This window comes from Candidatus Woesearchaeota archaeon, assembly GCA_003694805.1.
GTDB lineage: Archaea > Nanobdellota > Nanobdellia > Woesearchaeales > J110 > J110.
The window spans coordinates 1-45,110 of record RFJU01000027.1; the positions used below are offsets into that span (position 1 = coordinate 1).

44 protein-coding genes and 3 tRNA genes are annotated in these 45,110 nt (G+C 49.7%); 17 read left to right on the forward strand and 30 right to left on the reverse strand.

The features are described from left to right. Positions 1-84 precede the first annotated feature (84 nt). From D6783_01060 to D6783_01085, 6 genes are all read right to left on the reverse strand, one after another. A complete protein-coding gene (locus D6783_01060) occupies positions 85-717 on the reverse strand; it encodes a hypothetical protein (protein ID RME53686.1) in 633 nt (210 codons plus the stop codon). An 81-nt stretch (positions 718-798) separates the two neighbouring features. Next, positions 799-1,356: a hypothetical protein gene (locus tag D6783_01065; protein ID RME53687.1), complete on the reverse strand. Its 558-nt coding sequence runs from the start codon at positions 1,354-1,356 to the stop codon at positions 799-801. A 241-nt stretch (positions 1,357-1,597) separates the two neighbouring features. Further along, positions 1,598-1,822, reverse strand: a complete 225-nt coding sequence (locus D6783_01070; GenBank protein RME53688.1) for a ferredoxin — start codon at positions 1,820-1,822, stop codon at positions 1,598-1,600. A gap of 173 nt (positions 1,823-1,995) precedes the next feature. Continuing rightward, a tRNA-Glu gene (locus D6783_01075) sits at positions 1,996-2,070 on the reverse strand. Positions 2,071-2,173: 103 nt separating this feature from the next. After that, positions 2,174-2,300: transfer RNA gene (locus tag D6783_01080), tRNA-Ile, on the reverse strand. A gap of 188 nt (positions 2,301-2,488) precedes the next feature. Then, complete coding sequence (locus D6783_01085; protein RME53689.1) at positions 2,489-3,949, reverse strand: adenylosuccinate synthetase; 1,461 nt, start codon at positions 3,947-3,949, stop codon at positions 2,489-2,491. 211 nt (positions 3,950-4,160) lie between these two features. Between D6783_01085 and D6783_01090 the strand changes: the two genes are divergently transcribed. Continuing rightward, a tRNA-Gly gene (locus D6783_01090) sits at positions 4,161-4,231 on the forward strand. An 83-nt stretch (positions 4,232-4,314) separates the two neighbouring features. On the opposite strand, the gene D6783_01095 is transcribed toward D6783_01090, so the two are convergent. Next, the gene (locus D6783_01095; GenBank protein ID RME53690.1) at positions 4,315-4,869 is read right to left on the reverse strand and encodes a hypothetical protein; all 555 of its coding nucleotides are present in this window, start codon (positions 4,867-4,869) and stop codon (positions 4,315-4,317) included. 103 nt (positions 4,870-4,972) lie between these two features. Between D6783_01095 and D6783_01100 the strand changes: the two genes are divergently transcribed. After that, positions 4,973-5,212: a hypothetical protein gene (locus D6783_01100; GenBank protein ID RME53691.1), complete on the forward strand. Its 240-nt coding sequence runs from the start codon at positions 4,973-4,975 to the stop codon at positions 5,210-5,212. A 98-nt stretch (positions 5,213-5,310) separates the two neighbouring features. On the opposite strand, the gene D6783_01105 is transcribed toward D6783_01100, so the two are convergent. The 9 genes from D6783_01105 to D6783_01145 form a co-directional block, all read right to left on the reverse strand. Continuing rightward, the gene (locus D6783_01105) at positions 5,311-6,195 is read right to left on the reverse strand and encodes a hypothetical protein (protein ID RME53692.1); all 885 of its coding nucleotides are present in this window, start codon (positions 6,193-6,195) and stop codon (positions 5,311-5,313) included. Further along, positions 6,192-7,238 (reverse strand): deoxyhypusine synthase, encoded by a 1,047-nt coding sequence (locus tag D6783_01110; GenBank protein ID RME53693.1) that lies wholly within the window; start codon positions 7,236-7,238, stop codon positions 6,192-6,194. The genes D6783_01105 and D6783_01110 overlap by 4 nt, the downstream gene beginning before the upstream one ends. A 181-nt stretch (positions 7,239-7,419) precedes the next feature. Continuing rightward, positions 7,420-10,182: a hypothetical protein gene (locus D6783_01115; protein ID RME53694.1), complete on the reverse strand. Its 2,763-nt coding sequence runs from the start codon at positions 10,180-10,182 to the stop codon at positions 7,420-7,422. 155 nt (positions 10,183-10,337) lie between these two features. After that, positions 10,338-10,997, reverse strand: coding sequence for a hypothetical protein (locus D6783_01120; protein ID RME53695.1), 660 nt, complete (start codon positions 10,995-10,997; stop codon positions 10,338-10,340). A gap of 13 nt (positions 10,998-11,010) precedes the next feature. Further along, positions 11,011-12,552, reverse strand: a complete 1,542-nt coding sequence (locus D6783_01125) for an AAA family ATPase (protein RME53696.1) — start codon at positions 12,550-12,552, stop codon at positions 11,011-11,013. A 62-nt stretch (positions 12,553-12,614) separates the two neighbouring features. Continuing rightward, a complete protein-coding gene (locus D6783_01130) occupies positions 12,615-13,787 on the reverse strand; it encodes a hypothetical protein (protein ID RME53697.1) in 1,173 nt (390 codons plus the stop codon). Between the two features lie 67 nt (positions 13,788-13,854). Further along, positions 13,855-14,415 (reverse strand): hypothetical protein, encoded by a 561-nt coding sequence (locus D6783_01135; GenBank protein RME53698.1) that lies wholly within the window; start codon positions 14,413-14,415, stop codon positions 13,855-13,857. Between the two features lie 221 nt (positions 14,416-14,636). Then, positions 14,637-15,020, reverse strand: a complete 384-nt coding sequence (locus tag D6783_01140) for a hypothetical protein (protein ID RME53699.1) — start codon at positions 15,018-15,020, stop codon at positions 14,637-14,639. Positions 15,021-15,183: 163 nt separating this feature from the next. Then, positions 15,184-16,902: a sodium:proton exchanger gene (locus D6783_01145; protein RME53700.1), complete on the reverse strand. Its 1,719-nt coding sequence runs from the start codon at positions 16,900-16,902 to the stop codon at positions 15,184-15,186. Between the two features lie 198 nt (positions 16,903-17,100). Here D6783_01145 and D6783_01150 point away from each other — a divergent pair, with 198 nt between their 5' ends. Continuing rightward, positions 17,101-17,655: a 50S ribosomal protein L15e gene (locus tag D6783_01150; GenBank protein RME53701.1), complete on the forward strand. Its 555-nt coding sequence runs from the start codon at positions 17,101-17,103 to the stop codon at positions 17,653-17,655. A 73-nt stretch (positions 17,656-17,728) separates the two neighbouring features. Here the strand turns inward: D6783_01150 and D6783_01155 are convergent, their stop codons facing one another. The 4 genes from D6783_01155 to D6783_01170 all read right to left on the reverse strand — a co-directional run bounded on the left by D6783_01155 (position 17,729) and on the right by D6783_01170 (position 19,877). Further along, positions 17,729-18,289: a DUF655 domain-containing protein gene (locus D6783_01155; GenBank protein ID RME53702.1), complete on the reverse strand. Its 561-nt coding sequence runs from the start codon at positions 18,287-18,289 to the stop codon at positions 17,729-17,731. A gap of 128 nt (positions 18,290-18,417) precedes the next feature. Next, a complete protein-coding gene (locus D6783_01160; GenBank protein RME53703.1) occupies positions 18,418-18,825 on the reverse strand; it encodes a hypothetical protein in 408 nt (135 codons plus the stop codon). A 21-nt stretch (positions 18,826-18,846) separates the two neighbouring features. Next, positions 18,847-19,140 carry a 50S ribosomal protein L21e gene (locus D6783_01165; protein ID RME53704.1) on the reverse strand — a complete coding sequence of 98 codons (294 nt, stop codon included), beginning with the start codon at positions 19,138-19,140 and terminating at the stop codon, positions 18,847-18,849. A gap of 32 nt (positions 19,141-19,172) precedes the next feature. Next, positions 19,173-19,877, reverse strand: a complete 705-nt coding sequence (locus D6783_01170; GenBank protein RME53705.1) for a 50S ribosomal protein L11 — start codon at positions 19,875-19,877, stop codon at positions 19,173-19,175. A gap of 247 nt (positions 19,878-20,124) precedes the next feature. On the opposite strand from D6783_01170, the gene D6783_01175 reads away from it, so the two are divergent. Beyond that, positions 20,125-21,078 carry a hypothetical protein gene (locus tag D6783_01175; protein ID RME53706.1) on the forward strand — a complete coding sequence of 318 codons (954 nt, stop codon included), beginning with the start codon at positions 20,125-20,127 and terminating at the stop codon, positions 21,076-21,078. Positions 21,079-21,193: 115 nt separating this feature from the next. On the opposite strand, the gene D6783_01180 is transcribed toward D6783_01175, so the two are convergent. Genes D6783_01180 through D6783_01195 form a run of 4 tightly spaced genes read right to left on the reverse strand, consistent with a single transcriptional unit; the run spans position 21,194 to position 23,974 of the window. After that, positions 21,194-21,820, reverse strand: coding sequence for a transcription elongation factor Spt5 (locus D6783_01180; protein ID RME53707.1), 627 nt, complete (start codon positions 21,818-21,820; stop codon positions 21,194-21,196). 34 nt (positions 21,821-21,854) lie between these two features. Then, a complete protein-coding gene (locus D6783_01185; protein RME53728.1) occupies positions 21,855-22,034 on the reverse strand; it encodes a protein translocase SEC61 complex subunit gamma in 180 nt (59 codons plus the stop codon). Positions 22,035-22,091: 57 nt separating this feature from the next. Further along, positions 22,092-23,195 (reverse strand): cell division protein FtsZ, encoded by a 1,104-nt coding sequence (gene ftsZ / locus D6783_01190; GenBank protein RME53708.1) that lies wholly within the window; start codon positions 23,193-23,195, stop codon positions 22,092-22,094. 50 nt (positions 23,196-23,245) lie between these two features. Next, positions 23,246-23,974 carry a peptidylprolyl isomerase gene (locus tag D6783_01195; GenBank protein RME53709.1) on the reverse strand — a complete coding sequence of 243 codons (729 nt, stop codon included), beginning with the start codon at positions 23,972-23,974 and terminating at the stop codon, positions 23,246-23,248. Between the two features lie 277 nt (positions 23,975-24,251). Here D6783_01195 and D6783_01200 point away from each other — a divergent pair, with 277 nt between their 5' ends. Then, entirely contained in the window at positions 24,252-26,171 is a 1,920-nt protein-coding gene (locus D6783_01200) for a DEAD/DEAH box helicase (protein ID RME53710.1), read from the forward strand. Positions 26,172-26,246: 75 nt separating this feature from the next. Here D6783_01200 and D6783_01205 read toward each other — a convergent pair whose 3' ends face one another. After that, positions 26,247-26,792 (reverse strand): hypothetical protein, encoded by a 546-nt coding sequence (locus tag D6783_01205; GenBank protein RME53711.1) that lies wholly within the window; start codon positions 26,790-26,792, stop codon positions 26,247-26,249. Positions 26,793-26,924: 132 nt separating this feature from the next. Here D6783_01205 and D6783_01210 point away from each other — a divergent pair, with 132 nt between their 5' ends. The 3 genes from D6783_01210 to D6783_01220 all read left to right on the forward strand — a co-directional run bounded on the left by D6783_01210 (position 26,925) and on the right by D6783_01220 (position 30,037). Beyond that, positions 26,925-28,562, forward strand: coding sequence for a thermosome subunit (locus D6783_01210; GenBank protein RME53712.1), 1,638 nt, complete (start codon positions 26,925-26,927; stop codon positions 28,560-28,562). Between the two features lie 195 nt (positions 28,563-28,757). Continuing rightward, positions 28,758-29,207, forward strand: a complete 450-nt coding sequence (locus D6783_01215; GenBank protein ID RME53713.1) for a hypothetical protein — start codon at positions 28,758-28,760, stop codon at positions 29,205-29,207. Between the two features lie 53 nt (positions 29,208-29,260). Continuing rightward, entirely contained in the window at positions 29,261-30,037 is a 777-nt protein-coding gene (locus D6783_01220) for a hypothetical protein (GenBank protein RME53714.1), read from the forward strand. A gap of 13 nt (positions 30,038-30,050) precedes the next feature. On the opposite strand, the gene D6783_01225 is transcribed toward D6783_01220, so the two are convergent. Both D6783_01225 and D6783_01230 read right to left on the reverse strand, forming a co-directional pair. Next, positions 30,051-30,212, reverse strand: a complete 162-nt coding sequence (locus D6783_01225) for a DUF1931 domain-containing protein (protein RME53715.1) — start codon at positions 30,210-30,212, stop codon at positions 30,051-30,053. Positions 30,213-30,380: 168 nt separating this feature from the next. Further along, positions 30,381-30,725 carry a hypothetical protein gene (locus tag D6783_01230; protein RME53716.1) on the reverse strand — a complete coding sequence of 115 codons (345 nt, stop codon included), beginning with the start codon at positions 30,723-30,725 and terminating at the stop codon, positions 30,381-30,383. Between the two features lie 424 nt (positions 30,726-31,149). On the opposite strand from D6783_01230, the gene D6783_01235 reads away from it, so the two are divergent. The 5 genes from D6783_01235 (at position 31,150) to D6783_01255 (ending at position 35,503) form a co-directional block, all read left to right on the forward strand. Further along, a complete protein-coding gene (locus D6783_01235; protein RME53717.1) occupies positions 31,150-31,986 on the forward strand; it encodes a segregation/condensation protein A in 837 nt (278 codons plus the stop codon). 81 nt (positions 31,987-32,067) lie between these two features. Next, positions 32,068-32,775, forward strand: coding sequence for a translation initiation factor IF-6 (locus D6783_01240; GenBank protein ID RME53718.1), 708 nt, complete (start codon positions 32,068-32,070; stop codon positions 32,773-32,775). Beyond that, a complete protein-coding gene (gene pfdA, locus D6783_01245; protein RME53719.1) occupies positions 32,772-33,206 on the forward strand; it encodes a prefoldin subunit alpha in 435 nt (144 codons plus the stop codon). Before D6783_01240 ends, pfdA begins: the two co-directional genes overlap by 4 nt. Before the next feature lie 10 nt (positions 33,207-33,216). After that, positions 33,217-34,569 carry a signal recognition particle-docking protein FtsY gene (gene ftsY / locus D6783_01250; protein ID RME53720.1) on the forward strand — a complete coding sequence of 451 codons (1,353 nt, stop codon included), beginning with the start codon at positions 33,217-33,219 and terminating at the stop codon, positions 34,567-34,569. A gap of 85 nt (positions 34,570-34,654) precedes the next feature. Further along, a complete protein-coding gene (locus D6783_01255; protein RME53721.1) occupies positions 34,655-35,503 on the forward strand; it encodes a prepilin peptidase in 849 nt (282 codons plus the stop codon). 20 nt (positions 35,504-35,523) lie between these two features. Here D6783_01255 and D6783_01260 read toward each other — a convergent pair whose 3' ends face one another. Together D6783_01260 and D6783_01265 are read right to left on the reverse strand one after the other, a co-directional pair. After that, positions 35,524-36,045 carry an HIT domain-containing protein gene (locus D6783_01260; GenBank protein RME53722.1) on the reverse strand — a complete coding sequence of 174 codons (522 nt, stop codon included), beginning with the start codon at positions 36,043-36,045 and terminating at the stop codon, positions 35,524-35,526. 7 nt (positions 36,046-36,052) lie between these two features. Next, positions 36,053-37,159, reverse strand: a complete 1,107-nt coding sequence (locus D6783_01265; protein RME53729.1) for an HIT domain-containing protein — start codon at positions 37,157-37,159, stop codon at positions 36,053-36,055. 140 nt (positions 37,160-37,299) lie between these two features. On the opposite strand from D6783_01265, the gene D6783_01270 reads away from it, so the two are divergent. The 3 genes from D6783_01270 (at position 37,300) to D6783_01280 (ending at position 43,090) form a co-directional block, all read left to right on the forward strand. Beyond that, complete coding sequence (locus D6783_01270; protein RME53723.1) at positions 37,300-40,206, forward strand: calcium-translocating P-type ATPase, SERCA-type; 2,907 nt, start codon at positions 37,300-37,302, stop codon at positions 40,204-40,206. A gap of 89 nt (positions 40,207-40,295) precedes the next feature. Continuing rightward, positions 40,296-42,071: a tRNA uridine(34) 5-carboxymethylaminomethyl modification radical SAM/GNAT enzyme Elp3 gene (locus D6783_01275; GenBank protein ID RME53724.1), complete on the forward strand. Its 1,776-nt coding sequence runs from the start codon at positions 40,296-40,298 to the stop codon at positions 42,069-42,071. Positions 42,072-42,097: 26 nt separating this feature from the next. Continuing rightward, complete coding sequence (locus D6783_01280; GenBank protein ID RME53725.1) at positions 42,098-43,090, forward strand: RsmB/NOP family class I SAM-dependent RNA methyltransferase; 993 nt, start codon at positions 42,098-42,100, stop codon at positions 43,088-43,090. Positions 43,091-43,095: 5 nt separating this feature from the next. On the opposite strand, the gene D6783_01285 is transcribed toward D6783_01280, so the two are convergent. Continuing rightward, complete coding sequence (locus D6783_01285) at positions 43,096-43,812, reverse strand: diguanylate cyclase (protein RME53726.1); 717 nt, start codon at positions 43,810-43,812, stop codon at positions 43,096-43,098. Positions 43,813-44,002: 190 nt separating this feature from the next. Between D6783_01285 and D6783_01290 the strand changes: the two genes are divergently transcribed. Then, on the forward strand, positions 44,003-45,110 hold a 1,108-nt coding region (locus tag D6783_01290), incomplete at its 3' end, for a hypothetical protein (protein ID RME53727.1).

Genomic DNA, 45,110 nt, shown 5'->3' on the forward strand with positions numbered 1-45,110 from the left:
GTCACGGATATATTAATCCCTCTGAAGCAAACAGGGTTAATGAATTAGCAGAAGCATTTTTTACCGCCAATCTTTAATATCTACTTACGGGCAGGCGCCAGGAGAAATCTTCTCAAGTAGCTGTTTAATCTCTGCAGGAGATTTGACGTAATAAAGTTCTCCTTTTACCTTGCGAATATACGCTTCAATTTCATAATTCAACGTTCCTTTCAAGAACGGTGCATAAGCAATAACCGAAAACGGAATTGCTTGACCTGCCCTGACCTCTGGATGGATGGCGTTTTTCTTTGCCTGGACCTCAGGCTTCTCCCCTACAAAAAGTTTATACAGGTAAAATCCATACACTAACTCGCCAAGAGCACCCAAACTATTTCCTAACATCAAAACAACATCTCCAAAAATGCAGTGCGTTAGGTCTTGCTTATACCAGTTTTGAGTATCAATTACTTTATCAAAAACGTGCTTACCATTCACTTGTGCATCCAGGTATGGTTGCAAATGTTTTATGCCAAAATCAGTATCGGAAAGAGGAACCGTTCCATAAACGTGTTTCCCACCGAATTCCTTATACTTTTTAGCAACTTCAAATGAAACGCCCCTATCGGGAAGAAGAACAATCTCAACGTTTGATTGCTGCAACGCTTTTGCAATTTCTTCTATTTGTCGACGAAACGAGCTTTCTGGAATCTTCAGTAAAGAAAAGTAATGAAATTTCAAGTCCCCTGCTCCGATGAGGCATACCCGCAAAGGAGAGGGGCATGCAGAATCCGGCGTTGCCAACGTTCCAACCCTGTCGTTTCAGCCTTCTCGCTTGAGCTCTTCAATGCGCTGCTCAATAAATTCAAGCGTGCGCGTATTGTCCTGCTCGTGCATGAGGCTGCTGCACTCTGGACACGTGAAATTGAACTCGACCGCCTTATCAAAATTCATGCGCAAACAGGCATTCTTGCACATGAAATACGTGTTAGCCTCTTCGTTCCTTTTTCGCTCTTCAAGCTTTTGGATCTTGGCGAGTCGAATTTTCTCGGCCAGGTATGGGATCATGTGTTCATTGAAGTCCCAGTAGCAAATGTACCAGCCCTTAATCTTATCCTTCTTTCTTAAGAACTGGACAATGTTGTGTTCTAAGAGCTTGTAGAGCAGATGCCTCGTCTTGTTGATTTCCAAGTCGAGCTCTTCTGCAATGATGAACTCGGAAATACGCTTCTTTCCTCGCAAGTAGAAGACAATGTCAAGCGCTTCTTCCCCGACGAGTTCAGTAACTACCTTGGTGATCTGCTCCTTATTTGTTTCTTTCTTTACCTTCGCAGCGTCTTGCTGGACGGTGACATCGTATAGGCTGTATTGGTTTGGCATAGGTATCCCCCCACGGCATAAAGCTCACTACTACTTGCATAGCTGAGCCTTTCTCTCAACAAATTTGCTTCCGAACGCGAAATGATGCGTCCGGGCAAAACCCCCGTTGACTAACTCCTTTTCTGCAACTGCCCCTTTATAAAGTTTTCGGTTGTTTGCAAGAAAAAAATATACTAAGCATGAGGAAAAAACGCTACCAATAGTGGAAAAAAACCATTCGCTAAAGATTTTTTGGCAACGCTCAAATAAGACGTTCACCAGTTTCTTTGTTCACAATATGAATAACGTTCACCGGGCACGCCTTTGCCGCCTCCATATTTGCCTCCAGCGCGTCATCATCAAACTCAGGAATCTTCACAATAGGCTTCCCATCATCCTGAATTTCCCACACTTCTGGCAGAACTGCAGCACACGCAGCAGCACCAATACACGCCTCCCTATCAAACTCAATTTTGTACTTTCCCATAACGGTACCACCTCAAATAAACAAAAGAGACGCCATCACCCAGTATATAAACTTTTTGATGAATGGAGAGAACCATGCGCACCAAGCAAGACAAAAAAGAAGAAAGAAGATACTAACAAAGCACAGTTGTTCTAAAAATGCCAAGAACATAAACAACCAAGAAAAAAAACAACTGCCCCGTCCGGGATTTGAACCCGGGTCGCCGCCTCGAAAGGGCGGAATGATTGGCCGGACTACACCAACGGGGCCTGCAAGAACAACCTGCAACGAATAACGCCTCGCTTCAGAGCTTCTGTAGTTTTTAAATAGGTTTCTATTCCATTACCTCTCTTAAGAGCTCAGGAAAAATAATGGGCCTGCGGGGATTTGAACCCCGGACCACTGGCTCTCCTGCGAACACCAACCAACGACGCGTGAAGCGAAACGAATGGTTGGAGGGTCATATAAGACCAGCGCTCAAACCAGGCTAAGCTACAGGCCCTGAGCAAGAATCCTCTTGGGTGGACGCGTGTTTTTAAGCGTTTCGACAAAAAGAGTGATTGCCGCCCCGCACCCTAAGCACCAGTCAACCTTGCTTGTGCAAAGGCGTGAAAAATTCTTCTGCCTCCGCGGCAAGATCATGACGTACATCGCGAAGTACGCGCCCTCGCGCTCAACAAGCACGCTTCAGCAGTACCCCCGCCACACAAACTCTTCGGGCCGAGGACCCGTGGACACGCCAACAACCCGGCCGTTCGTTATCTTTTCAAAATCAGCAATGGCCTTCTGTAATGAATAAGGAAGCTCGTTTTCTTCCTGAACTCCTGCAATACGCTCAAAGCCACGATACGTCCTTACTTCTGGGACCAACGAATTCAAATAATCAGGGTCGGGGTCAAATACTTCCCGTAAGTGACCGTCCGGTGTTCGGTACGCTGTCGCAATAGAAAACGAGTCCAAGCCCCCTGCACAATCAACTTTGGTGAGAATCATTGCACGACCATTCACCATGACCGCGAACTTAGCAGCAGGAGCGTCTGTCCGACCAATCCTCCTCGCCCGACCGGTCGTGGCGCCATACTCCTTCATGTGAAGGCGAAGCCCGATGTTTTGCTCAAGAGGGTCTTTGCTCGAAACGAGCGCAAGAATGTTCGGATGGTAAGAATCGAACCGGACGCGTTCCCTGCCCGTCACGCGGTCACGTTCACGCTCATAAGGAACACCTGCACGCTCGAGCTCGTCAACAACTCGAGGAACAGGATCGCTCGTGCAATACTCTTTGGAAATGACACCGCCAATCTCTGTTGGAAAAGGGCCATTCCCCACCCGCGTCATGAACGGAAATTTTACAAGACCCAAACAAACATCAATTGCTTTCGCAGAAATGCCCAAACCAGAAGCGGTGCCGTTGATAGACGGATCTGAACTGGTCACGTACGGATGCGTGCCAAACAAAACACTCAAGAGAAACCCCTGCGCTCCTTCAATCACAACTCGCTTCCCCTCACTCAACGCAGAATGCAAAAATTCATCAGTGTTGCAGACGATTCCCTCCAGCCGCTCTCTCATATCAACAAGTCGCTCGTACAAGGCTGACGCGTCCCTGGTCAACCCGCTTTCCTGCGCGCGCGAAAGCTTTCTCCAAAGTGTATTCGGCACGACCAAATCTCCTATGCGAAAGGTGTGGTGCCGCGAGGTCAGCGACGTGTAGCAAGGACCAACACCCTTCCCTGTTGAGCCAATCCCGTTATCTTGCTGCGAAACGTTACCCTTGTCTTGCTCTTTATGCCAAGGCATAATCATGAGCGCATCCTTCGAAACGCGAATCCCGCTTATAGGAATGTCATTATTCACAACATCTTCAAGTTCTCTAACAAGCTTTTCAGGATCAATCGCCATCCCCCTTCCTAAAATGAACTGCTTCCCCTCTCTCAAGGACGGAACAGGACTGGGAAGAAGATTTTGCACGACCTCACGGCCGCCCCACCAGGTCGTGTGCCCAGCATTTGGCCCGCCTGTTCCCCGTGCGATAATGTCAGCCCAGCCGGACAACATGTGAACGACCTTGCCTTTCCCCGTATCTCCCCACTGGTTGCAAAGAACAGCCACAACTTGTTTGTCCTTCAAAAAAGCGTCTATTGATTTCATCCTTGTCCATCTCTTCTCTGTCAACACCTCTCTTTCCCGGCTCAACCCACGCAAAAGCTCGGATGAAGAGAGCTTCCATATTATAAAAACATATCGCTACGTGGGACGAGAGGAAGACGGGAGCTAGGCGAGGGGGGAACAACGCTCACCAATAACTTTAAAAAAAAGCGCTTGTTTTTTTTGCTGCGATAGAACCCAACAACTCAGCAATGCACCCATGGTTTAGTGGTAGAACGCGAGCTTGCCAAGCTCGAGACGCGGGTTCGATTCCCGCTGGGTGCATCCACTGTTCCAAAGAGAAAAGCAGGCAGAAAAAGGCAGAATACTTAATTGCCGTACCACATTGCCGTACCACCACTCAACGCTTAACGTTGTGAACGATGCTGTAAAACTTCTTGCTGCACGTCTTCCAACAAACACTGCAACCCTCCTTCGAGTTGAGGCGTGTACACATCAACATCACCGTGCGAGAGACTGTCTTTCAGCACTCGCCCGACGGTGAGGCGCTCACGATACCTTGCTCCGCTGAGCATCCTCATCTCCAATCCCTCCGTTGTCATGCGATTGAGCAAGGGAGTTAAGCGCTGCAAGGCGGAAAGAAAAGGATCTGGATTATGCGTCTTCCGGTACTCCAGAAAAGAAGCATTCACCTGCTCATATCCTTGTTCGTGAGCAGTACCTTTCATTACATGAAGCAAGAACGATCGAAGTGCGTCCGTAGCAGGCCAATCAGACTCCTCCCGCGTTCCTCGAACACCACCCCCCTCAAGATTTTTTAAAAATTCTTCAAACGCGTCATCAACCCGCACTATGAGGTTTGAAATTGCTTCCCCCTCGTTTTTACCATAAAAAAGGTAACTGTATGCGTCTTCACTTCCTGCCGGCTTACAATACGCCTCGTAGTCAAAGAGAAAAGTCATGCAAAGCAGGTAGTGGCGTGGAATTCTTAAATCATTTGCAAAGTTTTTAAAAAGAAAGAAGCTTCTCGTCAGGTAGGATAACTACCGCAAAGGGGGGTGTATTATGAAAAAAGACGTTATTGAAAAGTTAGCTGCATTGGTCACTGCCGCGTTCGGCCTCGTCGCGGCACTCGCGTGGAACGACGCAATAAAAGCGCTCTTTAAAGGGCCGTGCAATACAGAAGGTGCAGGAGCGCTCTGCATGCTTTCCAGCGGGGGCCCATGGCTGTATGCCATTCTTGTCACCATCCTCGCCGTCATTGCGACGATCTGGATTGGCAAAATTGCAGAAAAAGCGAAGTAAGCCCCTCTTAGCGCAGTTAGCGCACGTTTCCTTTTTGGGCTTGCTTTTTTAGAACCCCTGAATTTTTTGTTTTTTTTCTTTTTTTCTTTTCTTTTTTTTTATTTCTTCTGCGATGCCAAAACACAAAGAGCATACACCAGCTTCGCAACGAAGTACGCATCGCCATGTACTTGCAAAGAAGGAGAAAACTCAACAACATCCGCGCCAAGAACGTTCTTTTCCTCAAAGACGACGCGCAGCGCGTTCAAAGCCTCAAACCAAGACAAGCCGCCAGGCTCAGGCGTTCCCGTGCCCCGCACCACAGCAGGATCAAGCACGTCAACATCAAAAGAAAGATATACCTCGCGCTTCAACTTCTTGAGCTCGGCACGAAACTGCTCAAGATACGCGCTGTTCAAACCCTTGCTGGCACGGAAAGGAAGTGCACGTGCGTTCTTGCTTTTCTGCAATAACGAAAGCTCGTCACTATCGGCGCTGCGAACGCCAAAAACCAAGACGTTATGATGGGCAGAGCAACGCCTTGCAACACACGCATGATTAACAAACGATCCTTGCCATGAATACCTAAAATCTGCATGCGCATCAAAAATCACAACATCAAAGCACTTGCCAGCGTCCCGGAAACCATCTGTTATCCCGATGGTGATTGCGTGATCGCCACCAAGAAAAAGAGGAAAGACACCGGGCGATACTTCAGCAGCACGTCTGGCAACCGACGCGATTTTTAGCATAGCCGCCTTTGGCGCTAACGAAGAAACAGCAAGAACGTCTTGGGTTGCAATCCCTTCGTTCGCTGGCAGCGCGCCAAGCTCCACATCAAAGTCCTCAAGGTGAACAGACGCTTCAAGCACCGCCTTCCACCCGTCTTTTCCCCCCTTCCCAAAAGAAGGAGCAGACTCCCACGCGATAGGGATGATGTTGAAACGAGCATCCGCATCTGACCGCCCCATGAACTGAAGGCGGCGACCTTCTTTGTTCGTCACGACGATCCCCCCTCTTCTGCGAACGCTCCGCTAGCAACCAGGAGAGGAAAAAGAATTGTTGCATCTCCCACGACTTTAGCAAACGCGCCGTTCGTCTTCAATTTCCCCCACGTCATTGCTTCTTGATGATTCGCCCCCGCATTTGACCCGTCCTCCTCTTGAGCAGTAGTGATGTACACAGAAAATTCCCCTCCATCTCGAAAGATGAACGCATTCGCAATATGGTGCTTGGGTACGCTACCTCCCAGGCAGACCATGCCTGCTTGCTCGGCGCCCAAAGCAAGGTCCGTTATTGCAACCACGTCATCAGAAATGTCAATGGCAAACGACGGCTCTTGCTTTTTAAAAAAATAAATGAGGTCGCCCAAGGAACCATCGGTTAATGCAGGACAAAAAATAGGAATCTTGTTTTTAGCGCACCAATACACAAAAGAAGACTCACAACCATCGACGCCTTCGAGAGCAAGACCTGCCTCTTTACAGAACTGCGAAGGCGTTATAGGTTTGTTCTGTTCTCTTTGTTTGCGAAAGAGCTGAACCAATAACGGCCGAGTAAATCGCTCAAGTGCCAGGTATCGATCAGCAGGAATGAAAATATTCCCAGCACGCATGACGCCAGAGTCAAAAAGTTGCTTTCCAGGAACATCAAAATGGCCAAGAACAAACGGCTTGAAGACTTTAATAAGATCCTCCTCGACCCCACCGGCAGTCGCGACTACCACGTCAACCAATTTTTTTTTGCACAAATACGTCACCGCTTCACGAACACCGGACGTGATCATGTTGCTCGTAAACCCAAAAAACACTCTTGCTCTTGCTCGTTTCATCTTCCGTACAACCTCGGCTGCACGGAACAACTCAGTCGCTTGAAACCCCGAACTCCCCAACGATGCAAAAAAAGAAGCAAGATCGCCGCCCCGTTCATAGTCAAATCCTCTAACTTTAGGCCACCCATCAAGCGTGACTGTCTGCTCAACCTCGCCAACGCTTTTCTTTCCTTTCTTAAACAAGTCCAAATCCGAATATCGTTTGTGCACACTCATACAACAACACCTTCCTCACATCACCTTGGACACGTGCCAAAGCGACAAGACCAAGGCTCACGTTAAAAACCTTAAATGATGCAAAGCTGCAATGACATACTTAACAATGAAGAAACAAACGGAGTTCAACTCCCACTCGCCCTGACCGAATCAAGAACATTCACTGTTCAACACACCTCGCTCACACAGCATTATGAGCATACAGGTGAGAAGCGCCGGATTTATTAGTGTTGTGGTCTGCTGTTTGACCATCAGGGTTATCGTGTTTTCCATCTTCCCGCAAAGCAGCCCTCGCCTCCCGACGAGACCGGACACCCAATTCTTGCCTGCAATACTTACTGATGGTGGAAGTAGACATGCTCACGCCAAACAAGGCTTCCGCCTCTTTTTTAATATCCTTCAACGATTGGGGAGACGAACAGTACATGCTTGTAAGGAATTCTTTTAACGTTCCACCCCAAAGCTCGTTTCGAAACCGGTTGATACCGACTCGACCGAGCCGCTCTTTTGACAAGGAGGGCAGCGATGAATACACTTCCGTGTAGCCTCTTAGCACGTTCTGCTCATCCTTGCTCAACGTTGCACGAGGATTAGCGTTTACGCGAAGGACAACAGGAAGGGCTTGCTGCAAGTACGTTTCAGCAGAATCCTGCACTGCTCCTGTGTATAACGAGTTGCTAACGCTGCTCAGGACCGTTTCTAAATCAGAAGCCTCAGCCGTCTTACCGTGCTCTGAGCGGTTGTTTTTGGCTGCGTAGCTTCCCTCTACGCCTCTTGCGCCTCCCCGATTCTTCCTGTGCAACGGCTCATCTGAACTACCGATGAGTACCGGCGTCTCATCTTGTTGTTCAAGATACGATGCAACACGCTCAGCGCTTACGCGCAACACTTGGTTTTGATACACCACATCAGGATTGTCTGGGTAGGGAAGGTGATCCCTCACCTCCGGGAGAACAACCTCTTTTAAGAACCGAGCAATGTCGCCGGCTGACGGATTGTCAATCCCCGACCAAAGAAGCATGTCTTCTGCCATGTACCACAAACACCCCTCCCGTGTCTTGGGATTCCACTTCGGCATCGTATACTCCAGCACGCCATTTCTCAGTGCAATCTTGCTTGACGCTCCCTTCAAGACATCGTCAATGCGCAACCCGGGAATGGTCATTCCGCGAACTTCTTCCCTGAAACGATCTGTAGCGTCCGTGTCCTTGGTAGCATAGTGCGTCGAGGGTGCTCGTGCGCCTTTCGAGGCGTCTTCAACGCGCGCGTTGCTCTGACAATACCACAACCCTCCGAGGGAGAGGGCAGCAATAGCAGCAATGCCGGCCAACCCACCCAGAAGCCTGCTCGCGCCACAGTCCCTTAACGAAGGAAGCGCGCGCTTTTCCATCGGATTGCTTGTGCTCGTGCCCAGCGCCGCCGCTTCTTGTTGCCGGTCTAGGCGTTCATACGCTTGCGCACGTGGCTCTTGGGAAGGGCGTTCTGTTGTGCTTGCAGCGTCACAGGTGACAGGCTGTTCACCATCCAAAGGCTCCTCTCTTGCCATTGGCAGGGTTCTTTGTACGACGCGTTCTTCCCTCGTCGCTGCGTGACCAACGACGGCCTCGGGCTCTCCCGCTTGCTCTTCACTTACAGAAGCAGGCTCTGCTTCCCCCATCTCATTCATCTCATGCCACGCTTGTTTGGCCTCGGAGAACCAGCGCTGAAAGGCAACACCGCCTTTCTTCAAGCGTTCTTTTAACGATGAAACAAGGTACGAACCAGAAGACGCAGCAGATGATCTAGCAGAAGCAAGGATCTCGCTTACGACGGGGGCTGCTTTCGCGTACGTTCGCGCAACTCGCTCTCTCCAAGAACTGGGCAACCCTCGACCACCTATCAGGAGGGAACGGAGTTTTTCATTATCGCAAAGCGTCATGAACGAAGGCGTGTACGAGAACACATCTGCCAATGACAAGCTCACCGGCACAGATCTGAACCGTGAAAAGTACTCTTGGCTAAGGAAGGCACGCAAGCGCAGGTAAGACCGGGTGTCCTCGACACGTATCTCGCCTCGCTTGGCCAGCGTCTCATGGAGTTCATCAAGGGTGAGCAAGTAATCTCGAAGTGTTGAAGACAAGTGCCCAACTAACTCTTGTGTCCTGAAATTATGCGGGAATCGGTCGGCAGGATGCGTAAGCCCGCTCGTAATATCCTCATGATAGCCCAGCTCTTCTTGCTCTTCTCTGGAGAGTGATTCATACCATCCTTGAGCGCGCTTTAATTGATCTACAAAGAGGAGGTCTAAACGATTCAGCTTGCTGGCAAGTTTTCGCTCTTTGTGCACTAAACGCTTTTTTTTCACCCACAATGCGGCCTTACCCCAACTGCTCTGTGCATCGTATTCTGCAAGCATTCGCTCATGGAAGCGTTCTGCCCGAGCTGTGTCTTCTCTGAGCAAGAGCTCCAAGTTGCCCTCTGCGCGCGGTGACGGCGGTCTTGCCAATGCGTGGCCAGACCTCGCTCCGGTGCCATGATTCACTCCAGAAACGAATCTCCCTTCACTCATTGTGTGTTCTTGCTCCTTTTCTAAAAAAACATCTTGCTCATACGCGCCCTGGCTGTTATTGCTACTGGGGAGGCGTAAATGTTTATTTAAATGTTTCTTCCTTCGACGGGTTTTTTCCAAGAACGAATCGCCACCCAACGATCCTTCCTCGCTTGCACCCCTTCTCTGGCCTGCAAGGACGCGGTGCACATCCTTCATCAAACCTGCCTTTGCCCTTTGCTCAAGGAACGCTGAAACAAGGCGATGGTCAAGTTGTTTGCCGTCAGCATTGCGAAGCTTCTTTTCAAGGAAGGAGGCCTCTTCCCCAAACCACCACGCACGTTCTTCCACGAACCCCTTCTTCAAAGATGAAGTGATGCCTTCCCGAAGAGGATCAAGCAAAGCAAACGCTGGCAAAGAACGCTGCAAGCTCCACGAATTTCCTTGCAGGAAACGACGAAGCCCCCTATGACGATGCCTGTTATACATTCTCCTGTTTCCTAACATCCTTCCCCCCCTTGTTCCTTTCAAAAACATGCAAATCCTTCCTTTTCAAGGAGTCATAGTCTCTCTTAAGTATTTGTCGCTCGTTCCGCATCTTCTTCTTGCACCTTCAGAGCGTACTTTTGGTGCAACGTCCTTAACTCGTCCTTTGCCCAACGAATCGTGTTCTCAAGCTGAAAGACGCGCCTCTCCAACGCCGCCGAGCGCTTGAGCAGCTGCGCATACTGCTCCCTCACAGACGAGAGCCCCTGCCTCGTTGCGTAAGCAGCAAGATCCGCCAACTGCTTTGCCTTATTGACCAATAAAGCATCATGCGAGTACACTTTGCTCAAAAAGCTGCTTGCTGTTGAGAGTATTGTCAAATTCTGCACAAAAAGAACATCTTTTTCTCTTAAAAACCCGAAGTCATCGTACTGAAACACACCAACCCGCTCCCTCATTTTTTCAAACGCGTCATCATTGAGAGAACGAACCAACCCCTCGATGTTCTGGAAAAATTGGAGGCTTGCTAAATGATAGTTTTCCGAATCAGATCGCTCACTCGGCGCTGTGTCCCTGCTCGCATGCTGAACCTCTTGTGCGTCTAAAGACTGTTCTAACAAAGTAATTATTCCTATCCGTTCCTCGAAAGGACTAGCTCCCGAGCGGGTTCCCTCTTCAGCGTTACGCGCTGACGGCGCCGCTTCAAACTCGTCACGCCCCCCAGCATCTACTCTTGCCTCAACCACGCTAACGCCCTCCTTATACGCCTCCCTCCACGACCTTTTCTGGCACGACTCTCTTCTCCGCCCCGAGCCGCATTAGCTCAGCAAACAACACCTCATCTGTAATACTCCCCGCGAGCTCCCGGAGCCGTTTTTGACGCTCCTCCTTCGGAAGCGTTGGAACACCAATAGGAATGCACGATGGTAGCGCCTTTTGCCGGAGCAACTTCACAATATTTTGCACTTGCCTCCCCGAGAGGCCAAGCGACTTGCTCACCATCCCCAGCCGTTTCCACGCGTGAACCCGAGCAAAACCAGACGCAATACACGGGGCAAGATGCACCTTCCATAACTCTTCATACTCCACAGCAGTTCTGGGACCGTGCGCCTCAACAATGGAAACACGATCCAGCACTGCGTAGTCAAGCATTTCTTTAAAATTCCCATTAAACACAAAAAACGCATTGGGATACGGCAACTGGCGGTGACCACTCAACCGATTAAGGAGCTCGTTCAACGTCTTTTCATCCTCCTTAGTATCCCTGTCAGGGTTGCGACGGAAAAATACTGATTCAGCATCATGGCACGTCACGTAATACGCTGCCTCGCCTGATGCTATCTCATCAAAGATAGTTGCGAGCCGCCCAACAGATTCATTTACATACTTGGACTTGAACGTGTTGCTGATGTCAAGAACGCGCAACTCCCTTTTTTCTTGCTTCATAATCTCAGCAAGCTCTCGAGCAACTAAGGTTGTTCCAAATGATTTGCCACACCCTGGAGGACCCAAAATCAGAATTGCCGGGACAGGCTCGCCAGGTTCAGCAAGATCGTTTGTTTTCGTTTCAGGATCATAAAATCTCAAATAGTTCGCTCCAGCCCAAAGAGCCCGCATCATCTCCTCATTCCCGATCATCTTCTTCTTGTACTTGCTACTTTTTGAAGCCGCACCATCGACAGAAGCAACACAAGCGCTCGCTGAAGAACCTTCCCCAATCCCCTCCCCGAGCCGTTGCGTGTCCTTTGAAAATCCTAAAAACCGCTGGTTACCGATGAGAACTTCCAAATCATGAACGTTTTTGGCCAAGCCAGAAAAGGCCCCATTCTTCTTAGCCAGCCATCTTTGCGTATCACGAGGAAGCCAATCGAGAAAAGAGCGGCACACATCCTCTGAAGAATAGCTTTCAATCGCATTATACCTGCTCCCCTCAACGAACGAGGCCAAAATCTTCGCGGCGAGCTGGACTTGAGGACGAAGTGGCGCCCCGCCACGAACGCTATACTCTATCGATGGAAACAATCCTTGTCTACGTACCACGCCATTCTTAGCGTACTTGGCTGCAAGACTCAAGGCAAGCACATTCTCAAAATCATTCACAACAAGACGATCCTCACTGTGCTGAAACAACTGCTCCTTTGCAAACACAGACGAGAGTGCACAGTACACCCCAAAAAAAGACTGCAAATCATTAGGAATCGTCTCGACTGGCCGATACAACGTAGCTTCCAGCAAGAGGTCCTTTGCAGCGGCAGCCCCCTGCTCAAGGTCGTTAACGGTAACTTCGAGTTTTGACATCATCCTTCTCCTCGCCCTCTCAACACGCAAGCAATCTCCTACTGGCCCACTCACAACAAGCCGCGTCAAGTCAAGTACGACCGTACCGTCTCAGCGGCTTTTCGAGCACGAGCGAGCAGTTCCTTATCCGTCCTGCCCGACCTCTTGCGCGCACTATCTTCATCCTCCCCGGCCGCGAGTTTAGGAAGCACCGGGCTCACCAAAGGCCCTTCTCTATTCGCCCTGCGAACTACTTCTTCAGCACCCACAATATCGCCTCCAAGTGACATCATACATTTTGAGAGTGACTGAACGGATTCCAAGGTAGACTTGTACATGGAAGCGGACGTGTCATCCCCGTACAAGTCCCAAATATCAAACAACTCTTCCTTGAGCCCTTCTAACTCACAGCAAATCTTGTACGCCAAATCCTCACGCTCTTCATGCCGGAGCTTCGGACCACGCCGGAAGCTGCACCGATGAGCCGTGCTTTCTAACTCACGGGTAACTTTGTAGAGTTCACGGCCGATATGGCGGTGCTGACGCTGACACTCCTGCAAAACCTTCGTAGCACTGGACAAACCAGCCCTGTCGCCTTTTTTCTCTGCGAGGGCGATGTCCGCCTTTGCTTCTTCAATGAGCTTGGCGTACTCCTGCCTCTGCACTGCAAGCGACTCTGCCATTGCTTCAAGAGACTCTGCGCGGCCTACTAATTCATCAATGCCCGCCTCAAGCTCCGCGTGCAACTCGCGGTGATGGGCTTCCTCCTGCCTCATAAACGCAATGCGTTCATCAAACATCGCTGCGTATTCCTCTCTCACCCGAGGACTATAGCGCTGGATCAATGCAGCCTCAAACTGTTCTGCTCTGGCAGAAGCGGTTTTTTTCAAAAACTGAAGCTTCACCCTCTCGGTCAGGGTCAAGTACTTATCTAGTTTGGACTTCACCAAAGCATTCCCTATTTTTTCATTCACTGTTTTGAACGCAGAATTAATTTCGTCAATGAGCGTCCCTGACAACTCATACGTTCGCTTACCTTCCTCAAACAATTCAACTTCCGACTTGTGCGCTTCCCAGTTCTCAGCCATGATTTCAGCTCGCTTTATAAGCACCTTCTTGTCAAACCCTGGATTTTTATGCTCCAAGTACTCCAAGCAGCGTTCGAGACGATCAAAAGGAAATTCAACTGCGGAATCGCCAACGCCCTCCACACAAGACGCTCTTTTGCTCAACACAGGCTCCATTTCATGCTCATCCATTGATGTCCGTTCATCGAGACTCATTGACCAAAACCTCCTTCGTTGTTTTCCTCTCGTTCAACACCTGCTAGCGACGGTTGTATGGTGCACCCTGACAACCAAAAATTATGGAATCGAGAGACTTCCTCCCTCCTCCCGAGATCAAATACTTGACAGAATCCACTATTCCTAAACGCCGGTAGTGCAGCACTTCCAGCGGCACATACTTCTTCTTCCAAAACGCTGTCGAGGGGAGCGACGCTGCAAACGCGCGAGGACCCCAAACCTGCATACGTGACCGCTCCACCACCTGCAACGCCTGAGGTGTCAATCCTGTCGTCGTTGCAACAACACCCCTTCTCGACGGGACTGCGAGGGAACGAAGCTTGCTCTCCAGCCCCAACACCTCGTCCGGACCAATACGTGCTTCTTCCCGATGCTTGCACTCCACAAAGTAGAGCTGCTGAGCTTTGGCGTTCTTTCTCGATGAGAAGCAAATGTCGATTTGCATTACTGAACGAATCCCCGATGCAGTTTGAAACGGAATACGAACATCGTGCTTCACTGTCCTGTATCCCAAGTCCCTCAGAACGTGCACCAACCAAAGCTCGAAGCGAAGCCATTTCTTCTCTCCTGCACTTTTTGTCATGCTCGACCCCTTGAGTGGTAGTATACACCAACTGCTTCAGCGAACGTTCCTCACCTCCATACGATCTCCCAGCACTAAAGCCAAGGTAAAAGATAATGCCGTACCGTACCAAGTGCCAAGCGACCCTTCCAGACGCCCGCATACACGCGAGGGATGCCCTCTGCAACGAATACGTAATACTCATGCTCTCAAAGCCCCCCTCGCCTCGTTGAATGCTGCATTCAATCGTCCTCTTTCAACGATTCAATAGCCTTGTCTGCTGCCCGTGCACCTTTCACCACAATCTTTCTTCCCGCCTCCCGAAGCTTGAACGGGTGAAAACTATATTTAAGGAGCCTGGCACAGTCGCCCCATGTTGTGAATTCTCCGCCCTCCCTAACTAACCGCCCCTCACCGGTTTGTGTGTTGACTAAGTAGAGGTATACTTTATCCAAATCTCGCACCCGCTTCAATCGATACGAAAAAACATCTTCCGGAACGCCAAAACCCGGCTTCACGTCAAAAAACGCGTACAAAGGCCTCTGAATATATTGTGGAATGACATCAAGATAGTCGCCAACCACAGCAGAGCCTGCAATGAGCGATGAGATGAGCACGGGCTTCACTAGTCTCTCCAATGATTTCTTCATGAAAACGAGAAATGAACGTGTTTTTGAATTAATTTTTCACAAACAAACCGAAACCCTTCCAACCCGAACCGAAAAAACCGGTGCAAAACAGGAGGAAACCACTAAACAAGAAAAAGCCGAAAAGACGAAACGACCGCATTTACCTGTGCTTTTCAGCAGGGGGGTGTTGGTGCCCCAATTTTTTTCTCACCCGCAAATGCTCGACATGCTGTACTTGCTCACGCAAGAACTTGCTCACATCAAACTGATAATTCTCAATCATGGTAGCAATGTGCTTGCCGCCAAGAAAATGAGGCATCAAAACGTATGTAGCCCCCTCGTCGTAGAGTTTCAGTGCATCTTCAATTTGATGCGCTACTACGATAATAATTGCACTACCCCCCTCTGCATGCACTTTATTGATGATGAGCAGGTTCGTATCAGGATCAGGAATTGTTGATATAACCATCTTGGCACGTCCAAGGTTTAATTGATTCAACAGCTCGGGGTCTGTGGCATCGCCGTACTTGCACTCGATACTTTCTTTCGTCAACGCAACAATGGTGTCTGGGTTATAGTCAACAAGCAAATACCTCGCGCCCGCCCTCTTCAGCGCATTTAAGAGATCAAATCCAATGCGGTTATAGCCAAACATAACCACCTCATACGATTCAAACTTCTTCATGCCATGATGCTCACGAGTTTTTCTTTTTCGCTCAAAGAGAGCAAGAAATCTTGCAAGAAAAGGGAAGGCTGACGTGCCAAACTTAATAAAGTAGGCCGACCCTGCAATCGTAATAATGCCGACGAGGGTTGTTAGTGAAAGCAAATCAGCAGGCACGTGGCCAAACCCCACTCCAATTGACAGAATAATCAAAGAAAACTCGCTGATTTGAGCCAAAGAAATTGCAGTGAGGAAACTCGTCTTTTTCGAATAACCAAGCAACCCAAGCAAGATGATAATGATGAGCGGCTTAACCAATAAGACAAACGCACTCAATACTAGTGCTGGAAGGACATAACTGGAAACATTGGAGAAGACCATTTCTGAACCAAGAAAAACAAAGAACAAAATAAGAAAAAAGTCACGAAGCGTCTTTACTTTCGCACTAATCTCGTAGTGGAACGGAGAGACAGACAAAACAACTCCTGCAAGCAACGCACCAATCTCGAGTGAGAACCCTAAGTACTGCACCAACGCAGCCATGGCAAAACACCAACCGATGGAGAAGACAAACAAGTACTCTTGAGACCGAGCAATAAAGCGTTCAACTTTTGGAAATGTCTTATGTGCGATCAAGAACAGCATGCCAAGACCAAGAATTTTAAACAACGTCTTCGCAGCGACATCTGCAACAGCCCCCTGCTCGGTCAACGTGCCAAAAGCAACAAGCACGACAATGACGACCAAGTCCTGAACAAGAAGGACGCCCGTTGCGAGCCGACCGTGCAGAGTTTCTAAATCATGCTTGTCAGAAAGAAGCTTGAGCACGATAATAGTGCTGCTAAACGCCAATCCAAGCCCGACATACAGCGAGGGAACAAGAGAAAACCCAAGCAAAAGGCAAATCCCTGTACCGAGCAGCGCTGTCAGAACAACTTGTACAAAGCCAACAATAAGGGAAACAACACCAATATCCCGAATAAGCCGCAAATTAAGATTTATCCCCACAATGAAGAGAAGAAACGCGACGCCAAGCTTTGAGAAAATGGCCAGCGTGTCGGAGCTCGTAACAACGCCGAGCAAAGGCCCGACAATAACGCCAGTCAAGATGTACCCAATAATCACGGGTTGTCTGAAGAGTCGTAACAGTGTAGCCATGAACCAGGCCGAGATCAAAACCACACTAATCTCAATGAAAAGCTCGCTTCCAGACATTAACCTCTTCTCTTACCATAACTCCTTATAAATATTAAGGTTTTTCACCGTCCCAAAACGACGAACGCAACGAACGCAAAAAGCTTATAAACCAACACGTACCCTCTGAGGAAAACACCAGCCGCTGGCGAGATGTGGGCGTCGCTTGCCTGAATCGCCGAGTATACAACGGCAAAAAAATGGAGGCGACAAAAGACGATGGGATTGTACCAGTACTTACGAGAAGCATGGAAACGTCCAAAAGAAGCAATCCGTTCACAATACAGAGAACGGCTTATCGCATGGCGGCGAGAGCCAGTCACTGTCCGAATTACCCGGCCAACACGACTTGACCGAGCCAGGTCACTCGGTTACCGAGCAAAACAAGGCATCATTGTCGTCCGACAGCGTGTCGGAAGGGGAGGGAGGCAACGACCAACCATCCGAAAGGGACGACGATCTGCCCATTTTGGCAGGCGAAAAACCCTCCAAAAAAACTACCAAGCTATAGCTGAAGAGCGAGCAAACAAAAAATTTCCCAACTGCGAAGTACTCGGCAGCTACTGGGTTGCAGATGACGGAAAAAACTATTGGTACGAAATAATTCTTGTTGACAGAAGCCACCCTGTTGTGAAAAAAGACAAACAACTCAGCGGCATCGCGCAACAAAGAGGGCGCGCTTTCCGAGGGCTAACGTCTGCAGGAAGAAAAGCAAGAGGGCTTCGCAAAAAAGGAACAGGAAGCGAAAAAACGAGAAAGAAAAGAAGAACGTAAGGGAGAAACGCAGCACAAGCGAGTACTCTCAGATGTATACCCGCCAAAAAAGCGGGATTGCTCCTTTACACCATCAAGGCTCAGTAAACAAATACCGCTTCTCCTTGCCCATAATCTCGTCAGTAATTCGACGAGAAAACATAACCTTCGGGTCGGGCATGAGCTTCACTCGCCTACGAATATCTTCAAAACTTTTAAAAGGCCCCTCTTCCCTTGCTTCCAAAATCTCCCACATGTGCTTCTTACCAATCCCGGGCAACAACTCAATGATGTGCATCCTCGTATTCAAGGGTTGGGCAGTATTGAGGAAATGAACAAATTCCTGCTCTTTCTCGCTTACAATTTGCGCAACAACATGGGGCAACTCAGACTTAGCCGTCTCAGTCAACTTCCCAAAAGGCAGCCTCCCATTCACGTGACGAATCTTATCGCGCTTCTCAGCACCAATGTACACTTCCTCGTAAGGCTGAAGAAACACGCCTTTCTTTGCAACGAGTTCAAGAAGGGTAAACCGCTCCTTCCCAATAGCTTGTGCGATGGGGTTTTTCAAGTGAAGCGGACGCTTATCAAAAGGATAGCCGTTTGGCAAGAAGTCTAAAATGACAGCCACCTCTTCTCGCTTCTTCTCTGGCATACATTCCACCCACGAGAAGAGAAAAAACCAGATGAGTATATAAAACTTTTCTAAGCAACCTGGCCCGCAAAGACCCCTAACAGAAAAAGAAATGAACAGGAAACAGTCAAGGAAAATACAAGAAAAACCTATTTTGCAGACTTCTTCTCAGGAAGCGCTGCACGAATCGTCTTGGCAATTGCCTCCAAATGATCATTGCTGACGGTCAAAGGATACCCTTGGAGGACCAACTTCACCTCCTTTGCCGTCTTCGGCAGAACATCAACTAACTTAACGGCATACGCTTCCTTGAACCGAGGAATGTTCAATTCCAAAAGCGCCTTTTTGAGGGCTTCTGCATCTTTCTTTTTTAACGGCCCCACCGCATTCAAGTACTCCTCGGTTCTCTGAGCCCGAAAGTTAAGCTCTCCCACGTCTTTTTTGATTTTTTGCAAAAGCAACTTCACTTCAACGAGGAGCATCGGCCTCTTCTCTAGCAATTCAGGCTTTCCCATTTGCTTTTCAACCCGCTCTTTTTTTTCTTCCTCTCTGCACAAGAGGGCTGTTGTTGCACGTACCTAACGTACACCCTTCATATGTGCAGGATGGACAATGAGTTTCTTCTTCTTTGAAACATCCATTACAGCAACTTCATAACACGACCCGCACTTTCCTAACACGACACCTGTCTTTCCATGAAATCTTCGATGAAAAACACCTTCCGCAATAGAAGGCTCAAGCACCAGCGCGACCTTCTGGCCAGGCTGAAACTCCTGCAAATACTTCCGAATAGGCAACTTCCCTTTCTGCCGAATCTTTCTCGCAAGAAGCGATCGAGTCTTCCTCCGCTGACCACCAATTCGTTGCACCATACGTCTTCAACCCTTTAACAATACATTCATGCTTATTTCTTCTCTTTCTTCTCCTCAGGCAAGAGCTTTCGAATAATCTCATCCGGGATTTCAGCTTCCACCATCTTCTTCTTCGCAGCAGCAGGATCCTTTAGTTCATCAAGAATGGCCTTTGCCTTCTCCTCCCATTCTTTGTGCTGACGCTGAACTTGCTCTTGAAGCTCTTTTCGCTCCTCCTCCAACTCAGCAAGCTCGTCTTTGGAAACCTCAGTTTTTTCACTAAGAATCTCCTTATCAAACTTGCCAAGATTCACTTCTCGAAGCGCTTCTTTGGCGGGCATCTTCTCAACCTTAACACCCATCGATCGGCACGTTCCCAGCACTTCCCGAACTTTAGCTTTCAAGTCAGCACCGAGAAGAGCATCCTCCTTCATCTTCGCAATCTTAATGACCTGCTCAATTAAAAGGTCAGCAACGAACTCCTCCTGCGGCCTGCCAGACCCCTTGCTCAACCCGGCCTCCTTCTTAATCAACTGTGAGGTAGGCGGCGTCCCCACAGCAATGGAGAACGACTTCGTGTCTTTGTCAACTTCAACTTTGACAGGAACCTGCATCCCTTTAAATGACTCGGTCTTCTTATTAATCTCTGCAACAACTTGACCAATATTAACTCCCAAGGGGCCAAGCGCAGGCCCTAATGGCGGTGCAGCAGTAGCCTTTCCACCTTCAATCAGCACTTCAACACTTTCTGTTGCCATCGCTTCCAGGCGAATCCCAAAGGGTTTATAAGGGTTTCGACGTGGAGAAGCAACCGTTCCTTCGCCATCAGGCGAGGTTCCCAGCGACACCTCTGGCAAGCACCGGAGCCGCAGGACAGACAGAGGATTTAAAAAACCAAGGCGAGCTCCCAAAATTGCCTGGCAACTATGACGAAGAGCAATCCAGGCAATCACGAAAAACACACCAAAAAAACGCTAAAAAACCGCTCAGCGAGCAGCGCCTCCAATGTCACGACAAACCATCATCTACAAAACCCTCCCGAGCACTGCTGAGCGCTTTGCCAAGCTCACCGAGGGGGAATACATGAATCCTCTTCACAAAGCGTATTTTTTCAAATGGAAACCGCCTTTTTGGAAAAAAAATACAGGCCAAGTCATACCAGGCACGCAACTCGCACGCGACGCATACCTCTTCGCTCTTGAACGTCCGCCCTTGCCCTTCAAAGACCTCGCTCAACAAGGAATTGCCTTCGTCGCTACGTACCCTCACCCCACGCGTCCGGGAGTGCTTGCAATGCAATTGGACAGGAAAGACAATGAAACCAAAATAAGCCTTATCAACGTGCAAGGGAATGGAAAAAACGGCAAAGTCAACCTGGAAGCCATCCTCACAGCAAGCCACACAACCTCCCAGCGCCCCCCCTCAGAACGCGCATACGATCAAGATGTGAGCAGCACTAAAATGAATGCAGCCCTCCTCAACAAATTCGACAACACCCTCCCGCCCTGGGCACAACCACCAACACACCCAGCAACGAAAACAACCACGCCAAACCCTCCGGAAACGCCCGACTACCGCGCACTCAACCACGCATTCTACCCCTTGGCCGCAGCATTCAGGTCGGCGCTCAGACTGGTTCACCATTCCACCAAGGGGGAAGTAACCCGCATCAGGGAAGCACATTTGAAAACCAGGCTCGTTGAACAACAGTTTGAACTTTCAGCACGCTCCCTCCGCGCAACAAGGGAAAGCGCACGATATGAAGAAGAAACACCCTCTTTCGAAGCGCTCACGTATATCACTGAACTGCGCGAACCAAGAATGACTATCTCCACAACTCAACAAAAACAAAACAGACACGTAGAAGTGATCAGAGCCACGCTCGAAGCAAAGTCAACAATTTACCTTGAGAACTTGTATTACGGAACCGTTTCTTCAACTATCCTTTTCTCTCAATAAAGCAAGGCACAAAAGCTCAAGACGACGTGTTCCTTGCTACTGACCTTTTTCCTGAAGAACACGCTCAGGCAGCACGCGCTTAACAACGACCCGAATTCCGACGTCCTACGCGCGATTAATCCCTGCGAATAACCTTTACCGCATCAATCTTCACCGTAATCGGAATGGGCACTGCTGCTTCGAGCAACTCTACAACGACTTCTTCTTTTGCCTGATCAACCCTCGTAATTTTGCACTTCTCGCGCTTGAACGGCCCTGAAATAATCTCGGCGATGTCATTTTTTTGAATGTTAACTTCTTTTTTGACCTGATCAAGCATGTGCTCAATTTCCTTGTAGTCAACCAAGTCCGGAAGAACGCCCTTCGTGTAAGGAATTCCAAAAACCGCCTGTTCAACGTCTTGACGAGACGCGGCCTCAACGAAGACGTACCCCCTCATGCCGTGAGGACGAATAACCGCGTAAACGTCCAGTTTTTTCCTCTCAGCATTGGAAGCAATGAACCCGACAACTTGATCCTCCCTGTTCGCTGTCGTCCGAACAGCAAAAATCTTCGCCTCCTCAGGAATATCAGCGTCCTTCGCTGCAGCTTCTTGTTCTCCAACGCGCTCCTTCGCCTCCTCACGTGAAGCAACAGAAGACGTGCTCACTTCATCTTGCACTGTTGGTTCTGCCAAAGCACCACCCATGCTCTCCGCTGACGGCGCGGGTGGTGCGCGATTCTTATGCTCTTCCTTACTCATTGTTCTTTAACCTCTCTTCAAACAACATAGTACCTTACCCTAAAAAAGAACCGAAGATTCCGTAACGAATGAGATGAAGCAAAAAACCGATCAAACCAATAACGACCATCCCAAGACCCGCTACTTTCACAATCGTCTGGAACTCAAACCAGGACGGGCGCTTTGTCACTCGAAGCACACGAATACATTGGGTAATGAACGATTTCACCTGCATATGCGGTTCCTCCACTCACATAAATCATTACTTTTCACAAAAACCACCTAGCACTCCTCAATCGACGAACTCAATACCTAACTCGTCTTCAATCTCTCTCTTTTTGAAATCCTTCCCCTCACTTCCTCCACCGATGATCTGGGAGGAACGAACACCGGTAACGATGAGCATGACCCGAATCAATCCTTCAAGGTCTTCACTCAACTGAGCGCCCCAGATAATGCGCGCTTCCTCATCAAGCTTCTCCGAAACGGCCTCTACTACTTGACGAGCCTCTTCCAACGTCATATCGCTCCCGCCAGCAACATTAATCAACGCCCCGTTAGCTCCTGAAATATCCACATCCAACAAAGGATTGCTAATTGCCTTCTCCACCGCTTCACTCGCCCGATTTTCCGTGTCTGACTCGCCAACACCAATTAACGCGACGCCGCCATTCCCCATAACAGCTCGCACGTCGGCAAAGTCAAGATTCACCAAGCCTGCCTTCGTGACAAGCTCAGCAATTCCCTTCACTGCATTCGTCAAAATCTCATCAGCAACTTTGAAAGCGGTGTGCAAAGGAAGGTCAGGGGCGAGCTCCAAGAGTTTATCATTCGGTATAACAATGAGCGTATCCACCGAGCGCTCTAAACGCTCAAGACCCGCGACGGCGTTCTCGTGCCTGCGGTTCCCCTCCATATCAAACGGCAAGGTGACCACGCCAACGACCAACGCACCGGTCTTCTTTGCAATCTCTGCAACAACGGGAACACTGCCGGTTCCTGTCCCGCCGCCAAGCCCGCACGTTACGAAAACCATATCCGCACCTTGAAGCGCCTGCTTGATCTCGTGCTCAGACTCCCTGGCAGCCTCTTCACCAATTTTGGGGATGCTGCCTGCTCCCAACCCTTTTGTCAAGTCTTTTCCAATAAGAATCTTCTTATCGGCAGTGGTGTAAAGAAGATCTTGAGCGTCGGTGTTAATAGCAATGGTCTCTGCCCCAACAATACCGATCTCAGTAATACGATTAATGGTGTTGTTCCCAGCACCCCCTGCTCCAACAACCTTGATAGTCGCCCTCTGCTTCGCAAGCAACTCTTCAAGCTCATCGTCAAGCTGATGCTGCTGAGGCAACCGCTTTTTCTCTGCATCTTTCGCGTTCTGAATGATTGAGTCCACGCACCAACACCTCCTACCGCTCTAACCACATGCAAAGGAAATTTAAATACTTAACTCTTTTTCTCATGTGCTTTCACAGGCTTACGCGTGCTCTTGGCCTTTTCGCCAACACGTTCTTTTGCTATACCAACTTCCTCAAACGGAGTAAAGCGCCTCAGCCTGTCTTCAAGAACAGGCCTCACTCGCTCTAAGCGGGCTTTCAAGGCTTCTTCTTGGACCAAAACCCGCACCGTCTTGCCCTCAGCGCCAACAAAGGCATCCTGCAAACCAAACCAGCCAAGAACGGCCTTTGCCCGCTCAACAGCATCGCTTACGATTTCATGAACTTCAAGCTCGTACTCGATCTCGCGACCAGCAAGGGGATGGTTGAAATCAACCAACACCCTGCCCCCACTCACGCTCCGAACGACCCCGAACTGGTTATCAATACTCACTTCCATCCCCGGAAAGGGCGTTACTTGCTGCTTCATGAACGCCGCCTTTGGAATAAGCTGAAGCAACTTCGGAGACTTTCTCCCAAACGCTTCTTCGGGAGATAGGCGGATTTTATGCGAACCAACTGCTTTTCCAACCAATGCCTTGTCCAAGCCCGAAAGCCACTGGCCTTCGCCAACACAAATGACCTTCGGCCCAAACGTTGCTCCCTGACTGCTTACGTTCGCCTCCTGAGCGACGCGCTCCTTTGTTGTATCAACCACGCTTCCATCATCTACGAGCCGTGCAGTAAAGTCCACCCTAATAAAATCGCCACGCGCAATGGTTTTTGCAGAGGATGTCATTCTACCACCAAACCCCCGCTCAACGAATCACAGCCCCTCTGAACGTGCCGTACAGTCAACATTTTTGTCACGACCTCTTCCTCACACTAGCCCACAAAAGAGCAAAGGAAGAACACAAAAAAAGAATACTCACGCTCTTTTTAAACGTTTCGCCGCCGCTACCCACGCCCCAGAAAAACACCATCAATAAAGGATTGCCGTGCTAGCGTTGGACAACGCACTCCGGCACGAAAAACCTCATGGATTTAAATACTCAACCTGTTTTTTTACTAACACCATGCAGTATAGAGATTTCACGTTAGATCCATTTCAAGAGCAAGCCATCACCTCCATCAACAAAGGACACTCTGTTGTTGTCAGCGCCCCCACAGGATCAGGAAAAACACTCATTGCAGACTACATTATTGACACCTACCTCCACCAAGGAAAAAACGTCATTTATACTGCCCCTATTAAGGCACTCTCAAACCAAAAATTCAAAGAGTTTACCGCGCTCTTTGGAAAAGACGCCATCGGCCTCCTCACAGGAGATATTGTCATCAACCCTGCCGCTCCCGTTCTCATTATGACAACAGAGATTTACCGAAACATGTCGCTCATCAACGACCCTGTCACAAAAAACGTCTCCTATGTTGTCTTTGACGAAATCCACTACATTAACGACCGCGAACGAGGCTACGTCTGGGAAGAGAGCATCATCTTCTCAAAACCCCACGTCCGCTTCCTCTGCCTCTCAGCAACCATCCCCAACGCAAAAGAATTCGCTAACTGGATACAAACCATCCAACACCACCCTGTCGATGTCATCAAACATAACAAAAGAAACGTACCCCTCCACCGTGCTTTTTACGACACCGAACTCGGCATAACCACCCTCGAACGCATCAAAGAACACCTTTCCATCACCGACTACTCCCGTGTTTATCGTAACAAACGACGAAGAAACCGCGTCCCGCCCCCGTCAGACGTCGAGCTCATCAAACTCATCAAAGACAAGCTTCCCTGCCTCTTCTTCACGTTCTCACGAAAAAACTGTCAGGAAAAAGCACTCAACTTGTACAAAACAAACCTTTTTCCTCCAAACAAAGCCATTCCTCCCATCATCAGACAAAAACTCTCCCAAGCACCACCAGAAGTTCGCAACCTCAAAAGCTCAAAAATTCTTCTGCAAACCCTCCCTCACGGAATCGGCTTCCACCACGCAGGCATCCTCCCCGTCGTCAAAGAACTCGTAGAAGACCTCTTCAGCAAAGGCCTCATTAACGTCCTCTACACAACAGAAACCTTCGCGGTTGGCATCAACATGCCTGCCAAAACCGTCTGCTTTGAAAACCTCAGAAAGTATGACGGCATCAACTTCCGCTATCTTAACTCGAAAGAATACTTTCAAATCGCGGGCAGAGCAGGACGTCGAGGCATTGACAAAGAAGGATTTGCGTATGCCATGATCCACCGCAGAGACTTCAACTACGAAACCATAAAAAAAATGACAACCAAAGACGTGGAACCCATAACTTCACAATTTCGCCTCTCAATCAACACCGTCCTCAACCTTATCAAACAACACACACCCCCCGAAATTGAAGACATTCTCAGAAAAAACTTTTACACCTACCAAAAATACCGCTCGCGCATCTACGACGTACCAACACACGACATACTCAGGCGTTTCAACACAATCAAGAAAAAACTCACCATCCTCCATTTCCTTGAAGACGGCAAACTCACGGAAAAAGGGGAATTCGCCTCTCGCATCTACTCTGACGAAATCCCCACCACAGAGCTCTTTGCTACAGACTTCTTCAAGACGTGCACAGAATACCAGGTTCTCCTCCTCCTCGCCGCCCTTGCCTACGAGTCACGAGAACGAACGGAGTTTTACCACGCCTACCCCTCAAAGGCGGTAAAACAACTCATGCACAGGATTAGCCGTCACCCAACACTCAAAAAAGAAAAACGCTTCAAAGCCATACCGGACTTGACCGCCCTCATCAAGCCGTGCATGGACGGAGAGAGCATCTTCGCCATCCTCAAGAACGCCAACCTTCTTGAAGGGGACATCATTCGCATCTTCAAGCAAATGCTTGACCGTATCGGCCAAATCAAGAACGCAACTCGCGAACCAGACCTCCTCACGCTTATGGAACAGTGTCAGCACCGCATCAACTACACCCTCCAAGACATTGACCTTATCTGAACGAAAAAACGTACAGCACAGCCACCGCCGCTTACGCGATCAGACGTGCAGCATCTCGAAACCAAAGCCGGCGGCTCATTTTTGCTTCAGTTTCTTAATTCTTGAAAGAAGCTCCCTGGCTCCCTCTTCAGGGGAAACCCCGTCTGTTTTGAACACAATATCGTACTGCGTAACATCGAGCAAGTCGACACCGTACGCCTTCAAGAACCGCCGACGGTTTTTTTCAAAACGCTCACGAAGGAGGGCTTCTTGCTCTTCTACAGAACGAACCCGCTCTTCATCAGGCCTCGGATGCAAAAAAATCCGCCTTGCAGCGACCTCCCAACTCACGTCCAAAAACACCTTCACCGACGAAGGGATTGCAACGAACGCAACCCACCCGTCAAACACGCCACTCCCCTCCTTTCTTGCTACTTCCGCTTGGTACTGCTCAAAAGCATGATCAAGCTCGACATGCTCTCCATGGACTGCATCAAGCTCTTCAATGCGCATACCCCGCTCCTGCGCCATTCTACCAAGCAAGTCACCTGCTGAATGAAACGGGCAACCCAGCAACGCTGCCAAGCGCTTCCCCAACGTTGTCTTCCCAGCACCGGGCTTTCCAGTAATCGTCACGAACATTACAACCTGCTCAGCATAAGGAACTTATAAAACCACTGGTTTTCCCGCCACCAACCCCCTCTAAAAGGCGGAACAAACGTTTAAAAACATGCTCTGCGTCCCCCGAACAACCACGAAAACACCGTACCAACCATGGCAACACCCTACCAAGACCCGTCGTCCTATCCCTTCTCAGAACACACAAAACGAACACAAGGAAGGGAAGCGCAACGCATGAACATCGCAGCAGCAAAGCTCGTTGCAGAAACTATTCGAACCACGCTCGGCCCAAAAGGAATGGACAAGATGCTGGTTGATGACGAAGGAAGCGTTATCGTAACCAACGACGGACTCACCATCCTTGAAGAAATGCAGCTGGAGCACCCTGCAGCAAGAATGCTGGTTGAGATTGCCAAAACCCAAGAAGACGAAATTGGCGACGGAACAACAACGGCAGTGGTGCTTGCCGGAGAGCTACTCAAGCAAGCCGAAACACTTCTAGAGCAGGACGTACATCCAACCATCATCACGAAAGGATTCCGCATAGCAAACAAGAAGGCCCAGGAGCTCCTTTCCGGGATGGCAGAACACCTTGGCCAGAACCAAGACGCCACGCTCCACGCTATCGCGCTGACGGCCATGACTGGAAAAGGTGCAGAAGCGAGTAAAGAACACTTAGCCTCCATTGTTGTTGGCGCAGCCCGTGCAGTCATGGGGAGCGAGAAAACAAGCAACCCCCACGCAACAACCACAAGCCGTACGCTTAAGGAGTGCTTAAACAACATAAAAATAGTAAGCATTCCAGGAGGAAGCGTGAATGAATCAACACTCGTTCAAGGAATCGTCCTCGAAAAAGAACGGGTCCACCCATCAATGCCGAACAACATCAAGGATGCACGAATCGCCTTACTCGACATCGCTCTTGAAGTTCCTAGCATGGAAACAAACGCGAAGGTGTCTATCACCTCCCCAGAAAACCTGCAGGACTTTCTCTCTATGGAAGAGCGACATGTACAAAAACTTGTGAACGACATCAGCGCATCGGGTGCAAACGTCGTCCTCTGCCAGAAAGGCATTGACAACCTCGCCCAATACTTCCTCGCCCAACAAGGCATCCTCGCAGTTAGGCGAGTTCCCAAAACAGATATGGAACGAGTTGCCAGGGCGACAGACGCCACAATTGTTTCAAGCACGAAAGATTTGAACAAAAAAACCCTTGGAAAAGCAGGGATGACTCGAGAACAAAGCTTCGGCGACCACGCCTTCCTTTTCATCGAAGCGTGCACGCACCCCCAAGCAGTCACCATTCTTATCAGGGGAGGAACTGAGCATGTCACATCAGAAGTTCGCAGAGCAGTCCAAGACAGCCTTGGCGACGTCCTCGCAGCGCACACCTCACAGCAAATCGTGCCTGGTGCTGGAGCAATCGAGGTTGAACTCTACCACCACTTGCTTGAATTTGCAAAAACACTGACCGGACGGGAACGGCTTGCTGTCGAAGCATTTGCCAAAGCAATCCTGATCATCCCTCGAACGCTCGCTGAAAATGCCGGGCTTGACCCCATCGATACCATAACAACACTCACTGCAGCCCACACGCCGCCAAACAAGAACAAAAACGCAGGAATCAACATTGAAACAGGCACACTCATTGACGCAAGAAAACATGGCATAATCGAACCACTAAAGATCAAAACGCAAGCCCTGAACTCGGCAACGGAAGTGACAACCCTCCTGCTAAGGATCGACGATGTCATAGCACGAGGAAAAAAAGAAGACCGGCCACGGTGACAACCCCGAAGAACGTCGCTATTCCTTCAAAAGGCGCCTCGGCACGCCTTCCTTGTGCGAAAGCAAAAAGCTTAAATAACCTCTTCTCTGAAGGCAAGAACAAGAAAAGGATAACATGACGCAAGAAGAGGTGAGTGCGCAGCTATGAATACCCCTACTCCTGAAGGCCAAGACCCTTCTCGTTCTTCTTCAACCATGAGCAACATAGGCAGCATTGCGTCGCTCATCCAAAAAGACGACGACCTCCTCGCAGGCATCGAGCAACTCTACCAGCAAGTCACCAGACTCATCAGGATGCTTGAAACCGCCAATGAAAGCATGCTGAAGGATTACGAAGCCAAAGAACAACGCTTCTTTGACCAAACGCAACAAATACTTGATCAAAACACGAAAATAGCCCAGGCGATACTCTCTCTGGCAAACAAATTTAGCAACGTAGAAAACACCTTCCAACAACTCATCCAAGCCCTGCAAAAACAGTCAACAAACGAGTCACCTTACGAAGGCCTCAAGCCACGAGGCACGCCCGTTGAAGACGAAACGCTGCCATGGCAGCCAAAAAAAGACACATCAGCCATTATTCACGACCCTGACCCCGAAAAAAACATTCCTGACGAGGACCCTGTCCCCAAGCCCTTCGGGTAACACGTCAAAACAGCACGTCCTAAGGATACCGTTGTTGTAAGAACGAACAAACAATGCCGCCCAACCCTTTAAAACACTACTTCTCTGTGCTCAGCACCGCCGCAAAAGCCCAGCGTCTCGACTCGCATGTTGACCGAATCATCCAACATCGCCACCAACAACACAACGCAGCGACACGCGACCAGTCAATACAGCACCCGAGAGGAAGGCACGAGAGCAGCCAAGCCTTCCAACCCAACCTACGCCTCCAAGACAGCGTCAACTTGCTCGAACAGGCACTCACCAACCCCGCTGTTATGGACGCCTTGCTCTCCTCACTCTCGCCACGCACACGAGCCAGTACGGCAGCGCCACAACCCTCAACAACACCAAAACGCCGGCGTGCAACTCGTTCTCAGGAACGCCACTCGCCACGATTAACAACCGCCATCAAAGGAAAACACCCCTCCCCTCTCAAGACGCACTCAACAACAGGCAGGGCGTCCCTCAAGAAGAAACACCAAAGGAAAACACCACCGCCCAATCCAGAGCCGCTTCTCAAAAAGGAAGAACCAAAGCAAAACCCAGAACAAACTTCAGCGCTCGTCCACCAACAACTCCTTCAAGCAGTAGAGCAGAGCGCCCGACGAACGCAAGAAGAGAACAGCGGCCTTGAAGCGAAACCTGTGAGCCCTGCAACGCTTCACCACCTCCTCAACATTGAACGAGCACTTCTTAAAATAGAAAACAGCGTGCTTTCCCTTCACGACCCCGCCGCCAGAACCTTACTCGAGCAAGAAGTCGCCCTTATCAAAGAACTCCTTGAAAAAAAGAAAAAAAGAAAGAAATAACGAAAAAGAACACTTACAAGTCTTTCGCCATAACCGTTCTTCGGTTATTGCCTTCGGCTCGCTTGACTGCTGCCTTGATGAGCTCTTTGACTTTTGCATCAAGAGCGTCGGCAAAGTCGCTGGAAACGTTATATCCAGAGCACAAATCTTTAATCTTCGACTTCACTACAATCATTGTACCACCTCACAATTGGCTAATCATGAGCCAACACCCGCTAATTTATAAATCTTTTGGTTATACGCCTTTAAACACCGAAAAACAACGAGCATCCTAACTACTCCCCCAAAAAATACAACTCTTTTGCTAAACTCCCTGCACACAAACACCCCCCCAGTGCAGCGCCTACTTCTCTTTCCCCTTCCGCATAATCAAAATAAGGCTAGAGCGAAGAATTAAGTCGTGCTGCACGAGGAAGGCAAGCAAGACCAGGCCTGAGAAGATAAACTCAAAAACACGGGAAATCAGAGAAACATCAACCCCTTGAATGCTGACAACACCCCACAAGAAAAGATTATTCAATACCTGAAACAACAAGTACGTTAAGGTAGCAACGAAGAGCAGCTCCCAAGGCCGACGCTCGCGATGATGCTTCGTGCGCACCAGGAACGCCAACGAATAAAGAAGGATGAACAACGCAATGAACACGTTAGCAATGCCAAGCATCCCCCGAACATACTCAACCTGCATTCACTCCTCAAGCAACCGCTTGTTTAAATGCTTTTTTATTTTTTGAACCATTCGGCCAAGATGCTTGCGCGAGAAAAACCAGCATCTTTCGACAAGACCTATAAACAAATTTTATAAACCGAACAGGAGTTCATCCCAACAGACTCAAAGGGCCCATAGTCTAGTGGCTAAGGCAAACGAGCACTACTCAAACAAGACGCTTTATGCCTCCACAGATGACGTCGCCTTTACACGGCGAAGGTCGCCGGTTCGAGCAAGAAGGAAAAAAACAGCGAGGGGAACACCGCTCCTGATGAATGCTTCCTTCTCCGAAAATCCGGCTGGGCCCACCTCACCTTCCCTTTTCACCAGCACAACCGCCTCTACGATATATTTATAAACTCGTTACCGAATAAGCAACACATAACCAACCACGAACGACGCAATGACCCGCAAAGCCCAAAAAGAACAGGAACCAGAACAGGAACCTGAGCAAATCCCCAACCCGCCAACAACACCCAACGAACGCATCGTCAGCGTCTTACTCGATCAAGGCGACATCACCTGGCAGACCATTATTAACGAACTCGTACACTCGGGAGAGATTGATCCGTGGGACGTAGACGTTTCTTATCTTTGCGAGCGCTTCATTGAGATGATACAAAACCTCAAAGAAATGAACTTTCAAATATCAGGAAAACTCGTCTTGGCCAGCGCGCTCCTCCTCAAGATGAAGAGCATCAACCTCCTCAACCACGACATCAACGCCTTTGACCAGCTCCTCCACGCCCCTGACGGCTACGAAAGCTTTGAAGAAGACCTCGCATATGACCAAGCAACACACGAAAACAGACAACGAACAAGGAGGAACTACCCCAGAACGCTCAAACCAAGAACTCCTCAACCACGACGAAGGAAAGTAAGCATCCTCGACCTCATCCGCGCGCTTGAAAAAGCTCTGGAAGTTGAAAGCAAGCGAAAACCTGCCATTACCAACACCCTCTCTCGTATTAAAGCAAAAAACGATTACGACATCTCACAACTCATCGACTCGCTCTACCGCCAAATTACTGACCACTTCAAAGTCCAACAAACAGCCCTCACTTTCGACGACCTCGCCCCTTCCCCAGCAAGAGAAGACCGCGTCCTGACGTTCATCCCCCTCCTTCACCTCGACACCCAGCGAAAAATCGACCTTCTCCAAAAAGAACATTTCGGCACCATCACCATCAACCTCCTTACCGAAAATACTGCTCAGCAACCAGAGAAACCCAATCAGTAAGTACGAAAAGCCTTCTCCCAAAAAAAATGAGCTCGCCAGGGCACAAAAACTCTTATAAAAACCTGCTTTCTCCCTCCCGTGATGCACGTCCTCCCAACAACGCTTGCAGGAAACCCTAATATAGGGCTTTTTGGGTTTTGTACTGACCGCTACTGCCTTATCAGCAGCCAAGTCAGTCCACAAGACAAGAAAGAATTCTCCACCATCCTCAACGTTCCCCTCATTGAACTCACCATTGCCGGAACCGACCTCCTAGGGGTCTTTCTCGCCGGAAACAAAAAATCACTCCTGATCCCCAACATCACCTTCCCCCACGAAAGAAACATCCTCAAAACGCACAACATCCCCTTCACCGTTATCGAATCCCATCTCACCTGCCTAGGAAACACAATTGTCGCTAACGATAAAGGAGCAATTATCAGTCCAGAATTCCCCGAAGAAACGCAAAGAGCTATTGCAGCAGCGCTCAACGTCCCTGTCAAACAGACAACCATCGCCTCGCTCCCCACTCCTGGCTCGCTCATCGCCACCAACAAAAAATACGGCCTTATCAGCCCTGACGCGACCGCTGAAGAGCGAGACATCATAACAAAGACGCTGGGCATCACACTCACAGAAGGAACAGTAAACATGGGAAACCCCTACATAAGATCAGGCATCTTGTGCAACAGCAAGGGATTCCTCATCGGAAATAATTCTGGCGGGCCCGAAATCGTAAACGCCGACGAGGCACTCGGATTTACCAACCAAGAAAACCATCCAGAAACAAATAACGAACACCCAGCATGAAAGCGAACAGAATAGTACCAAAACAAAAAGGAACGCGCTTGGAAGAAGCATACGTGGAACTCAACATCCTCCAACAACAAATAGACCACGTGCAAAAATACCTTGAGTATGCAGAAGAACAACTCCGCAATATTAACAACACAATCGCCGCCATAGCGACATTCGCCAAGCAAAAAAAAGGAACCCCTGCCAAAGCCCCGCTGGCTAACGGGATTTTCTTCAGTTGCAACATCGAGGACACCAAACACCTCTTCGTAAACGTCGGCAACGACATCGTCGTCAAAAAAACACCTCAAGAATGCATATCCTTATTCACCGCTCATAAAGAAGAACTTGAACAAACCACCCAAGAAGCGTTTGCCCAACTGAGCAAACTCATCCAAAAAATGGAAGATGTAAAAGCAAAAATCAAGGCAAACCCGCCCGCGTAGGTGAAACACCATGTTTGGCTTTCTCAAAAAAAAACTCTCCGGCGCTTTGAAGGCGTTCACAAAAAAGGTTGAAGAAGAAACACAGGAACCACAACCAGAAACACAACCTGATGAACAACACCTTGAACACGAGCGCCCAATCAAACCCGCGCCAACCGCCCCTCCCCAAGCGCAAGAATCGCCACGCAAAAAGAAACGTCCCAAACCGGAAAAAACCCCGCCGCACAAAAAACAAGCCAAACAGGCACGTAAACAAGCAAGGCAGACAGAGCCAAAGCAAGAGCAGCACTCAATCGTGCTTGACAAAGAACAAGAACAACGAAAAAAACCAACGCTTGAAGCTTCGCAAACAACCACGGCTACGCCGCGGCCGCCGCCACCAACACCGAAGAAACCTGCGCCTTACGAACAACCTCCCAAACCACAAGAAACAACAAGCGAACCATCTCAGCAGACGAAAAGCGAGCAAGAACTCCAAGAAGAAAAAGGCACGTCATTTTTTGGAAGGCTCAAAGAAGCATTCACGCACACCACGCTTTCACCCGAAAAATTCGAAAACATCTTCTGGGACCTCGAACTCGCCCTCCTCGAAAACAACGTAGCCGTAGAAGTCATTGAAAAAATCAAGAACGACCTCAAAGATGAACTCACCAACAAAAAACACGTAAAAAGAAACCTTGAACAAGCAATTAAGCAACGGCTAAAACAAAGCATTAGCGAACTCTTCGACGTCCCAACCTTTCAACTGGAAAACAAGATCAAGCAAAAAAAACCCTTCATCATAACCTTTATCGGCGTGAATGGCTCTGGAAAAACAACCAACATGGCAAAACTCGCACACCGCCTGCAACAACAAGGCTTCAGCGTCGTCATGGCCGCAGCAGACACCTTCAGAGCCGCAGCGATCCAACAACTCGAAGAGCATGCAACCAAACTCGGCATCAAACTCATCAAACACGAATACGGATCAGACCCAGCAGCGGTTGCCTACGACGCAATAGCCCACGCTCGTTCAAAAAAAATAGACGTCGTCCTCATCGACACCGCAGGCAGGCTTCACAGCAACGACAACCTCATGAACGAACTTCAAAAACTCATCCGCGTCAACAAGCCAGACCTCACCATCTTTGTCGCGGAAGCAACCACTGGCAACGACGCCGTCGAACAAGCAAGACTCTTCAACGAACGCGTTGGCATCGACGCTATCATCCTCGCAAAAACAGACGTTGACGAGAAGGGAGGCGCCGCTATTAGCATCTCCTACATCACGAAAAAACCCATCCTCTTCATAGGAACCGGCCAGGGCTACAACGACCTTCAGCCTTTCACTCCAGAAACGATTCTGCACAGCCTCGAACTTTAAAACTACCACGCCAAAAACCAACTTCTAAACCGCAAGAAACAAGCGCAACCAAAACTATATAAATACTCTCGGCGCTCACGAACACATGCAATTCATCATCCACGCGCTAGCGCTTCTTGCTCTCTTCATCTCAACCATCACAGACCTCAGAACCAGAGAAGTTCCCGACTGGATAAGCTACGGCACCATCTTCACCGGCATCTTCATCGGCGTTGTCAAAACCATTCTTGAAGCAAGCTGGCACCCGCTCCTCACCATGGTAGCAGGACTCTCGCTCGGGTTCCTTCTCGGGACAATCATGTTCTACACTGGCCAATGGGGCGGGGGGGATAGCAAGCTCCTCATAGGACTCGGGTCCCTTCTTGGCTTGAACATCTTCAACCTCAGAGAAAGCTTCCTCATCGGCTTCCTCCTCAACATCCTCATTACTGGCGCCCTCTACGGCCTCATTTGGATCCTTCTCCTCGCAATCAAACACAAACGCGAGTTTATCAAGACGTACAAGGCACTCAGCAAAGAACCTACGATGCTCTTCCTTCGCAAAATTCACCTTGCAACCGTCCTTCTTGGTCTCGTCCTCGCATTCTTCACGCCTCGCCCCCTCAACTCCTTTCTCTTCACCGCAACAGTCCTCATCTACCTTCTCTTCCACCTCTGGAAGCTCGTTAAATCAGTTGAGCAAACAGCAATGATCAAGAAAATTCCCCCGAGCAAACTCACAGAAGGAGATTGGGTGCTCAAAGATGTCTACTATCACGGGGAGTACCTCTGCGGACCAAAAGATCTTGGTATCAGCAAAGAGCAAATCGCCCTCCTCAAAAAACATCGCATCACGTCAGTATGGGTAAAGGAAGGCATTCCTTTTGTTCCCAGCTTTCTCTTCGCATACCTCCTCACGCTCATAACAGGGAACTGGCTAGCCCTCATCCTCTAAAAAACCAACGAGAAAAAGAATCACGCAATTCTTCGAAGCGCCCTCACCAACTCGTTGTCTTCTCCACGAATCACCATCTCACCGTGCGCTTTTTCTTTCTTCTCCTGCACTCCCGTATCGCGCCCCTCAGGTGTTCCCTTCACTGAACTACTCCCCCCGCCCGCATCTTCTTTACCAATAAAAAATGTTTTCTCCCTAATCTTTTCTGCAACAGCTTTTAACTCCTCAGGACTGCCTTGTTTTGGCTGCCAAAGCAAGTTTGCCCCGTCGTTGGCACTCCGAGGAATAACTGCGATACTTACGCCGCGCTCCCCTTCGTTCGCGATGAGGTTTGTTCCCTGCGCGCCAAGTTTCTCAAACAACAGCGTTGAAACCGTGTTCGCCACGGCAAAAAGCGCTTGGACCTCCTCAGACCGCAAATGAGAGAACTCCGTGGCGTTCTTTTCAGGCACGACAACGACATGCCCGCGAGTAACACCTTGTTCGGGAAGAAGAATGGAGAATCCCTGGCCTGCGAACAAAACACGCTTTGATTCAGACACGCATCACTCACCTCCCACCACGCAAGAACAAAGAAGAAATGGCGTCAAGATCCATTGCCTTCTTCTTGTTCGCTTCTGTTTTTTCTGGCTTCATGCTGCCGGCCTTGCTCCGTTCGTTCTCCCCTTCTCTTTGTTCCGCTATCTCCTCTCGTCCTGCCTGCGAACCTGCACCCTCCGACGTAGCACTCCCCCTGGGTTCTTGTGTTTCAACACGAGGTCTTTCCTCTCTTCCTGGCGGTTCTCCACGGCTGCTCCCTTCCGCACCCTGCTCTTTAGGAAAGAGCTTGATTTTTTTCAGGCGATCTGAGAGGGCGTTAATATCAATCCCTTCAAAGAGCTCGGCCAGTTTAGGATCTGCAGGGATCAGTTCTTTAATCTTTTCTGGGTGCTCTTTGAGCACCTCAGCAATCTCAGGATTGTCATAGAGCAATTCTGCCAGCAGAACGTGCCGCTCGTGAACACTCGCAGGAATGGGGATGTCATCACTTCCAAGCCCTGACCCGTGAGCTAGGGCGTCAGATCCTTGAGCCGGAGGGGCGTGCGAGGTGGACGCACCCGTAGGCGCTCCCTGACGCTGAGCTTGGTGCTCAGGCGCCGCAGACGCTTTTTCACCTGCAAGCGCCGCGCTCGAAGCTGCGCCTCCCTCGCCTTCACGCTTGCCGGGCACCATCCCATCTTCCCTCCTTGCGAGAGGCGCCAGCGCCTTTCCAAAAAGAGAAGAGAGCGCCTCCTCCAATGCTGACTGGTCAAAACTCCCCGTCTCCACGTCCAAGTGGGAAAGCGCGTCCCCCTCTTCCCTTGGAAACAAGTGCATAAGAAAATGAGGACTTTGCTGACCTGCAACTGCGCCGTTGGCTACGAAGAGCGTTACTCTCTGCACAAGCAGCGCCTCTCGCAAAGCGTTCATCAAGTCAACGCTTCTCATGAACAAATGCTGAAACACGTCCGGCGGCAGCAGCGGAAGAATGGGATAATGCTCCTTTGGCAAGAGCAGGGTGTGCCCGCGAACAGCGGGATTAATATCAAGAATAGCAAGAACCTGCTCATCCTCAAATACTTTTTGAGAGGGTATCTCTCCTCGAACAATCTTGCAAAAAATACAATTCTTCTTGATTTCTTCAAATTCCTCAGCAGATAATTGTGTATCGGACACGCAGCACACACCTTCAAACTTCTCGTTTTTCACGGTGCTTCTTGCAAAGTAAATTTATAAACCTTCCCATCCAAGAATGACGACGAAGTTTTAAATACGGATTGGGAAGAAACACGACATACCAAAACACAGAAAACAGCAGAGAAGGTCACTCGCAAAAAAAATCATTCGCCACCATGGAGCAGAGAACATCTCAACAAGCGCTGCCAACGATCATTCACAATCCGTATCAAGAAGGCGTTTCTGCCGTTCTAGAACGCCTTCAAACGTCACAGAACGGCCTCTCAACACCCGTCGCGGAAGAGCGCCTCAGAAGTTTTGGACCTAACAAGATCGAGGCAAAAAAACAAGAACCGCTCTGGAAAGTATTCTTGAGACAATTCAGCGACGTCATGGTCATCATCCTCATCCTCGCAAGCATCATCTCTTTTGGCATCACGTGGTTCACCAACAACGTCCAAACAGGAGGAGAGCACGAAAGCTACGTTGACGGCATCGTCATTCTCATCATCGTCTTCCTCAACGCCGTCATCGGATTCATTCAAGAATACAAAGCAGAAAAATCCCTCGAAGCGCTCCAAAAAATGATTTCTCCCCGCGCCGTTGTCATTCGAGACGGCGAAGAAACAGAAATTGACGTGGCGGACCTCGTCCCCGGAGACATCATCCTCCTTGAAGAAGGCGCAGCGGTGCCAGCAGATACGCGACTCATAGAAGCCACCAACCTCCAATGTATCGAAGCCGCCCTGACGGGCGAGAGCACGCCTGTCCAGAAACACACGGACCCTATCAAGGAGGCGGCTGCAATTGGTGACAGGAAGAACATGGTTTTTATGGGAACTATTGTGAGCGCAGGAAGAGGCGTTGCCGTCGTCACCGCAACAGGCACATCAACGGAATTTGGGAAAATAGCCAAGCTCACCCTCGATGTTAAAGAGGAGAAGAGCCCTCTTCAAAAAGAACTCGCAAAGGTCGGCGCCTTCATTGCAAAAGCAACGCTCCTCATTAGCGCGATAATCTTCGTGTTCGGCCTCATCGAAGGAAAAAAGCTCCTCCACATGTTCATCTACGCAGTCAGCGTAGCAGTCGCGGCGGTTCCGGAAGGCCTCCCCGCAACGATAACCATCGCCCTCGCGTTTGGCGTGCGAAGAATGGCTAAGAAGAAGAGCATCATTAAAAAGCTCTCATCTGTCGAAACCCTCGGGAGCACAACCGTTATTTGCTCTGATAAAACAGGCACGCTCACAAAGAACCAAATGACCGTTCGCGAAGCATACACGCATGCAGGCAACGTCACCGTAACAGGAACAGGGTACTCTGCTGACGGAAAATTTGTTTCAAAAACCAACGATTCAGCAACAAGAGCGCCGGAACTCAAGCACATGCTCATTGCAGGAGCACTATGCAACAACGCCCACTTTGACAAGACGACCAACCACGTCATAGGAGACCCTACGGAAGCCGCCCTTCTTGTTTCTACAGAAAAATTTGGCATAGACACACAAGCCCTCCGCCATGCCAACAAGCGTATCAAAGAATTCCCGTTCGACAGCAAACGCAAACTTATGTCCACGATCAACCAAACACCAGACGGCACCATGCTCTTCGTCAAAGGAGCGCCCGACATCATCCTCAGCAAGTGCACTCATATTCTCAAAGGCGGCAAGCCCACACGCCTCACCCAACAAGAGCGAGAACACATACAAACACAAAACCTTGACATGGCGTCGCGCGCCCTAAGAGTCCTCGGATTTGCCTACAGAACACTGAGCAACGAAGAAACCAAACACGCAATCAAGAAACAAGAACCAGAAACGCTTGAAGACCACCTCGTCTTCATAGGACTGCAAGGCATGATCGACCCTCCGCGAGAAGAAGTCATTCCTGCGGTCGCTGCATGCAAAAGAGCAGGCATCAAAATATACATCGTCACCGGAGACCACGGCATCACCGCACGAGCAATTGCGGAAAAAATAGGAATAGCAAGCCACAAGACAAAAGTCATCACTGGCCAAGACCTTGCAAAACTTCGCGATGAAGAACTCAAGGAAGAACTCAAAAATCCTGTTATCTTCGCCAGAGTAAACCCTGAGCACAAGCTCCGCGTGGTCAGCCTTCTCAAAGAGCAGGGAGAAATCGTCGCTGTCACCGGCGACGGCGTGAACGACGCACCAGCACTCAAGAAAGCAGACATTGGCGTTGCAATGGGCATCACCGGAACCGACGTCAGCAAGGAAGCAAGCGACATGATACTCCTCGACGACAGCTTCGCAACCATTGTTTCAGCAATCAAGGAAGGAAGAACCATCTACGATAACATCACCAAGTTTATGCGCTTCCTCTTCACCAGCAACCTGGGAGAGCTCGTGACCGTCTTTTTAGGGCTCTTCATCATACCCTTCCTAAGCCTCCCTAAAGAAACGCTCATCGTCACTGCCGTTCAAGTCCTTTGGATAAACCTGCTCACGGACGCCCTCCCCGCCCTCGCTCTTGGCGTCGAGCCACCTGAAAAGGACGTAATGGAAAAACCGCCTCGAAACCAAAAACAGCGGCTCGTAACAAATAAGATCTTCCTAAGCTGGCTCTTTACCGGACTCGTTATCGGGGCTGGCACGCTTTTTAGCTTCCTCTACTCACTAACCATCACTGGCGCGCCAATGGAAAAAGCAACAACAGTAGCCTTCACCACCCTTGTCCTCTTCCAACTCGTCAATGTGTTCAACTGCAAATCAAAGACGAAGAGCATCTTCAAAACGAAAATTCGCGACAACCTCTTCCTCATCAAAGCCGTTCTTGTCTCGTTCCTCCTCCAACTGCTCGTCATCTACGAACCAACCATCATGCAATACTACTTCAAAACCACCAGCCTCTCCCTGCAAGACTGGCTACTCATCCTCCCCATTGCTCTTTCAGTTCTTGTTTATGAAGAGCTTCGAAAAGCCCACCTCCGGTACGCTGAACGAAAAAAGGCTGCAAAAGCGTCCACGCCTTCTCCCAACCTTGTTTAAAAATACACAAGAGCCCGTGTCCGACGAGCACTGCCTTTGATGAAACCTAAACAAAGGCTTTTAAAAAACATGTAGCTTCTCGCCCTGCCATGACCGACAAAAGAGTAAAGGCGTTCGCTCAAGCCCTCTATCAAGAATTGACAACCCATACAAGAACAAAAAAAACACTGGAAAACGCCTTCCAGGCAGACAAGCTCGCGCCGCCACGCCTCCAAAAACTCAAAGAACGCCTAGCAAAACAGCTCAACCTCGCCACGCTCCCGTCCAACGCAACAATCTTGCTCAACCTCACCCCCGGACAAGCAAAAAACGCCAAGCACGTTCTCTCAACAAAGCCGGTGAGAAGCATCAGCGGCGTCAACATCGTCGCAATCATGACCTCCCCTGCCCGATGCCCCCACGGAAAATGCACCTACTGCCCGGGAGGGCTTTCCTCCAGTTTTGGCGATGTTCCTCAAAGCTACACAGGAAGAGAACCTGCGAGCCAACGCGGCGCGCGACTCTCCTATGACGCCTATCTCCAAGTTATGAACCGCCTAGCACAATACCTCATCGCAGGGCACGAACTCTCAAAAACAGAAGTCATTGTCATGGGCGGCACGTTCCCCTCCCGCCCCGTAGAGTACCAGCAACGATTCATTGCAGACGCGTTCCAAGCACTCAATGATTTCTCATCCCTCTTCTATGATGCAAAAGGAAACATTACCATTTCAAAACTCAAAGACGTTTTCAAACTCCCCGGCGCATTCTCAAACAAAGAACGCCAAAGAACCGTCATAGAAACCCTTAAACACATCCAGCAAACGAGTTTGAACACATCCGGCCTTGCCAACGACCTCGAAAGCGACAAGCGCGTCGCGTACGAACACGAACGCAACGAACGTGCCAAAGTGCGATGCGTCGGGCTTACCGTCGAAACTCGACCATCACCTGACATTCTTGAACAAGCAAACCTCGCACTTGCATACGGCGCCACACGCATTGAACTTGGCGTGCAAACACTCTCCGAAAACGTTCTTGCCTACGTCCACCGCGGACACACCCTTGAAGATACGAAAAACTCCCTGCGCGTCCTCAAAGACCTCGGGTTCAAGATAAATGCGCACATGATGCTCGGCCTCCCCCTCACAACACCTGAAGAAGACGTCCGCCACCTCAAACAACTCTTTGCAGACCCGCACTTTCGCCCGGACATGCTGAAAATTTACCCGACACTCGTCCTCAAGGGAACGCACCTCTACCAACTCTATCAACAAGGACACTACCGCCCGCTCACGACGATGCAAGCAGCTGAAATCATTGCCCGCGCTAAACCACACGTTCCGCGATGGTGCCGCATCATGCGCGTTCAGCGAGACATCCCCTCAACCCTCACAGAAGAGGGGCCGAGCACCAACCTGCGCCAAGTCGTCAAATCCCTCCTTGCGCAAAGAGGAACATCCTGCCAGTGCATTCGATGCAGAGAAATCAAAGACGAGACACCAACACAACCCCGCCTAGAGGTAACCACGTACCAAGCTCAAGAAGGAACAGAATTCTTCCTCGCACTCAACAACAAACCCACTGACAAGCTCATCGGCTTTTGCCGACTACGCTTCCCATCACAATGCCTCCGACCAGAAATAACGCCGTCAACCGGGATCATTAGAGAACTCCACGTCTATGGCAAAGCAACACCACTTCAGAAAACAGGCGACGTTCAGCACCGCGGCTTTGGCAAAACACTTCTTCAAGAAGCAGAACGCATCTGCAAAGCCAACAACAAAACAAAAGTGCTCGTCATCGCCGGCATTGGCGTCCGCTCCTACTACGCCAAGCTCGGCTACCACAAAGAAGGACCCTACATGGCAAAACACCTCACCTAACAACGAACAAAAAAAGAGTACGACCTATGAACGCGACAACCCTCAACCACGACATCACGCCTATTCCGGACACAGAAGAACTCCTCATAAAACCAACATTTCAAGAGCGCTACGAACAACTCCTTGGCAAAGAAGGATGGAAACGCTTCCTTCAGTACTCTTTCTCCTACCTCAGAAAATGCATACGCGTCAACACCATAAAAATAAGCGTTGAAGCACTCACGACGCGCCTGAGCAAAGACTGGGACCTCACACCCGTGCCGTGGTGTAAAGAAGGATTTTGGATCAAGCACAAGAGACTTCCACGCTTCGACTTAGGAAACCTCCCTGAACACCAACTCGGCTATTTCTACATCCAAGAAGCAGCCAGCATGATCCCTCCCGTTGTTCTTTCACCCCAACCAGAAGAGATTGTTCTCGATCTCTGCGCGGCGCCGGGATCAAAGACCAGCCAGCTAGCCCAATACATGCACAACAAAGGCGTTCTCGTCGCGAACGACGCTGACGGGCTTCGCCTCAAACCCCTCGGCATGAACCTACAACGCTGCGGCACCTACAACACCATCCTCACCCGCCACTATGGACAAGCATTTGCAAAAAAAACACTCGCCTTCGACCGCGTTCTCTGCGACGCGCCGTGTTCAGGGACGGGAACCATTAGACGATCACTCAAAACACTCACCCTCTGGTCACCAGGAGGCGTTCGCAGGCTTGCAGGGCAGCAACGCCAACTCCTCAAAGCAGCCTATGCCGCACTGAAACCCGGTGGCACACTTGTCTACAGCACGTGCACCTGCGAACCAGAAGAAAACGAGGGAAACATTAGCTGGCTCCTCCAAACCTACCCTGATCTCCAAACAACACCCATCAACCTTCCCATCAACGCTTCCAAACCCATAATGGCATTCGAAGGGCAAACGTACCACGCCGGCGTCAAAAACTGCCTGCGCATCTGGCCCCAAGACAACGACACAGAAGGGTTCTTCATCGCAAAAATCTACAAGTCAAACACGACGTAACCCTTTCAACGCTTCGTCAAAGGACAGCGCTGGTATGCTTCATCAATCGCCTCAGCAACACGCAACTCCACCGTGTCTCTTCGCAAGTTATCAAGCGCAAACCAACTAAGCCGAACAGCCAAGCCGATACCCTCATACACCTTCTGTTTGCTGAAATATGCAAGAGAACGATTCAGCCGATCCTCCACTTCAAAGCGTTTTTCTTCAGGAATTTTGGGGAAAGGCAAGACGACCAACTCATCACCGCCCCAGCGAACCAGCAAATCCGTCCTCCTCAATTCTCTTGCCATGCACTGCTCAACACCGTCCCCGTAACGAACTGGAGAACTGATAGCAGAATTAAGCGCCCTGCTCACATCAGCAAGCGCCTTATCCCCCTGCTTGTACGAGTGAGCATTATGCCCCTTCAAGTTCACCACATCAACAACAAAGCCGTCAGTAGCGTACCCCTGCGGAAGCCACTCCAACACTGCAAAACACGCAGCTCGCGTAAGAAACCCTGTTCTTGGGTCGACACCCAAGCGCTTAGCCAACGATCGCAACTCGTCACTGCCAAGCTGTTGAAGATACGCATCAAGAACGCTCGGCGCCCGGCGATCCAGCACAGAAGTGCTATTTTGATACTGAGCCAGGCGTGATTTAAGCGCCTTATTCTCCCGCACGATCTGCAAAATACGTCTGTCACGCGCTGAAAAGCCACCAAGACGCTCTGATAAGGACATGCCCGGGAAGAGTACACACAACCCTTATAAATATTTCGTCATTGTAGAGTAGTTATTGATGGTTTTGCCATTAACGGATTCGAACCTTAAGCCCTTCTATTTTGTCTCAATGGCTTCTCCCTCAAAGGTCTTTTTGCCAAGTATTTAAAAACAACTACTTTAAAAAGGAAGGAAGGTTTCACAACCAACCATGACACGACAAAGGACGAACAAAAAACCCCGAATCGCAATCATAGGAGGAGGATTTGCCGGAATCACCTTCCTCACCACTCTCTACAACCACGCAAGAAAACAACCCCCCCTCCAATGCACCCTCTACGACCCTTCTCCTGAATTCAGCTTCACACCCCTCCTCGTAGGCGCCGCAGCGGGAAGCAGAGCCATCACCGACGCCTGCATACCCTTCAAAGACCTTGCAAAAGCCCTCGGCTTCACGTACACCCAAGCCCGCGCCACCCGCCTCGACCCCAACACGAACCATGTCACCGTCAAGCACCCCACGGGCACAATAACCAAAGAACAACACGACTACTTCATCCTCACCACCGGCGCCGAAACACAATTTTACCAAACACCCGGCGCCAAACAACACACCCTCTCATTACGATCAGCCAAAGACGCAAAAAACATCCACCAAGCCCTCACACACCAAAAAAAAGCCAAACAACCAGGCGTCATTATCATCGGAGCCGGCCCGACCGGCGTTGAACTCGCCGGAGACATCTCCGTCTTCTACCAACAAAACAACCTCCCCACCCACATCACCCTCATCAGCCACGCACCCACCATCCTCCCACGTTTCAATCAAAAAATCCAGCAAAGCACGCAAAAGACCCTACAAAAAAGAAACATCACCATTCTAACGAACACAACCGTCACCAAATGCAAGAAGAGTGCAGTCACCATTCAAGAAGGCCAGAAACAAGAAAAAACACTCACCTCCCCCCTCCTCATCTGGGCAGGCGGATGCAAACCAGTCACGATCCCACTACGAACACAAAACAACGTCACGGAACGCGGCCGGTACATCGTCACGCCAACACTTCAACTCAAGGGCCACCAAAACATATTCGCTTTCGGCGACAACGCCCAAATCGAAGGCGAACAACCCCTCCCCCTCCTCGCCCAAGTAGCAGAACAAGAAGGCACCCACGCCGCAAAAAACATACTCCGCCTCCTGAACAACAAACGACCCAAACCATTCACCTTCCACGATAAAGGACGCATGGTAAGCCTCGGACCAAAAAAAGCCAGCATCACCATCAACACCCCCGCAGGCACCATCCACTTCAACAACA

Excerpts from the sequence above, each read along its gene's own strand:
- D6783_01065 (RME53687.1), bottom strand. The coding sequence starts at position 1,356 with ATGCCAAACCAATACAGCCTATACGATGTCACCGTCCAGCAAGACGCT.
- D6783_01070 (RME53688.1), bottom strand. The coding sequence starts at position 1,822 with ATGGGAAAGTACAAAATTGAGTTTGATAGGGAGGCGTGTATTGGTGCT.
- D6783_01085 (RME53689.1), bottom strand. The coding sequence starts at position 3,949 with ATGAAATCAATAGACGCTTTTTTGAAGGACAAACAAGTTGTGGCTGTT.
- D6783_01095 (RME53690.1), bottom strand. The coding sequence starts at position 4,869 with ATGACTTTTCTCTTTGACTACGAGGCGTATTGTAAGCCGGCAGGAAGT.
- D6783_01100 (RME53691.1), top strand. The coding sequence starts at position 4,973 with ATGAAAAAAGACGTTATTGAAAAGTTAGCTGCATTGGTCACTGCCGCG.
- D6783_01110 (RME53693.1), bottom strand. The coding sequence starts at position 7,238 with ATGAGTGTGCACAAACGATATTCGGATTTGGACTTGTTTAAGAAAGGA.
- D6783_01125 (RME53696.1), bottom strand. The coding sequence starts at position 12,552 with ATGATGTCAAAACTCGAAGTTACCGTTAACGACCTTGAGCAGGGGGCT.
- D6783_01130 (RME53697.1), bottom strand. The coding sequence starts at position 13,787 with ATGGATGAGCATGAAATGGAGCCTGTGTTGAGCAAAAGAGCGTCTTGT.
- D6783_01135 (RME53698.1), bottom strand. The coding sequence starts at position 14,415 with ATGACAAAAAGTGCAGGAGAGAAGAAATGGCTTCGCTTCGAGCTTTGG.
- D6783_01145 (RME53700.1), bottom strand. The coding sequence starts at position 16,902 with ATGTCTGGAAGCGAGCTTTTCATTGAGATTAGTGTGGTTTTGATCTCG.
- D6783_01150 (RME53701.1), top strand. The coding sequence starts at position 17,101 with ATGGGATTGTACCAGTACTTACGAGAAGCATGGAAACGTCCAAAAGAA.
- D6783_01155 (RME53702.1), bottom strand. The coding sequence starts at position 18,289 with ATGCCAGAGAAGAAGCGAGAAGAGGTGGCTGTCATTTTAGACTTCTTG.
- D6783_01165 (RME53704.1), bottom strand. The coding sequence starts at position 19,140 with ATGGTGCAACGAATTGGTGGTCAGCGGAGGAAGACTCGATCGCTTCTT.
- D6783_01170 (RME53705.1), bottom strand. The coding sequence starts at position 19,877 with ATGGCAACAGAAAGTGTTGAAGTGCTGATTGAAGGTGGAAAGGCTACT.
- D6783_01175 (RME53706.1), top strand. The coding sequence starts at position 20,125 with ATGTCACGACAAACCATCATCTACAAAACCCTCCCGAGCACTGCTGAG.
- D6783_01180 (RME53707.1), bottom strand. The coding sequence starts at position 21,820 with ATGAGTAAGGAAGAGCATAAGAATCGCGCACCACCCGCGCCGTCAGCG.
- D6783_01185 (RME53728.1), bottom strand. The coding sequence starts at position 22,034 with ATGCAGGTGAAATCGTTCATTACCCAATGTATTCGTGTGCTTCGAGTG.
- D6783_01195 (RME53709.1), bottom strand. The coding sequence starts at position 23,974 with ATGACATCCTCTGCAAAAACCATTGCGCGTGGCGATTTTATTAGGGTG.
- D6783_01200 (RME53710.1), top strand. The coding sequence starts at position 24,252 with ATGCAGTATAGAGATTTCACGTTAGATCCATTTCAAGAGCAAGCCATC.
- D6783_01205 (RME53711.1), bottom strand. The coding sequence starts at position 26,792 with ATGTTCGTGACGATTACTGGAAAGCCCGGTGCTGGGAAGACAACGTTG.
- D6783_01210 (RME53712.1), top strand. The coding sequence starts at position 26,925 with ATGGCAACACCCTACCAAGACCCGTCGTCCTATCCCTTCTCAGAACAC.
- D6783_01215 (RME53713.1), top strand. The coding sequence starts at position 28,758 with ATGAGCAACATAGGCAGCATTGCGTCGCTCATCCAAAAAGACGACGAC.
- D6783_01220 (RME53714.1), top strand. The coding sequence starts at position 29,261 with ATGCCGCCCAACCCTTTAAAACACTACTTCTCTGTGCTCAGCACCGCC.
- D6783_01225 (RME53715.1), bottom strand. The coding sequence starts at position 30,212 with ATGATTGTAGTGAAGTCGAAGATTAAAGATTTGTGCTCTGGATATAAC.
- D6783_01230 (RME53716.1), bottom strand. The coding sequence starts at position 30,725 with ATGCAGGTTGAGTATGTTCGGGGGATGCTTGGCATTGCTAACGTGTTC.
- D6783_01235 (RME53717.1), top strand. The coding sequence starts at position 31,150 with ATGACCCGCAAAGCCCAAAAAGAACAGGAACCAGAACAGGAACCTGAG.
- D6783_01240 (RME53718.1), top strand. The coding sequence starts at position 32,068 with ATGCACGTCCTCCCAACAACGCTTGCAGGAAACCCTAATATAGGGCTT.
- pfdA (RME53719.1), top strand. The coding sequence starts at position 32,772 with ATGAAAGCGAACAGAATAGTACCAAAACAAAAAGGAACGCGCTTGGAA.
- ftsY (RME53720.1), top strand. The coding sequence starts at position 33,217 with ATGTTTGGCTTTCTCAAAAAAAAACTCTCCGGCGCTTTGAAGGCGTTC.
- D6783_01255 (RME53721.1), top strand. The coding sequence starts at position 34,655 with ATGCAATTCATCATCCACGCGCTAGCGCTTCTTGCTCTCTTCATCTCA.
- D6783_01275 (RME53724.1), top strand. The coding sequence starts at position 40,296 with ATGACCGACAAAAGAGTAAAGGCGTTCGCTCAAGCCCTCTATCAAGAA.
- D6783_01280 (RME53725.1), top strand. The coding sequence starts at position 42,098 with ATGAACGCGACAACCCTCAACCACGACATCACGCCTATTCCGGACACA.
- D6783_01285 (RME53726.1), bottom strand. The coding sequence starts at position 43,812 with ATGTCCTTATCAGAGCGTCTTGGTGGCTTTTCAGCGCGTGACAGACGT.